A 57,671-nucleotide genomic window follows, 5' to 3' on the forward strand; every position below is an offset into this window, starting at 1 on the left:
AGTGTCAGGCCGTCAACGCGTGCAACGCGTTGCTAGTATCCTAGGGCTATGCCCGTATATGAAGAACCGCCGGCTATGCCGGCGGGTCACTTTTTACTTGCTACCGATTTTTTTCTTTGTGAAAAGGCTTTTTGAAAGTATATTTAAGAGGCAAGTGTTGGGTGAGGATTGGATATGAAAAAACGTTTTGTAATCTCGAGTATTGTGGCTTTGTCGGCGTCGTTCGCGTTCGCCGACCCGCCGGCGAATTTTAGCGGTTGGGAAAAGGTATTCGAAGACAACTTCGACGGCACAAGCCTCGACAAGTCTAAATGGAACCCGACGTACAACTGGGGCCCCACTCACAACCACCGTGCCTATTGTGCCGAAGAGAACGTGATTGTCTCTGACGGTACGCTCAAACTTAAAGGCGAAAAGAAAAAGCACCCCGATGCTAGCGGCAGAACGGCCAAGTTCAACGGTAAAGAAATCCCGGTTGACTACACATCGGGTGCCATTGATACCAAGGGAAAATTTGAAGTCAAGTACGGTTATATCGAAGGCCGTTTCAAGGCTCCGTCGCAAAAGGGAACCTGGCCTGCCTTCTGGACACTGCAAGACGGCTGGCCTCCGGAAATTGATATTTTGGAAATTCCCGCTTCGCGCAAACAGCACCATTACTACTTGCATTACACCGACCCGAGCTGGTACAACAGTCACGGTTCGGCTTGGGACCACGAAGCTTCCTTCGGCGGTCATAAGGATGATGACGTGGATCGTTCCGCAGGATTCCACAACTACGGCGTGGAATGGGACGAAGGGACTCTCAGCTTTTACTTTGACGATAAAAAGTTCGCAAGCTACAATCGCCCGACCGAAATCAAGCAGCTCGCGGCGCAGTACATTATCGTGAACCTTGCTATTGGTGGCTGGGCTGGTGATGATATTGATATCACGACGGATAAGCCTGCGTATTTTGAAGCGGACTGGGTGCGCGTGTGGCAAGCTAAGCCTGCGAAACCCGATACGGTACGCATTTTCTCGATGAATTTTGGAACCTGCATGGTGCGGACGGCTGAAGATAAACTTGCGCTTGGCGATTGCAATGGCGACAATGCCGTCGCAACAATTACGCCGCTTTCTTCAACGACTTACCGCATCAACTTCGGTGACTTGTCGATTGATACTCCGAACGAGTCGACTGATGCCGGCATTACAATGGGCTTGTACAAGTGGAATGCGGGCGGACACCAGAAGGTCGTGATGGAAAAACAGTCCGGCTACGAAGGCTCCGTGGTGCGCATGAAGATGCAACACAGCAACATGTACTTGCGTGCAACGACGGATGGCGAACGCGTGGTGCAGAGCTGGTCCGATGACTGGGAATGGAACCAGATGTGGCGCCTGTTGCCGGATACGGCTACGGTCGATTCTGGCCGAACCGCACTCGGTAATTTTGCAAGCGTGTACGGAACCTCGGTGCATTATGCCGATGGACAGTTGTTTGTAGAACTGGCGAGTGCTTTCAAAAATGGGGCGACAGTTCGCGTTCTGGATTTGCAGGGCCGCGAAGTCATGCGCAAGCAGACTATGCACGGTGTTGCGTTGAATGTAGGTTCGTTGCCCGCCGGCTTATACCATGTCGCGGTAAGCGACGGCAAATGCGTTGATGTCAAACGGTTCAAGAAGTAGAACTTAGAACCAGTATCCGAGCGATGTGTTGGCGGTCGGGTAGACGCCGCCGTTAAAGTAGAGACTGCTGAGGAGCGTTGCTCCGAGAGAAACTTTCCAGTGGTTGTTAATCCACTTGGAGGCTCCGATGTATTGGCTCAATACGAAGGGTAAGTCAACGCGTGTCCTGAAACCGAAATCCTGCTCGATGGCGGGCAAGTAGATCATCGGCGAGTAGGAAAGAGCGAAACTGTTCCAGTAAAAAGAAGTGTAGGCGCCGCCACCAAGGCGTGCTTGCCATACGTACTTTTCTTTGAAATGCTTGACTTCGGAAGTTTCGGTGCAGCCGGTGCTTTTTGTATAGGTGGTACATTCGTAGTAGTCGAACGAAGCCTCGCCTAGGTCATAGAGTCCCAAATCAAAGTAAGCCCCCACTTCGAAATGTTTCTTGTTGATTCCGCCGGTGACGCGCGCGTATAGGCCGGGATCCAATCCGAGGGAGTAACCCCATGACAAGTCGCTACTCGATTTGAACAGGTGAGTGAATGCGAGCGAAACGGGGAACCGGTTTCGCTTGTAGCGGAAGTCCTTGATCTTGGTTCTTGACATGATGGTAAAATCGCCATCGTCAGAAACTAGGGGGTCAATGTCGCTTTCTTTCAGTCCGGTGTTGTGGACGTCCTTCATTTTCATTTCATCTTTCGTGGTATAGTTGAGCGAAAGAGAAAGTCCCTTGATCGAAGAGTTGTTCGGGAGTTCTTTGCCGATGCCGGTAAAATTGTCGGGAACACCGATTTCGAAGGTTCCTTGCGTCAGGTTGCCCTGCCTGTAGATAGGGTTGGTACAGCCCGTAAAGAGTACGGTGCAAGAGAGTCCTGCCAGCAGAGCTTTTAAGTGAAAATGCCTCATTGTTTCCTCTTCCCCCCGGAAGTGTTACACAACTTGAACGAGCAATCCCTTGAGGTACTGGCCTTCGGGGAAGGCTGTATTCACGGGGTGGTCGGCGGGTTGGCCGAAGCGTTCAATGATTTGAACGCGCCGATGTGCATCGGCGGCGGCATCCGCGATAATCTTCTGGAATAAGTCCATTTCCATAAGGCCCGAGCAGCTGAAGGTCGCGAGCATGCCGCCTTCGGCCAAGAGCTTCATGGCGAGCAGGTTGATGTCCTTGTAGCCGCGGGCACCCTTCTGGAGGTTGTCCTTGCTTTCTACGAACTTGGGCGGGTCCAGCACGATGAGGTCGAATGTTTCGGCCTTGTCGCGGCACTTGCGCAGATACTGGAACACGTCGGCTTCCACATGTGTGGCGTGAGCGGTGCTGAGCTTGTTGCGCATGATGCCTTCCTTGGCGAGCTTGAGAGCGTCCTTGGATACATCCACCTGATAAACTTTTTCGCAACCGCCGCGGAGAGCGTAGAGCCCGAAGCCGCCGGTATAGCAGAAACAGTTCAGAACCTTCTTGCCCTTGGAAATTTCGCCAATGCGGCGACGAGCATCGCGCTGGTCCAGGTAGTAACCGGTCTTGTGACCGTTCTTCACGTCGATGGGGAAGAGGATTCCGTTTTCGTTAATGATGACTGGTTCGTCCGGCACTTCGCCGTAGACGCAACCGGTGCGCAGCTGCAGGCCTTCTTTCTTGCGCACGTCGGAATCGCAGCGTTCGTAAATGCCGCGGCAGTGCGTCTTTTCGGCGAGCAGCTCGTAAATGTCTTTGCGGTGGACTTCGGCGCCGGCGGCGAGGATTTCCACGGAGTAAATGTCGGCGTACTTGTCGATGATGCAGCCTGGAATGCCGTCGTTCTCGGCGTTAATCAGGCGGAAGGCGGATTCCTTGTCATCGATGTCAAAGCCGCGGCTCTTGCGTGCAGCGATCGCGCGGTCGAGCAAGTCGCTAAAAAATTCGCGGTCAATGTTTGCCTTTTCGCCGAACGTCCAGAAGCGCCCGCGGATCTGGGACTTGGGCGAGTACGCCGCAAGACCCAGAAAGTCGCTCTTGTAGCTGTAAACTTCAACGGTGTCGCCAAGTTCCGGGTCGCCGATGACTTCGTCAACGGCTCCGCTAAAAATCCAGGGGTGATAACGCAGTGCGGACTTTTCGCGTCCGGCTTTCAAGGTAATTGCTTTCATGGATTCAAATTTAGAAATAATGTAGACTTTTGAAGATGCTCTCTTTTTCTATCTTTGGGCCCATACCTCAAAGCGCCAAAGGCGCGACCTCATACCTAAGATGTTTGAATCGCTATTTGACAAATACCCCTTCTTTAGAGCGGTGCCCTGCGTGCTCTGCATGGCGATCATTTTTAAGATTTCTTCGCTGACGAATGAACAGCTGCAGGATTTTCCGCATATTTGGGATAAACTGGCCCACTTTTGCGAATACGCAACGCTTGCCGGTTGCTATGCTATGCTCTGGACTCGGGGCGAATGGTCCAAGCGCCAGTGGCTGCGTGTGCTTGTGGTAGGTGTACTCGCTTTGATTTACGGCTGTACCGACGAATACCACCAGAGTTTTGTGGAAGGCCGCGACAGCAGCGTGCTTGACTTGGTGGCTGACTTGACCGGTGGACTCACGGGCGGCATTGTTTACGCCGTTGTCACGCGAATCTTGAATCGCTTTGACCCGGTGCCGGAAGAAAAAGTAGACAGTAGGCCGTAGGAAGTAGACAGTGTCATCCTGAGTCCTGAAACGAGTTCAGGATAAACAAGTCGAAGGATCCTTACTCAAATTCTCCGAGTAATATTATTTCGCGGTGCAGTTGGATGCCGAATTTCTCGGCAACTCTTGCCTGCACGAATTTGCTTAAATTCATGATGTCTGCGGCGGTTGCTCCACCCACGTTTACGATGAAGTTCGCATGTACGGTGCTGACTTCGGCACCACCCATGCGGTAGCCCTTGAGGCCTGTCTGCTCAATGTAATAGCCCGGCGCAATTTGTGTGGGTGTGTCGGCGGCTCCGGCGGAAAGGCGCTTGAAGGTGGAGCCTGCATTCGGCATGTTCAGCGGCTGGCTTGCCTTGCGCTTCGCCATACATTCGGCGAGTTCCGCTTCGAGGTCAGCGACGGTCTTGCCTTCTGCACTTGCTGCGGGCAACTGGAATGTGGCGGAGACAATCGTTTCACCTAATTTTTGGAAGGCGCTTTGTCTGTAGCCGAAACCGCATTCGCTTGCGGCGTGCTCATGTAAGTTGCCGTCGGTGTCAATCGTCGTGACGGTGGTGCAGCAGGTTCCGATTTCTTGGCCGTAGGCACCTGCGTTCATGTAAATCGCGCCACCCAAGGTTCCCGGAATTCCGGCGAGCTTGTGGATGCCTGCAAAACCTTGCTTCATCGCGTTGCGTGCAAACCTGCCCAGCGGAGTGGCGGCACCGACATGGAATGCTCCGTTTCCTAAATCATTTATTTCTGAAAATTTACCCGCAAGCGTAATCACGATGCCATCAAAGCCTTTGTCTGCAACCAGCAGGTTCGTGCCGTTCCCTAAAATAAAGTAGGGAAGCGCTTTTTCGTGCGCTAAGGCGAAAGCTTCCTTTAAATCGTCGGCATTTTCCGCTTTTACGAAATAGCGTGCCGGCCCTCCGACCTTAAAGGAAGTGTGCTTGCACATAGGTTCGTTTTCAGAAAGAATCATAGCAGAAATATAGAATTCTTGCTATTATTTCTCCACCATGACCAACGAAGAACTGAAACAATTCAAGTCGGCTATTTCGATTACGGCCGTTGCGCAGAGCCTGGGAGTAGAAGTCTCTCATGGCAAATGCCGTTGTTTCTTTCCGCAGCGTCATTCGCATGGTGACCGTACGCCGTCGGTTTCGATTTCCGAAGAACGCGGAACTTTCCGTTGCTGGGTTTGCGACGATGTTCGCGGCGACGTGATTTCGTTGGTTCAACTGGTAAAGGATTGCGGCTTTACCGAAGCGCTGAACTGGCTCATGGAACAGTACCCGTTCCTGGTGCCAGCCTCCGCCCGTAAGGAAATGGCGAAAATCGCCGAACGTGCTGCCAATGCGGCGGCACGTCCGCGTACGACAAGTGCGCCTGCGGCTCGCGTGCCCGAAGTGGCCCTGCCGCCTGAACCTGAGGAACCGCCGCTGGTTTCTGACGATGACCGCAAAAAGATTATCCTTTCGTTCCTCAAACGCTTAAGCCCTGTCGACAATACGCCTGCGGGCAAGTGGCTCGCTCGCCGTCGCATCTACAAGCCCGTGTGGGACAAGATGCTTTTGCGCACCATTACCAATTACGAAGAGGTGAACAACAGCCTCAAGGCGGACTTTGGCGAAGAGGTGCTGAAGTACGTGGGTCTCTTTAACGACAAGGGCCATTTGCGTTACTACAAGCACCCGTTGATTTTCCCGTATCTGGACCCGCAGCGCAGAGCGTTCTATTTCCAGTCTCGCGCCATCGATAACACGGTGGTGCCCAAGGAACTTAACTTGCGCGGCACGGTACCGTACCCGTACAATATGGTGGCGCTGGACCAAAAACCGGGTTGGGTCTATTTGTGCGAAGGCGTGGTCGATACGCTCACGTTTTTAGGACAAAGGATCAATGCGGTCGGAATTCCCGGTGTCCGCAGCTTCAAAGTGGAGTGGTTGAATCTTTTTAGAAACAAAAACGTGGTTCTTTGTCTGGATCATGATGAAGCAGGCCGTTCAGGCATGGAATATATCGGCAACTTGTTCACACAAGCGGGCATTCATAATGTAATTTTAGGCGAAGGGATGGAAAACTTGCCCACGGCCATGAAAGAAGGTGAAGACATCAATGATTGGTTCGGAGGAAAGAAGTAATGGATAAAGTGAAGTTGTATTTTGGTAAGGTCAAGGACTTTTTTAAGTGGTTCGTGAACACGACGTTTGCTCGTGTTGCGGGTGTTATACTCAAGTGGCTTTACCGGATTATCAATTTCATTATCCGTCAGGCTTTGTTGATCCTGATTATCTATTCGGCCATTTTCTCGGCGGCAGCGTCTTACGCCTTGTACCGAGCCTTTATTTACGGCTACGATATTTACGACGGCGTGGCACAGCTTAAAGATACTCAGCCCGAAATGAGCAAGTATATGGAGGCTCTGCGCGATTCGAACCCGAATATCGAAATCAAGCACACCTACGTGCCGCTTGATTCCATTAGCCCGTACCTGCGCAAGGCGGTCATTGCAAGCGAAGATGCCGGTTTCTACTTCCATCCGGGATTTGACATTCGTGCCATTGCCGAAGCCTTGGATGCAAACCAGATGGCGGGGAAGACCAAGTTCGGAGGCTCTACGATTACGCAGCAGCTCGCGAAGAACCTGTTCTTGAGCGGGGAACGCTCCTTCAACCGCAAGTTCAAGGAACTTGCCTACGCGCTCCTGATGGAACATGAGCTCGGCAAGGACCGCATTCTGGAACTGTACCTGAATTACGCCCAGTGGGGCAAGGATATCTTTGGCTGTCAGGAAGCCTGCCGTACCTATTACAAGAAGAGCTGCGCCAAGCTGAGTGTCGATCAGGCTATCAACCTGGCTGCCATGCTCGCAAGCCCGGGCAAGCATCACCCGAACATGCGCGAAAGCCAGTTCATGGCCAAGCGTCGCGCCGTGATTTACCAGAACATGTTCCCCAAGAAGGACAGCGTGCTGGTGGATTCCTTGCGCCAGCTGATGGCTCCGATTCCCAAAGACAGTGCTGCCAAGGCAAAGGCATCGGAAAAATCTATAGAAAAGAGCCCGGCTAAAAACCCGGACAAAAAGCCCGAGAAGGCTCCGGAGAAAAATTCGTCGAAGACCTCTGAAAAGTCGGCGAAAGCTCCCGCGAAAGCCTCTACCAAAAAGAAATAAAAGTTTCTATATTTGACTTGTCTAAAATTTTCTTAAAGGACGCTAAAAATGGCTAAGAAAGAATCCAAGAAGAAGGTTGTCCTCGCTTATAGCGGTGGACTCGATACTTCCATCATCATCCCCTGGCTCAAGGAAAACTACGACTGCGAAGTGATCGCTTTCGCTGCCGACCTCGGTCAGAACGACTTCCCGGACGCTAAGGCCCTCGAAGACAAGGCTCTCAAGACTGGCGCTTCCAAGTGCTACGTTCTTGACCTCAAGAAGGAATTCCTCGAAGACTACGTTTGGCCGACCGTTCGCGCCGGTGCTAAGTACGAAGGAACCTACCTCCTGGGTACCTCTTTCGCCCGTCCGCTCATCGCCAAGTACCAGGTGAAGATTGCTGAAAAGGAAGGCGCCTACGCTGTTGCTCACGGTGCTACCGGTAAGGGTAACGACCAGGTCCGTTTTGAACTGACCTACGCCGCTCTCAACCCGAAGCTTGAAATCATTGCTCCGTGGAAGGACCCGAAGTGGACGTTCCACAGCCGTGAAGACGCTATCGACTACGCTGCCGCTCACAAGATTCCGCTCAACGGCATCAGCAAGAAGAAGATCTACTCCGAAGACGGTAACCTGTGGCACCTCTCTCACGAAGGTGGCGTTCTGGAATTCCCGGAACAGGAACACAAGTACGAATTCCTCAAGCACACCAACACGTATGAAAAGGCCCCGAACAAGGCTGATCACGTGACGATTACCTTCGATAAGGGTAATCCGGTTGCTATCGACGGCAAGAAGATGGGCGCTGTCGAACTCCTCGAATACCTGAACAAGATTGGTGGCAAGAACGCTTGCGGTCTCTTGGACATCGTCGAAAACCGCCTCGTCGGCCTGAAGAGCCGCGGCGTGTACGAAACTCCGGGTGGCACGCTCCTGTACAAGGCTCACGAATGCCTGCAGCAGCTCGTGCTCGACAAGGAAACTTTGTTCGAAGCCCAGAAGATGTCTATGACCTATGCCAACCTCGTGTACAATGGCCAGTGGTTCACTCCGCTCCGCCAGGCTATGGATGCCTTCTTCGCTGAAGTGAATAAGGTTGTTACCGGTGACGTGACCCTCAAGCTCTATAAGGGTAACATTATTCCGGCCGGCATCAAGAGCCCCTACAGCCTCTACGACATGGGCCTCGGTGGATTCACCGACGTTGACATGTACGACCAGAAGGACGCAACGGGCTTCATCCGCTGCTATGGCCTCCCGCTCAAGACGCGTGCTCTGTTGCTCGGCAACAAGACCAACGTCGACTTCGGCAAGCCGGTTGTTCTTCCGAAAAAGTAAAGAGACAGCTCGCACAAGCGTGCGTCTAAAAAATCCTCGGTTCAGTTTATCTGACCGAGGATTTTTTTTAACTTCAAACTTCCTACTGCCTACTAGAATTCAAACATATACCCAGCTCCCCATAGGAGCATCGGGGCGTCGTGCTCGACGAACTTTTGAGTGGGAACGCTAATTTGTGTGTAGAACCCGTACAGGTGAGACCACAGTTCTATAGAAACGTCACCGATTTCTTTGAAGTTGTGGGGGTATAGGGTAGGGCCGTTGGCCTTGTTGATTTCCTTGTGCATCCCGTTGGGGGCTCTGGCGTATTCGTAACCGCCGCCGAGGCCTGCGTCAAGGTGAAAGGGGTTGCCGTAAAAGAAGGTCCAGAGCAGGCTTCCTCGAACGCCGCACCAAAAGTCGTTGGTATTGTGTAGAAAACCCATTCCCTGTGCACGGAACATGACTTCTTTGTAGCCGACACCGGCGACGGCGACAATCGGGGTTTGGTTCCTGATTCCCAGGCCGGCGTTAAAACGCCAGTTGTCTGCATGGCTAAAAACGGCTAAAAAAAGAACGAATAGGAACGTGCAAAAAAAACGGGGGCGAAACATAGTTCAAATATAGACAAAACTTATCAATATACTCGCAAAAACCTGTTTTTATTCCTATATTGTTTTGCATAAAACTCGGCCCGCCGTAGCACGGACCACAAAAAAGGAATCAATATGAAGATGAAATCACTTATCAAGGCTTGCGCATTCGCTTGCGCTTTTGCCGCTCCTGCAATGGCTGAAGGTGGCATGTTCGAAGGGACTCTCCCGGAAAACTGGACCGCTGACGTGGTCGCTGCAGTTCGCTATAACTGGTACAACTTCAGCAACTGGCAGAAGGACGGTACCTCGAACTATACTTGGCTCGTGACCTACGATGCCGACGTTCAGGGTAAGTGGAAAGTCGCCAACTGGCGTAACCTCATCGACATTGACCTCGGTCAGACTTGGACCAAGGGCGTGGGCAAGCGTAAGTCCAACGACCGCCTCTTCTGGGAATCCATGCTTGACTTCAACATGACCGAAGTCCTCAAGCCCTACGTTGGTAACCGCTTTGAAACTCAGTTCATGGCTGGCTACGAATATAGCGAAGACGAAGATGGCAACGAAGTCAGAACCGCAATTTCTAGCTTCATGGATCCTGCATACGAAACGCAGGTTGCCGGTCTTGCTTACGTTCCGAACGAAAACTTCTCTCAGCGCCTCGGCTTTGCAAACCGTATGACCATTTCTAGGGGCTACGGCTATGCTGACAAGCATTATAAGGAAAAGGTCGAAGCTGGTCAGAGAGGTTCCATTAAGGAGTTCCGCGACGAACCCGGTCTCGAATCTATCACCGAAGCCAAGTATGCCTTCTCTGACATCGTGAGCTTCAAGACCCGTCTGTGGGCCTTCACCAACTTCGAAGGTACTGAACAGATTGATGGCCTTTGGGAAAACCTGCTCTCTGTGATGATTGCACCGCTCGTTGAACTCCAGGTTGGCTTCGACATGGCCTACGACTGGGATCTCGACGAAGATACGCAGTACAAGAGCATGGTGCTCTTCGGTCTGACCTGGCGCTGGTTCTAATCGCAGCGAAGCAGCTCTTTAAATCAACAGATAAAAAAATCCTCGGCTTAGCCGAGGATTTTTTTACTTCCTACTGTCTACTTCTCCAAATCCGCTTTCATCGCCCTAATGGCATTTCCGCGGTGGCTGATGCCTTTCTTTTCTGCAAGTTCCATCTGCGCGAAGGTGCGGTCGAATCCGTCAGGAACAAACAGCGGATCGTATCCGAATCCCATGTCACCGACGGGGGCGAAGTTGATTTGCCCGCGGCATTCGCCTTCGTAAATCTTCGGTTCGCTCACGGTCCACTTGCCGTCGACTTCAGCGACTTTCTGGTAGGAGAGTGCGCAGAAGTAGCGGGCGGTGCGGTCCTTGACGCCTTCCAACTTTTGCATCAGCTTGTCGTTGTTGGCTTGGTCGTTGCCGTGGTAGCCGCAGTAGCGGGCGCTGTAAATGCCCGGTTCGCCGTTCAGCGCAAAAACCTCGAGGCCGGAATCGTCTGCAAGTACCGAGGCTTCGATCTTCTTTTCGCAGAGCCACTTGGCTACGGTGCTTGACTTGATGATGGCGTTCGCTTCAAAGGAATCGCCGTCTTCGACGATGTCCCCTTCGAAGCCGATGTCCTTGAGGGTCTTGAATTCCTTGTTCTCGGTTCCGAGAATGTGGGCGAAGTCCCTGATTTTCCCGGGGTTGCCCGTAGCGATAACAAATAAATGCTTCATTAGTACTTTTCCGGTTTCATGACGATAAGGATGGCGTCGACGACAATGCCTACGCCGCAGAGACCGCCGGTGCAAAGCCAGAGAATACCGGTCCAAATTTTGCCTTCGTAAAAACGGTGCAGACCCAGATAGCCCAGCAAAATGCAAAGGGCGAGGGCAATCCACTTGTTATGTTCACCTTGAGCGGGCATAAAAAACTCCTTGGTTTAAGGCAATCCAAATATAGAAAATAGCGGTGCGTCCAAAATTTTCTACATTGGAGTTGTGCTCCACGTATTTAAACACGAAATGCGCTTGATATTTAGGGATCCCCGATTCTGGATTCCTTTCATTATTCCGCCAGTGATTTTGGCGGCAAGCCAGGCGATTGCCGTGTCGCGTTATGGTGGGCAGATTATGCAGGGCATGGAAGGTTATATGATGCTTCTGCTGGGGTGCCTCATGGCTCCCATGGGTTCGCCCCTAGCGGCTGACAGTTTTGCGGGGGAGCGCGAACGTAATTCGCTCGAGCTTTTGCAACTGTCTCCGATTGCACCCGTTAAACTCTTTTGGGGCAAGCTTTTGGCGGTGTTGCCGTTCCCGGTAGCGTTCTCGCTTTTGGCGGAATTTGCTTACTGGTTTTCTCATCCTGAAATTTCTACGACAGTGGCGATGGCGTCTATTCTCGGGGCTTTTTCTGCGGTTCTCCTGACCACTTCGTTTTCGCTGATGCTTTCGCTTCGGGTAAAGACGGTGCGTGCTGCAGCGCATCTTTCGCTGTTCGTGGTGGTTCCGCTTTTGCTGCTGGTGCAGCTGGGGCACGAGGCCTTTTTGCAGGGGCTGTTTGTTCCGTCGGTGTTTTTTGTCCTGTCTGTGGTGGTATGTGCCGCCGCGATTTTCGGGGGCATGCGCAAGTTTGTGAGCCTGTAGCTCGCCATTTGCCGATTTTTGCCTAAAATCGCCGATTTTTCTAAAAAAAGAGTTCAAAGCGCCTTAAGGGGCGCTTTTTTTATTCTTAGAATTCCTTAAAATGCGATATGTAAAAAATATTTTTGAGAACATTTTAGAAATGGCGATTTTTATTTAAAATCGCCATTTTCTTGTTTTATGCGCTAGAATAACGAAAAAAGTGCATTTTATTTTTGAAATGCCTATTGACTTTTGGTTGTTTTGATTATAAATTTTGAGAAGAAATTTGAGAACATTTTCGAGCGTGGTGGCTTGAAATGACAAAATAAGGGATGGATGATATGGTTAAAACACAGAAAAACTGGTATAGAACTCTTGCCGTAGGCGCAGCATTGGGCGCAGCCCTCGCAACTTCCGCGATTGCGGCCACGTCACCTGATTTTCCGCTGACGGGCTGGGCGACCCAAAACGGCAGCACCACTGGCGGAGCCAATTACGGCACAGTCACCGTTGACAACGTCAGCGATCTTAAAAGCTACGCCAAAGCGGGCAACAAAACAATCTACATCAAGCCTGGTACTTATGCAGGTACCGTGGAAGTCGGTAGCAACGTTACCCTTTACGGCTATCCTGGAGTCACAATCACTCAGCCGTCCAAAGGAAGCGGTATCAAGATTTCCGGCTCCAAGAACGTGATTGTTCGAAACATTTCTGTGCAAGGTGTTGGTGCGGTCGATGAAGATGATGAAGACTGCTTACAAATAAACCATGAAGCAAAAAACATTTGGATTGACCATGTTCATGTCTACGACGGGCACGACGGTAACATGGACATTGTAAACCAGTCTGATTATATTACAGTCTCGTGGAGCAAATTCACCTATACGTCCAAATCTAAGAACCATCAATTTTCCAATCTTTTCGGCAATAGTGATTCAAAAACTGCAGATGCTAACGCCTTGAAGATTACCGCACACCACAACTGGTGGGGTGATGGTGTAAAGGAACGTATGCCCCGCGTGAGATTTGGCCAGGTTCATGTGGTCAACAACCTCTACACAAGCTCTGCTGCAAGCTATTGTGTTCGTGCCGGCATGAAGGCAAACATCCGTGTCGAAAGCAATGTGTTCATCGGCGTAAAAAATCCTTTGGATTACAACAATCAGTCCAAAGAAGATGCCAAAGTTTCGATGATTAACAACTATTACGAAAAGACCTCCGGCAACACAACAGGCCAAGGAACTGCGTTCACGCCGCCATACCAAATGAGCGTTACCGATGTGAGTAATCAGGCAAAAGCTTACGCGCTCCGCGATTCCATCCAGGCTTACGCTGGCCCAACGCTCCCGGCTCCGGGTAGCTCGCAGGTGACTCCGGTTTCTTCTTCTAGTGTGCAGCAGTCCAGCTCTTCGCAGGCAAAGTCCAGCAGCAGCGTTGTGCCTGCATCGAGTTCTTCTGCCAAGTCCAGCTCGTCGCAGACGCCTGTCGCGGGCGAGGCTAGCCTCACCAAGCACGGCTCGGGCAGTGCGACCCAGGAAGTTGCCCAGGGTGCCTCTATCGTGGAATTCTACTACACGATTGAAGGCGCAACAGGCGCCACCGTAACGGGCCTTCCGCAGGGTGTGACGGGTACGCTCAAGGGTCTTGACTATTACATTTCGGGCACTGTCGCTTCTACGGCTGCACCGGGTGCCTACAAGTTCACCGTGACGACGACGGGTGCTTCCAAGAATGCGTCCAAGAGCGGAACGATTACGGTTACCGGTACGGGAACTTCTGCTCCGACGTCTAGTTCGGGTGTTGCGGAGTCAAGCTCCTCGCAAACGGAAGAACCGAAGTCTAGTTCCTCTGAAACGGTCGTAAGTTCCAGCTCTGAAACGAGTACCGCCATCATGGCGAACGTGCAGACTCCGCGCTTCAATGTCTCTGTCGAAGGTAGAACCTTGTCGGTGCAGGGCGCCACTCGTTCGGCTTACCTCCTTGATGCTCAGGGCAAGCTCGTTGCGAAGGTGAATCCCTCGGGTAGCGCATGCTCTATCGCTGTTCCTCGCGCCGGTTCTTACCTCTTGCGAGTCGGCAACGAAATGCGTCAAGTTAACATACGATAGTTATTTCTCTATAGCAAAGTTCCGGACTTAGTCCGGATAAAAAAATGCCGGATTTGTCATCCGGCATTTTTGCTTTGTAAGAACGTTTTCGCTTATTCTAGATACGTGTAACCGTACAGGCCGCTACGATAGATATTCAGGTATTCCTTACCTTCTTGCAAGGTAATCTTACCTTCTTTCACTGAGCGCGACACCCAGTTTTCCATGGTGCGCACCAGGGCCTTGTCGCTGAAGTTCACGTAGTCGAGCACGTCTTCTACGGATTCACCGTCAATCACCTTGTCGATTTCGTAACCGCCCTTGTCGTTGCAAACGATATGGACGGCGTTGGTGTCGCCAAAGAGGTTGTGCAAGTCACCGAGGATTTCCTGGTAAGCGCCCACGAGGTAAACCGCGATGTAGTACGGTTCGTCCTTCTTGAGTTCATGCAACGGGAGCGTGCGGCTCACGTCGCCACCGCGAACGAACATGTCAATTTTACCGTCGGAGTCGCAAGTGACATCCTGCAACGTCGTTTCGACAGTCGGTTCTTCGTTCAGGCGCTGGATCGGCATCAGCGGGAAAACTTGGTCCACGCCCCAGCTGTCCGGCAGGCTCTGGAACAAACTGAAGTTGCAGAAGTACTTCTGGGCCAGCAGGCGCGGAAGTTCGCTGAGTTCATAAGGCGGATGGCGCAGGTCCTTGGCGAGCAAGTCGACCTTGCGCACGATGCTCCAGAACAGGCGTTCGCACATGGCGCGAGTGGGCAAGTCGTAGTCGCCGACCTTGAAACCATTGAGCACGTCGTCGTTCAGCTGAATGGCGTCGTGCCAGCTTTCGAGCAAGTTTTTCGGGGTCAGTCCCTTGTAAATGCCGTAAAGGTCCTTCAGTGCATCGGGAGCATTTTCGTCGATTTCGTGAATGTTCTCGTCGAAGAATGCCTGGCCGGCAGTTTCAAGAACATTGAACACCAGAATGGAATGGTGAGCCGCAAGTGCACGGCCCGATTCCGCGATAATATTCGGGTGAGAAACGCCGCCGTTTTCGCAAGCTTCGTACATGGCGTACACCACGTCGTTGGCGTATTCCTGAATGGAATAGTTCACCGAGCTAGCGTTAGAGCTGCGGGTGCCGTCGTAATCGACACCGAGACCGCCACCTACGTCCACGAATTCAAGGGCCATGCCCATCTTCTTAATTTGTACGTAGAACTGCGAAACTTCGCGAAGGCCGCTCTTGATGTGGCGAATGTTGGTAATCTGGCTACCCAGGTGGAAATGGATGAGCTTCATGCAGTCTTCCATTTTCTCTTCCTTGATGTAGTCCAGGGCTTCCAACAGTTCAGAACTGTTCAGGCCGAACTTGCTGTGGTATCCGCCGGATTCTTCCCACTTGCCGCTACCGGAGCTGGCGAGCTTGATGCGAATACCGATGTTCGGACGCACGCCGATGCGACGCGACAGTTCCACCACCAGGTGAAGCTCGTTCATCTTTTCGACGACGATGAAAATCTTCTTGCCCATCTTCTGTGCAAGGAGGGCGAGTTCGATAAAGTCTTCGTCCTTGTAGCCGTTGCAGATAATCAGCGAATCCGGATTATCCATGTTCGCAAGCACGGCGTGGAGTTCCGGCTTGGAGCCGGCTTCAAGACCGATGTTGAACTTCTTGCCGTGGCTCACGACTTCTTCGAGCACGGCACGCTGCTGGTTCACCTTGATCGGGAAGATGCTGTAATAGCTCCCGTTAAAGCCGTATTCCTTGCGGGACTTGTTAAAGCATTCGTTGATCTTCTCGATGCGGCTGTCCAGGATATCCGGGAAACGCAACAGCATCGGAGTAGAAACATCGCGGAGCGAAAGTTCTTGCACCAGTTCGTAAAGGTCAATGTCCGGACCGCCATCCTTGAGCGGATGTACCGTGGCATGGCCCTTTTCGTTGATGTCGAAGTAGTTTACGCCCCAACCCTTGACGTTGTACAAGTCGCGGGAATCGTCAATGCGCCATTTTTTCATGTTCAATCCTTCGGATTGTAGCTATGAGGTCGGGCTTCGCCCTTTGAGCTGTGAGCTCGGTCGCCCTTATGCTTCGCTTCAGGGCTCCCTTTGGGTTCAAGTTAGGCGCCAAAGGCGCGAGAAAAAAACTCATACCCCAAAGCGACCGTAGGTCGCGTGCTCATAGCTCACAACCTCTAGTCCACCAGCACCGGGTTAAAGTTTTCCTGCCAGGGGAGGCCGTACTTGGTGAGGGCTTCCATGAACGGATCCGGGTCGAATTCTTCGACGGTGTGCACGCCCGGCTTGTTCCACTTGCCGGTGAGCACCATCATGGCGCCGCACATAGCCGGAACGCCAGTCGTGTAGGCGATAGCCTGGCTGCCGAGTTCCTTGTAGCATTCCTGGTGGTCGCAGACGTTGTACAGGTAGTACGTCTTGTCCTTGCCGTCCTTCTTGCCCTTGAAAATGCAACCGATGTTGGTCTTACCGACGGTGCGGGGGCCGAGGCTTGCCGGATCCGGGAGCAGTGCCTTGAGGAACTGGATCGGAACGATGTCCTGACCCTGGAACTTGATCGGCTGGGTGCTGAGCATGCCCACGTCTTCGAGGCAACGCATGTGGTCGAGGTAGCTCTGACCGAACGTCATGAAGAAACGGATGCGCTTCACGCCCGGAATGTTCTGGGCGAGCGATTCGATTTCTTCGTGGTGCAACAGGTACATATCCTTCTGACCGACCTGGTCGAAGTTGTACACGCGCTTGATGCTCATGGCCGGGATTTCAACCCAGTGACCCTTGCCGTTAGCGTCGGTGTCCCAGTAGCTACCCGGAGCAGAGACTTCGCGAAGGTTGATTTCGGGGTTGAAGTTGGTGGCGAACTTGTAACCATGGTCGCCGCCGTTGCAGTCGAGAATGTCGATTTCTTCGATGGTGTCGAACTGGTGCTTCAGGGCATAGGCGCAGTATGCCTGGGAAACACCCGGGTCGAAACCAGAACCGAGCAGAGCCGTGAGACCGGCCTTTTCAAACTTTTCTTTGTATGCCCACTGCCAGCTATAGTCGAAGTAGGCGCTGAAACCCTGTTCCTTGCAGCGCTTGTCGTAGACCTTGCGCCATTCCGGATCGTCGATGTTTTCGGGTTCGTAGTTAGCCGTGTCCATATAGTTCACGCCGCATTCGAGGCAGGCGTCCATAATGGCCAAGTCCTGGTAGGGGAGAGCGATGTTCATCACCAGGTCGGGCTTGTATTCTTTAATAAGAGCAGAGACATTTTCGGCCTTGTCGGCGTCAACGGCTGCAGTCGTAATGACCGTCTTTGTATTCGGGCGGAGTTCCTGGGCCAGCTTTTCGCAGTTTTCGCGATGGCGGCTTGCGATACAGATTTCGCTAAAAACTTCGCTGCAGGTGCAGCACTTCTTGATAGCAACTGTGGCAACGGCGCCACAACCGATAATCAATGCTCTTGCCATTTTTTGTTTTTTCCTCATTTGTTGAGAGTTAATCCATCGGGATGGCGATCCCGGTAGAGTATGTTGATGCCGTAAATTTAGGAAATAAAAAAAAGATTCACTTTGAAAAAATCCCCAAATTGTATTTAAACGAAATTTTTTTTATTATATTTGGCTTGCACGGAGCTTTAGCTCAATTGGTTAGAGCAGCGGACTCATAACCCGCGGGTTCCGGGTTCAAGTCCCGGAGGCTCCACGAAAGTCCTTGGTTTTTCAAAACCAGGGACTTTTTTCTATCTTTTTTGACGTGAAAAAGAATTTGGAAAAGACTGAAACGATTTCTTTTGTGGTCGATGTGGGCAACTCCCACACGGTGATTGGAATTTTTAAGGATACCAAGGTTGTTGATTATTGGCGCTTGACTACCCGCAAGGAAACCACTTCCGACGAGGTGATGAACAAGGTGGGTGGTCTCTTGAGGTTTTCCAAGATTAAGTCGGAAGAGATTACCCATGTGGGCCTTTCTACGGTGGTGCCCGCCTTGGAACGCCCCTGGATCAAGGCTCTGGATTCCTTGCTTAAAAAGCGCGTGCAGGTGGTGAATTCCAAAAACTGCATGGGCTTGCAGATCAATTACCAGAACCCGTCTATGGCCGGTGCCGACCGCTTGTGCAATGTAGTTGCCATGCGCGAGGCTGGCTTCAAGAATGCGATTGTCGTGGATATGGGGACCGCAACCACTTTTGACGTCATGAAGGATGGCGCCTTTGCAGGTGGCGTGATTATTCCCGGCATTAACGCAAGCTTGGATGCCTTGACGGAAAAGGCCGCACGCCTTTTGCCCGTGACTATTGAATGGCCCGATGCTGTAGTGGCAGACAATACCGATGACGCTATCCGTGCAGGTCTTCTGTACGGGTTCCTGGCACAGCTGGAGTTCCTAATCGGAAAAATCAAGAAGGAAATGGGTTGTGATGACATGCCTGTTTATGCAACCGGTGGTTGGGGAAAAACCATCGCTCGCAGGACCTCCTTGATTGACAAGTACGATCCGTTCTTGACTCTGCGAGGAATACGCCTAGTAGCGTTGAACGGAACGGCGACTTCGGCTTACGGCGAGGAATCGCGGGACGCCGAGGAAGAATAATTTTTCTCAAGTAAGAAGGGGAAAGACATATGCCAAAAAAGATTCTCGAAAATCTTTCGGAGAATCGGACCTTAATCTTTTTGATTATGTGTCTGTGCGTTCACATTTTTAATGTGTTCCTGTTTTGGACGTTTGGGCTTTTCCCGTTGGTGGTTCTGAATGCCATTAGTTCTGTGTTATACGTTGCTTTCTTGACAATTTTTAAGGATGAAAATCTCAGAATTTCCTTTGCCTACTTCGAAATCATTTTTTTCTCTGCCATGACGGAATTGATTTCTGGCGGCCATTTTGGTACCTTGACTTTTGTTATTGGCATGGAGGCGGTGATTTTCTTTATGCTGCCTTATTCCAACAGGAAAAAACACATATATCAGCTTATTGGTGCTGTGCTTGCGGTTGCAATTAGCTTGATTTCCGTTTTTAATTATTCCCTTTATCCAGAACTGATGGATTTGGTTCTGCATCACAGCTCTTTTGTGAAAGTCTTGAACTTGATCATTACGCTGTTCTCGCTGTTCTATTTGACCAACCTTTATTTGGTGGAACTGAGAACCACTCGCGAAAAGTTGGACTACAACAGTAATCATGACGTGTTGACCGGCCTCTATAACCGTCGATTCTTTGAAGGCATCATGAAACGTAGCAAAGAGGAAAAAGAAACCTCTTACTCCGTGGCTATGTTGGATGTGGATGACTTCAAGAAAATTAACGATACATACGGCCATGAAACGGGTGACAGAGTCCTTGCGGCGGTAAGTAAATGTATTGAAGCTAGCCTGCCCGAAAATGCGGTTGCGGTTCGTTGGGGCGGTGAAGAATTTGTGTTGTACTTACCGCAAGTGGATAGTGCTCAGACTTTGGATGTTTTGAACGATTTCCGAGCCAAGCTTTCGAAGCAGGAGATTTATCACAAGGGAAATCGTGTTGTCATTACGGCGACGATCGGCCTTTGCACGGGTGAAAGTATTGCTGACTACGAGGAATACATCCGTCAAGCAGACGAAAAGCTGTATTGGGGCAAGCAGCACGGCAAGAACCAGATCGTTAAATAGCTATATTATGCTCATATAATTGGAGCTTAATATGCGTTGTCTAGTTACTGGTGGAGCTGGGTTTTTGGGAAGCCACTTGTGTGAACGTCTTTTGAACGACGGACACGAGGTGATTTGCCTTGACAACTACTTTACGGGTCGTTTGATGAATGTCGACCACCTGCGCGACAATCATCGCTTCGAACTGATCCGCCACGATGTGACAGAACCGATTCTGTTGGAAGTGGACCGCATCTTTAACTTGGCATGCCCCGCAAGCCCCATCCATTACCAGTTTAATCCGGTAAAGACCATCAAGACTAGCGTGATGGGTGCCATCAATATGCTTGGCATGGCCAAGCGCGTAAAAGCACGCATCTTGCAGGCAAGCACCAGCGAAGTCTATGGCGATCCGGCCGTGCATCCGCAGACCGAAGACTATTGGGGAAACGTGAACCCGATCGGCATCCGTAGCTGCTACGACGAAGGCAAACGCGTCGCCGAAACCCTGTTCATGGATTACCACCGCCAGAACAATGTGGATATCCGCATCGTGCGAATTTTTAACACCTACGGCCCGCGCATGCTCATGAACGATGGCCGCGTCGTCAGTAACTTTATTGTGCAGGCGCTCAAGGGCGAAGACATCACCATTTACGGTGACGGTAGCCAGACCCGTAGCTTCTGCTATGTAGACGACTTGATCGAAGGCTTTATCCGCATGATGAACCAGGACAAGATTATTGGACCGGTCAACATCGGAAATCCTGGCGAATTTACGATGCTGGAACTTGCCAAAGAAGTGCTCGAACTCACGAGTTCCAAAAGCAAGATCGTGTACAAGCCGCTTCCGGGTGATGACCCCAAAATGCGCCGTCCGAACATCGACCTTGCAAAATCCGCTCTCGGCTGGGAGCCGACGATTCCCTTGCGTCAGGGCCTCGAAAAGACGATTGTGTATTTCGACAAGCTTTTAAAAGACAATAAACAATAAACCCTAAAATCGTTCCATGAAAAAAATTTCACTCACGGGCATCAAGCCCACCGGCACTCCTCACTTGGGTAACTACTTGGGCGCAATCCGCCCGGCTCTTGAACTTTCGAAGACCTACGATACGGTTTACTTCATTGCCGACTACCATGCTCTTACTACGGTGCAGAACGGCGCCGAAATGCGTGCCAACATCTACAAGATTGCGGCAACCTGGCTTGCACTCGGCTTGAACCCCGAAGAGGGCCTGTTCTACAAGCAGAGCGACATTCCTGAAATTTTTGAACTTAGCTGGGCACTCAGCTGCTTTACGCCGAAGGGATTCATGAACCGCGCCCACGCCTACAAGGACAAGGTGGCGAAGAACGAAGCCGCCGGCGAAGATCCGGATGCCAACGTGAACATGGGTCTTTACTGCTACCCGTGCTTGATGGATGCCGACATTTTGATGTTCAGCGCAGACATCGTGCCGGTCGGCAAGGACCAGAAACAGCACGTGGAATTCGCCCGCGATATCGCCATTAAGTTCAACAAGCATTTTGGCGAAGACGTATTCACCATTCCGGAACCGGTATTCCAGGAAACCACCGGTATCATTCCGGGTCTCGACGGCCGCAAGATGAGTAAGTCTTACGACAACGTCATCGATATCTTCCTCGAAAGCAAGGCTCTCAAGAAGAAAATCGGCAAGATCGTGACGAACTCCCAGGGCATCGAAGAACCCAAGGATCCGGATACTTGCAACGTGTTCAAGCTGTACAAGCTGTTTGCAACTCCGGAGCAGACCGAAGCTTTGGCCGCCCGCTACCGCGCCGGAGGCATGGGCTGGGGCCACGCCAAGCAGGAACTGCAGAATGTTCTCGAAGAACACCTCGGTGCCGCCCGCGAAAAGTACTTCTACCTGCTCGACCATACCGAAGAAATCGACAAGATTCTTGCCTACGGTAAGGAAAAGGCTCGCGTGAAGTCTAAGGCGATGATGGAGAAGGTCCGCTCGCTGCTCGGTACTTATTAATTCCCGCGGCTACCTTCAATAATCCATCTACACAACTCCTCGATGCTATCGTAATCGGGGAGTGTTTTTATAAAGTTCGGCGATTTGCTGCGCTCGATGAACTTGCTCCAGGTCTGTTCGTTCTTGGCTTCGAGACCTAAATGTTCTTCGATGGCGCCGCGTGTCCACACCCAAATGCCTTGGTTGCGGAGCTTGGCGTGAATGCTGCGAATGGGCTGTTGCGCTTCTTCCATTTCGGCCATCATGGCGTAGGCGGTAGAGGCGCTAATGTTGCTGTGCTTGTTGACGGGGAGTCCGTTCACCAGGCGCAGGTGATTGTGGAAGGCAAGTTCGCGGAACAGGTCGCGGCAGTACTTGATGTCGGGATCGTTCGCCTCCAGGAATCCGTCGCGGGTCGCAGTCGTAAAGGCGTAATCCAAATCCACGATAGCGCGCACGGGCATATCCATAGCGTCGAGCACCTGCATACTCTTGCGGGTGTTGCTCACGCCGCCTTGGCGAACGAGCGCGCATTTAATGAGGGCGAAGGACTGCCCGGTAATACGTTCGAAAAGCGCCGGAAGCACGCGCCATTCGGTCTTTCCTTCGGTCAAAAGTACGTAGTCGGCAAACAATAGTTCGTTGCTGTTACTGAGGCTGAACAGCATCTGCAACTGGCTCGGAGCGTCTTGCACCACCTGGTGCACGGCGTCTTCCATTCGCTTGCGCATATAAGTGCCGCGCTCTTTGTTCTTGCGAATGAGTAGCGAGGTGCTGACGTCTTCGCTGGTAACCATCTGGGCGCTGTGGGTGGCGAATACCACCTGGTAGCCTTCATTCGAAAGGTTCTTGAGGGCGACACGCACGAGTTCCACTGCTTGCGGGTGCAAGTAAAGTTCCGGCGAATCAATCAGTAACAGCGTGCGGCTCAGGTAATGGTTGTGGTGGTGCTTCTTGACATCGGCCAGGTAACGCACCAAGGCCATTTGAATCGCACGTTTGCTTCCTTCGCCCATGCAGCTGATGTCTCGTTCGAAACCGTCATCTTCGTCGATGACTTTGAGGCTTGCGCTCTTGAGGAACGTTTCAAGAGTCGGCATGGGAATGTCGAATTCGACTTTAACGCTCGGGAACAGCGGCGAAAGTTTTTCGTTGACTTCACGGTCAAAGATGCTAATTTCTGCGGCGCGGTTTTCGCTGTCCGGCGAAAGCAAGTCTGCGAATTTGTTCAAAAGCGTATTGATTTCGTTGCCGAATCGGCGTTCGAGCGGCTTGAAAATTTCGTGCAGAAGCTTGGTGAACGCCTGGTTCCCTTCAAAATCCCAAATGGCAATCGATTCGGGGAACATGCGGTGATAGGCGAACTTGAACGCTTCATTGGGGCGAACCCATTCGCGCTTGTCGCCCTTGCGGTGATTGCTCGGCACGAACACGAAAAGTTCGAGACTTTCCGGGTTTTCGTTAGGGATGCGCTGCACCTTTTTGACGCGCAGGCGGCCAGGGCCTTGCGGCGTGTTCTGCAAAAAAGGTCTCACTTCGGCGGCGTATTCTTCGCCTAGGCGGTTCAGCACCTGCTCTGTAATGCCGTCGAAAACACCGATGACTTCAACGGAGCTGTTCGGGTCGTCAAAGTACGAAATGTCCAGCGAAAATTTGGACAAAAGCCAGCGAATGCCCATCAAAATGTTCGTTTTACCGGCGTTATTGTAGCCGATAAGTGCAGTAAAGCTACTGAGCGGAAACGTCTGCCTCTGAATTGAACGCAGATTCGAAATAGTAATCTCAGATAATCTCAGTGCTTGCTGTGTCATACCCTGAATGTATATAAAAAGTGTGGGGTGCGAACACTAAAAATGCCGTTTTTTTACTTTTTGACAAGTTTTGCGCGGGTCTACCGCTTGTAACTTTTGTATTTTTGTCCCGAATTTTGTTTATAGGTAGGTTTATTCTGCGCTTTCGCTGGCTGTTTTTATTTGCTGTGTTTGTAGGGCTTGCTCAGGCCCAGCTTTTGGACATGTCCGAAATGTCCGAGAGCTATATGGTCGAAAATAAGATCCATAAGGTCAAGGTCGAAGGAACCGTCCACATGGACGATCGCGCTGTCCTTAGCCGTATCGGTATTCGCGATGGTCAAAGCTATTCTCCGACGGCGCTGACCGAAAAGGTGCAGTCCTCGGTGACCTCCCTTTACAAGTCCGGTCTTTTTGACGATGTGACCGCCTGGATTGACTACGTGGGCGATGGCACCGATGTCGACCTCATTTTCAAGATTAAAGAACTTCCTGCTTTGGATACGGCCGTGTTCGAAGGCTGCGACGAAGAATCCGAAGAAGACTTGAAGCTGAAGGTTCGCTTGATTCCGGGCCAGGTCTACAGCAAGAGCCAGCTGGAACGCGACCGTCAGGCTATTTTGGATTACTACCACGCCGAAGGTTACCTGCTTGCCGAAGTGGGCTACCGCGAAACTCCGGTGGACGAAAACAAGAACTTGGTGACCTTCATTGTCCGCGAAGGCGAAAAGGTCAAGGTTCGCCAGTTTGATATTCAAGGAAACGACCACGTTCCTGCCGAAGACATCATGGAACACATGGTGACCAAGCTGGACCAGTGGTGGGGTGGCGGCGAATTCAAGGAAAACATCTTTGAAGCCGACCGCGACACGGTGTTGAATGCCATTCGCCATTTTGGCTATCTGGATGCCGAACTGACGGAATACAGCGCCGAATACTTGCCGGACTCCACCTGCCTGTTCTATATGGGCCGCATGGTTCCGATGGGTGAAAACCTGGAAGTCCTTTACAAGCAGTTGAACCTCGCTTTGGGCGACTCCGCAACGCCGCTTTACAAGATGGCGGGTAAGCCCACGATGCAGGTGACGCACTTCTTCCGCAACCACCGCGAAGTGGGTGCAATGCCTTGGGTGACTAGACCTAAGGTCACGGTCAAGACCGAAGAAGATGCCTGGAAGATGTTGAACGACATTATCCGCTACGAAACCTCCCGTAAGGAATTCCTGGATATCGTCGATGGCCGCAAGTGGAACAACCCGAAAATCAACGATCTCCGCAAGATTAAGAAGCGTTCTACTTATGAAGAAAAGCTCATGGTCCGTTACATGATCGAAGACATGTTCCCGGCCCTCAACAAGTACGACAACATCAAGACCTCCAGCGCCATCTTGATTCATATCCACATGAACGAAGGCCGCCGGTACTACATGGGCTCGCTGCACTTCTCGGGCAACGAAGTCCTGAACGACAAGATGCTTGCCTACGCTTACCGCCTGGATAGTGGCGAAGTCTTTGACCAGTATAAGTATGACGCTTCTCGCAAGGCCCTTCTGGATGCCTACCGCGAAGACGGTTACCTGTTTGCTCAGTACGAAGAAACCCGTACGTTCGAAAACGATTCGATTGTGAACCTGTCTTACCGCATGACCGAAGGCCTGCCCGCCCAGATTCATAAGGTTCATATCCACGGTAACACCAAGACGAACGAAAAGGTGATTCGCCGCGAAGTGCGTCTGTATCCGGGTGACACCTACCGCCAGTCTGCCCTGGAACGTAGCTTCCGTGAAATTATGCAGCTGAACTACTTCGACATGGTCGTGCCCGACATCAAGGTGGTGGGCGAACAGGAAGTCGACCTCGACTTTACCGTTCAAGAAAAGGAAGCCGGTACCGGTCAGTTCAGCTTGGGCGTTTCTTATAGCGAAAGTGACGGCATCGTGGGTACGGCAAGCGTGTCTATCCCGAACTGCTGTATGGGTGACGGCCAGGCCGCATCGTTCAGTGTGGAATACGGTGAAGACAAGAAGAGCGCTGCCATCAGCTTCCAGGAACCCTGGTTTATGGACAAGCCGATTACCTTGGGTGCAAGCCTCAGCTACTCTTGGTGGAACATGTCCAAGTATGACGACCCCGACATTACCCGTTACGGTGGATCCGTTTACCTGGGTAAGCGCCTCAAGTGGCCCGATGACTACTTCTACGGACAGATCGGTTACAGCTGGCTCATGAACAAGCAGGGCCCGAATATCGACGACAGCTACGTGGTTTACACCGGTGTGGAATCGGCTTTGAACTTCCGCCTGTTGCGTGACGACAAGAACCTGCCGCAGTTCCCGACCGAAGGCTCCCGCTACGTGCTCGATATTCAGTGGGCTGACGACGCCTTGTTCAGTGACTTTAACTTCGTGAAGACGGAACTTACGATTAAGTGGTGGTTCCCGCTGTTCCGCGACCGCTTGGCAATCGCACTTACCAACCAGTACGGCGTGATTGTGGGTGACCAGTTGCAGTACCGTACCCTTTACACCATGGGTGGCGTGATGGGTTACGAAGGCATGATGCGTGGTTACAGCTCGGGCTCTATCGGTTACCGCCGCTTGGGCCGCAGCTACCAGTACACCGGTGCTGAACTTCAGCTCGGCCTTGTGCCGCAGACATTCTACCTGTTGCCGTTCTTCTTTGATGCCGGTAACGTGTTCGGTGAACGCTACAACCCGCGTACCAAGGTGCCGAAGCCGAGCAGGAACCCGCTCAGCGAATGGGATCCGACCAGTCTCAAGAAGGATATCGGTTTCGGTTTCCGCGTGATTGTGCCGATGCTCGGTATTATCGGATTCGACTTTGCTTGGCCGCTTGATGTGGGTGAAACTTATAGTGGTTTGCAGCGTACCGAAGTGGGCGACATGCAGTTCAACTTTGTTATCGGTCAAGGATTCTAAGGAGGCTCTATGCTTAAGCGTCTGCTGATCGTTTTGGTTCTCGCATTTGCGACGGTCTCGTTTGCCGAAGACGGCCTGCGCATTGCGCATGTGGACTCCAAGCTGATTTTTGACGGCTACAAGGGTACCAAGAAAGCCCAGGAAGAATACGACCGTCAGGTGGCTAAGTGGGAACAGCAAGGCAACTTGCTGCAGAAGGAACTCGCTGCCATCAAGGAAAAGTTGGACAAGCAGGTGCTCATGCTCAGCGACGAAAAGAAGCGCGAGCTCGAAGCCGAGTACAACAAGAAAGATATGGAACTCAAGAGCTTTATCGACCGCGTGTACGGTCGTAAGGGCGAACTGATTTCTGAAAACGAAAAGGTGAGCGGACCGATCATTCAGCTGATCCGCAAGGCCATCAATGAAATCGCCCTGCAGGAAGGCTACGACATGGTGGTTGACCGTGCAACGGGCGCCGTGGTGTTCTGGAAGAAAGAAAATGACCTGACTCAGAAAGTTCTGGATTACCTGAACAATCGATAGTTTTCGAAAAGTCTGAAAAATTTAAAACCTCGCTCATCGCGAGGTTTTCTTTTTTCTCAAGCCTCACTCCTCAGAGCGCAGCGACCTCATCGCTATTAGTAAGCGCCTTCGCCCTTGAACACGACCTTGAAGGTCTTGAGGATGAGCGAGACGTCGTCGCTCAGCTTGCCGTTGCGTTTGATGTAGTCGTTGTCCAAACGCATCTGGCCTTCGAAGCTGATGTTGCTGCGGCCGCTGACCTGCCAAATGCAGGTGAGACCTGGCGTCACGGAAAGACGCATGCGGTGCCAGGGCTCGTATTCCGCCACTTCAGACGGAATCGGCGGACGCGGACCGACAATGGACATGTCGCCCTTGAGAATGTTGAAGAACTGCGGCAGTTCGTCGAGGCTGAACTTGCGGAGCACGTGACCGAACGGATAGATACGCGGGTCGTTCTTCATCTTGAAGGTCTTGCCGCCCGTTTCGTTCTGGGCCAGGAGTTCTTTTTTGCGCTCTTCGGCATCCACATACATGCTGCGGAACTTGTACATGGTGAATAGCTTGCCGTTCTTGCCTACGCGGGTCTGCTTGAAAATGATGGGACCCTTGGGGTCGCTGAGCTTGACGGCGGCGGCGCAGAACAGGAGCAGGGGAGAGCAGAGCACGATCGCAATGCTGGTACAGGTCACGTCTACAAAACGCTTGACCATGTGGCGGTAGCGAATGGTGTGCGGGTGTTCCCAGATATGGTCGAGGTTCAGGCGGCAAAGCGAGAAAAATCGGCCGTTTGCGCTGTTGAAATCCTTAATCTTTTCTTCGAGTTCCAGGTTTTCTTTTTCCTGGAGGCCGGTATAGATGTAGGCTTCGAAGATAGGCTTCTTGGGGTTGATGCGGAGCGTCTGGATCAGGCCTGCATCGTTCAGCTTGTGCAGAATCTCTTTGCGAATCGATTCCAGCACCGAGAGGTCGGAATTCAGCAAGATAATGCCGAGACCGCTGCCGTCGGAAAGGTAGCCTAAAACATCAATGAAGCGTAAATGCGAAAACATCGTCAAGATGCTGATTCGCCAGGTGTTTTCGACGGTCTTGTTCGGGCTGCCCCAACCAAAGAAGTCGTACTGGTGCGAATACATCTTGATGTACAGGAATGGCTTGCGGGTGCGGTTCGCCCTCATGAATTCTTCGTTCAAACGCGTTCTAAAGAGCTTTGTCGGGTAGACAATGTTCTTTAGCTTTTGCTCGTCGAGAATTGAGCCGATTGCCGGATTGACCGATTCCTGTTCCATGGCGCTAAATATAGTTACTTGTAACTGCTTAGGCAAAGTTGAACTTTCAATTATTGTATCTTTCTAATCGGAATTAAAGAGGAGATTTTATGAAATTCACGATTTCAATTTTTACGGGAGTTATTTTTACAGCCTTGTCTGCAAATGCGGCGACTATTACTTCAAAAATACCAGCTTTGTCGGACAGTTGTTATCAGATTTCAGATGCCGCCGAACTTTACGGATTTGCAGACATTGTGAATGGTACAGGAGAGGGTGACCCTCAAGGGAACGTGTGTGGAAAACTGACTCAGGATATCGTGGTGAATGAATCTGTGCTAAATTCCGAAGGCGAATTGAATTCGCAAAAGGATTTTGTCCCGTGGGTTCCGATGAAAGATTTTTCGGGAAAGTTTGATGGGAACAACCATGTTATATATGGATTGTATTTTAATGGCAACGGTGACAAAAGTGTGGGCTTATTTGAAAATGCGTCAGGCTTTCAAATATTAAACCTCGGTCTTGAAGACTTTTATTTCGCGGGAAAAGAAAATGTGGGCGCCTTTGTTGGCTTTGTAAACGATTATTCGAAAAACCAAATGGAAATAACGAATTCCTATGCCGCAGGCTTGGTTGAGGGTGAATCTGGCGTAGGAGGCTTTATTGGAAGCGCAACATGGCATAAGGGATCGCTGTATATATCGAACAGTTACAACCTGTCTATGGTGAAAGGTTTGTACGAAGTGGGGGGATTCATTGGGAGTAAATATGAAGACGATGTCTATATAATAAAATCCTATAATTCAGGGGTGGTTTCCGGTAAGGAGGCTGTTGGTGGATTTGTTGGTTGGGCAAGTAAGGGCGTTCTCGGGGTTTACCAAAGCTATAATGCCGGAAAAGTTGTCGGACAGATGTATGTTGGCGGCTTATTAGGCAAAGCGACTTCTTTCGAATACGCTCTTTTCAAAAATGTCTACAACAAGGGTGCCGTAGAAGGTGGCTCGAGTGTTGGTGGGCTTGTTGGTTATGGAGAAGGCGCAGACCTTATTGGTGGTGGCGTTACTATTGCTAATGCGTATAATGCTGTGCATGTTTCCTACGATGCAGATTCTTCACTAAAAGCAGGAACTATTCTCGGGTATGGATATGGTGACGGCGATATCAGATTTGAAAATTGTTTTTTTGTGGAGCAAGAGGATATTCTTGTTGCTAATGTGTCGGATACAACTAACAAGGTAATAGAAGATGTTCTAGGTGTTACCGAAGAACGTTTAATGGGTGGAGTTATTGCTGGTTATTTACGAGGCTGGATTGAAACTTACCGTAACGGTTCTTATGTGGAAAATGGCGCCGATGGTCTCGTATGGGCCGAAGACCCTGCTGGCCAGGTGCTCCCGCATTTTGATTGGAGTAACACGAAACACTATGTATTTTTCGTTTTAGATGAAGGCGGCAAAATCGAAAAAGGTCATGAGCTGAAGTATTATGAAGAAGGTGTGGCGACAGCGCTTCCCGATGCACAATTCGTGACTCGCGAAGGGTTCTATTTTGCGGGTTGGTATGATAACAGGCAATTTTTGGGGAATGCTGTCACTTCGGTGAGCCCCAAAGCGACTGGTACACAGATCTTTTATGCCAAGTGGACTACACCCCCAGTTTCGAGCTCTAGCGAAGAATCCTCTTCGAGCGTATCTAGCAGTTCTTCTGATGCGTCAAGCTCCTCTGAGACGCCGAGCTCGAGTAGCGAACAGACTACTTCCTTTGAGCGAATGCCGTTGCCGCAGTTTAGCGTGAGCGTTGTAAATCGCACCTTGCAGGTGGCAGGAGCCCGTGCGGGCGACAGGTATGTATTGTTCGATATGCAGGGCAATGTGGTGCTCCGTGGAACCGCAAATAGCGCGAATTTCAGCATCGCGGTGCCTGTTTCGGGGAATTATGTGCTTCGAATCGGGAATGGAAGCCGCAAGGTGTCTGTGAGATTCTAGCCAAAATTCTATATTTGCCCCGTAAAAATTTAAAATGGAGACGCCTTATGTTGCGTATTGGTCTTATTGGTACTGGAACCGTCGGTGGCGGTGTTATCCAGATTCTGGAACAGAAGATTGCCGAATACAAGGAAAAACTCGGTGTTGAATTGGAATTGGCTTGCATTTGCGCCAAGTCCGAAGAAGAAGTTGCCCCGTACAAGGCAAAGGGCTACAAGGTTTCGACCAACGCCGACGAAATGATTGCCGGTAACGATATCGATGTGCTCGTGGAGCTCGCCGGTGGCTACAACATGCCGCGCAAGTGGATCCTCGCTGCCCTCGAAAGCGGCAAGCACGTGGTGACTGCCAACAAGGCTCTCCTCGCCAAGTACGGCCACGAAATTTTCCCGCTTGCAGCCAAGAACGGTCTGCATGTGCTGTTCGAAGCAGCCGTGGGCGGTGGCATTCCTATCATCCGTAGCCTGCAGGAAGGCTTGCTCGGCTCTACGGTGGAACACCTGAGCTGCATCATTAACGGTACTTGTAACTACATCCTCAGCCGCATGGCCGACGAAGGCCTGGACTTCGACGTGGTTCTGAAGGATGCCCAGAAGCTCGGCTTTGCCGAAGCTGACCCGACCTTCGATATCGAAGGTATCGACTCCGCTCATAAGACTGCCTTGCTCGCTAGCCTCTGCAGCGGCCACCGCGTGGACTTCGAAAAGATTCACGTGACGGGTATTTCCAAGATTACCGCCCAGGATATCGCATTCGCCAAGGAACTTGGCTGCTGCGTGAAGCTCCTCGGCATCTATCACCGCGACGGTGACCGCGTGGACGCCCGTGTCCATCCGTGCTTCGTTTCTAACGAAAACCTGCTCTCTAACGTGAACGGCGTAATCAACGCTGTGTACCTCAAGTGCGACAACCTGGGCGAAACCGTTCAGACTGGCGCCGGTGCAGGCCGTTTGCCGACTGCTTCTGCTGTCGTAGCCGACCTCGTTTCCTTGGCCCGCTCTGTGGATCAGGGTAAGCGTAAGGCACTCCCGATGGGCTGGTTCAACGTCGACAACTCTGCAACGCTCGTTCCTATTTCGGAAACTTCGGCCCGCTACTACCTGCGCTTCACCTCTCGTGACGCTTGCGGTGTGCTCGCCAAGATTACCAGCATCCTCGCCGAAAACAACATCTCTATCGAAACCATTATCCAGAAGAACGTGAACGACCCGGGTAAGGTTTCTATCGTGGTGATTACCGAAAAGACTCAGGATTGCAAGACCTCTAAGGCTGTGGACGCTATCGACGCCCTGCCCGAAATTGTCGAAAAGAGCCAGGTGATCCGTTTCCTCGCCTAAAAACAGCGAAAAACGGAAAATCTGAAACTTTGCAATTTGGTAATTTAGGGTTGTTATGATTCGCGCCGCTACATTGGAACGCATTCTCGTTATCCTTTCGGATTTCGTGGCGTTATCGATTTGTTTTGTTCTCGCCTTCTGGGTGCAGTTCCACAGTGGCTGGATTGCCGACAAATATGACCCGAGTAAAGTGTTTACGGATTATGCCCACATGGGACTTGTCCTGAATGTGGGCTGGATTCTGCTCTTTATTTGTGCAGGCCTTTACCGCTCCTGGTTGCTCATGTCGAGAACGCACCAGACCTTGCGCGTGTTGCGTGCTGTGCTTATCGGCATCGTGATTATTATCGCTATGCTGTTTGGTGCGGAATTTATCGGCAAGATCATGGTGAACGAACCGCTCAACCAGGGTTACCTGTACGGTTCCCGTTTCCCGTGGATTTTTATTTATGGCGGCTTTGCGCTGTTCCTGGTGATTCTCTTTAGAATGCTTATTTACCGCTGCCTGCGCAGGCTCTTGAGCCTTGGCTTTGGCGCGAATAACATTCTGGTGCTGGGTGCAACTGAAGCGGGCAAGAAAATTGCCGAAGCGCTTGCGAAGACTCCTGAACGCGGTCAGCGCGTGGTGGGCTTTGTCGATGAACGTTACCAGGTCATGGAACATGAATTTGCGAATGTGCCGGTGCTTGGTAAGTATGCAGACTTGGCTTCGCTCATTAAAAAGTACAAGGTGACGGGTATCATTATTGCGCACGAAAGTTCTTCGCCGCAAGAAATCATGCGCGTGCTTGTGTGGGTGTGTGACCAACCGGTTCACATTTATCTGGTTCCCGAACTTTACAGCGTGATTCATGGTCAGTTCAAGGCTAACCTGGTTTATGGCTTTGAACTTCAGGAACTGTTTGCCTTTACCATGCCGCTTTGGCAGCTGCGTGTGAAGCGCGCGATTGACATTCTGTTTGGCGCCTTCCTCGGCATGATTTCTTTCCCGGTTTGCGTGCTCGCCGCTATTGCGATTAAGCTTGAAGACCATGGCCCGGTGTTCTATTCCCAGGAACGCATTGGCTTGTACGGCAAGCCGTTTACGGTTTACAAGTTCCGTACCATGCGTACCGATGCCGAAAAGTTCGGTGCCCAGTGGGCTACTAAAGACGACCCCCGCATTACCAAGGTGGGCAAGTTCTTGCGCAAGACCCGTATCGATGAACTTCCGCAAATTTTGTGTGTGCTTAAAGGTGACATGAGCATGGTGGGACCGCGTCCGGAACGTGCCGTGTTCATCAGCAAGCTTCGCGAAGAAATTCCGTTCTATATTAGCCGCCTGAAAATGAAGCCGGGTCTGACCGGTTGGGCTCAGGTGTGCCACCATTACGATACCAGCACCGAAGACGTGAAAATCAAGCTGCAGTACGATATGTATTACTTTGAAAACATGAGTTTGCTTCTTGACTTCCAGATCTTGGTGCGCACTGTTTATGTTGTTCTAACCGGTAAGGGAGCGCAGTAATGTACGGCGACAATTCGACTCCGATTTTTCCGACTGAAGATGCTTTGACCATGATCCGTCTGGCTTTGGCCGAAGACGTTCGCACGGGTGACGTGACGAGCGAATGGACGATCCCTGCCGACCAGAAGCAACATGCTCGTTTGATTGCCAAGGAAGATGGTGTGCTTGCAGGCCTTCCGGTGATTGAACTTGTGTTTCAGGAACTCAAGGCAAATGTGAAGGTGACTCTCCATAAGAAAGACGGCGATGTCGTGAAGAAGGGTGACCTGATTGCCGAAATGGACGGTACGACGCACGAACTCTTGACGGGCGAACGCACGCTTTTGAATTTTATCCAGCAGCTTTCCGGTGTGGCAACGGTTGCCCATACTTTCCAGGAAGCTTTGAAGGCTGGTAAAACTAAAGTTCTCGATACCCGCAAGACGGTTCCCGGTTTCCGCACTTTGCAGAAGTACGCCGTTCGCGTGGGTGGCGGTTCTAACCATCGCATGGGCCTCTTTGACATGGTGCTCGTGAAGGACAACCACATTGCTGCCGCAGGTGGCGTTCTCCAGGCTCTCGAAGTCGTGAAGAAGAACAACAAGCAGAACTTGATGGTCGAAATGGAAGTCGAAAATTTTGACCAGCTGCGCGCTCTCCTGAACAAGGGTGTCGACGTCATCATGCTTGACAACATGAGCAACGAAATGATGGCCGAAGCCTTGAAGATTATCAAGGAAAGTGGCGACAAGTGCCTGGTCGAAGGTTCCGGCAACATGACGCTCGAACGTGCCAAGGAAATCGCGACGCTCGGCCTCGACTATATTTCGGTCGGTGCCCTTACACATAGTGTAAAGGCTCTCGACATTTCGATGAGAATATAGACCGTTCGCGCCAATGGCCTAAAAAGGGCGTTTAGGCTCCCTTTGGACGGCAAAAAAATACTTCTTTCTTAAATGGGTACAAAAATCTTTACAGTACCCTTTCTTTTTTCTATTTTTGCGCCCGAAAATTGAACTTTCGCGGCTTTAGATGCTGGCGAAAATAAGGAGAAAAGAATGAGCAAGGATTTAAAAGAAAAAGCTCTTGAATACCACGCCATGGGCAAGCCCGGCAAAATTGAAATCGTGCCGACCAAGCCGCATAGCACGCAGACCGACTTGGGTCTTGCTTACACTCCGGGTGTAGCTGTTCCTTGCTTGGAAATCGAAAAGGATAACAACCTCGCTTACGAATACACCGGCAAGGGTAACCTCGTTGCTGTGATCAGTAACGGTACCGCAGTGCTCGGCCTTGGCGACATTGGCGCCCTCGCTGGTAAGCCGGTGATGGAAGGTAAGGCACTCCTCTTCAAGATTTACGCTGGTATTGATGTGTTCGACATCGAAATCAACGAAAAGGATCCGAAGAAGTTTATCGAAATCGTGAAGGGTATCGCCCCGACGTTCGGCGGCATCAACCTCGAAGACATCAAGGCTCCGGAATGTTTCGAAATCGAAGATACCTTGAAGGCTGAACTTGATATCCCCGTGATGCACGATGACCAGCACGGTACGGCTATCATTTCTTCTGCAGGCCTCTTGAACGCAATCGAAGTGGCTGGCAAGAGCATTCGCAATGTGAAGATGGTTGTGAACGGTGCCGGCGCCGCCGCCTGTGCTTGTACTCGCTTGTATTTGTCGCTCGGTCTCAAGAAAGAAAATCTTGTGATGTGCGACAGTAAGGGTGTCATTCGCAAGGACCGCAAGGGCCTTACCGAAGCGAAGGCTTTCTTTGCGACCGACCGCACCGATATCGAGACGCTTGCCGATGCTATGAAGGGCGCCGATGTGTTCGTCGGCCTCTCCAAGGCTAACGTTCTGACTCGCGAAATGGTCCGCAGCATGGCCGACCAGCCGATTGTTTTCGCGCTCGCCAACCCGAACCCCGAAATCAGCTACGAAGAAGCCATGGCAAGCCGTGGCGACCTGATTTTTGCAACGGGCCGCAGCGACTATCCGAACCAGGTGAACAACGTTATCGGTTTCCCGTACATTTTCCGCGGGGCCCTCGACGTTCGCGCTACTTGCATCAATGAACACATGAAGCACGCTGCCGTGCGCGCCATTGCAGCCCTTGCCCACAAGCCGGTTCCGGATGTGGTGAACATTGCTTACAACTCCCAGCGCTTTACCTTCGGTAAGGAATACTTGATTCCGAAGCCGCTGGATCCGCGCCTGTTGACCGACGTGTCTATCGCTGTGGCCAAGGCCGCTATCGAAAGTGGCGTGGCCCGCAAGCCGATTACCGATTGGGACGCCTACTACGACCGTCTGCGCGACATGATGGGTTACGACAACAAGCTTATCCGTCAGTTCAGCGATACGGCTCGCAGCAACCCGAAGCGCGTGGTGTTTGCCGAAAGCAACCTCAACATGCTCAAGGCTGCAGTGCAGGCCAAGACCGAAGGCGTTGCACACCCGATTCTGCTCGGCAACCCCGAACGTATTCAGATTATCGCTCAGCGCGAACAGCTCGACCTTACGGGCATCAAGATTGTGAACCCGCGTTCTCCGGAAGAATTCGAACGCCGTCGCAAGTATGCTGAAATCTACGCCGAAGAAAACGGCCGTAACGGTGTGACGCTCGATGAAGCCCGCGATGACATGTTTGAACCGAACCACTTCGGTATGATGATGGTGAAGGTCGGCGATGCAGACGCCCTTATTTCTGGTGGTTACTCCAAGTATTCCGAAACGATTGAACTCGCCAAGGAAATCATCGGTATCCGCGAAGAATACAAGCACTTCGGCGCTATGCACATTTTGAGCACTCGCAAGGGTACGTTCTTCCTGGCCGATACGCTGGTGAACCGCGACCCCGATGCAGAAACCCTCGTGGATATCGTCAAGCTCACTCACGACGCCGTGCGCTTCTTCGCTCACGAACCGGTGATGGCGATGCTCAGCTACGCCAACTTCGGTTCTGACAAGGGTGCTCCGCGCGGAACGTCCAACACCGCCCGCGAAGCCGTGCGCTTGATTCACGAACAGTATCCGGATTACGTGATCGACGGCGAAATGCAGGTGAACGTGGCCCTGGATAAGGATCTGCGCGACACCAAGTACCCGTTCAACAAGATCAAGGGCCAGACAGTCAATACGCTCATCTTCCCGTGCCTCTCTTCTGCAAATACCACTTGCAAGATGCTCCTCGAAATGGGCGTGGGCGAATCTATCGGTCCTGTGCAGATGGGCTTGAACAAGCCGGTGCACTTCACCGACTCCGACGCCTCTGTTCACGACATCTTCAACCTAACGGTGGCTGCTGTGATCGACGCTATCGTTCAGGAAAAGAAGGACGAAGAAAAGAGCCGCAAAAAGTTCGACAAGATGTGGTAGCACGCTGCCCGTTGACTTTGAAAGCCTTGTCCGGAGAACCGGATGAGGCTTTTTGTTTTGCCGATAGTAATGCTCTAGTTTGTTTTAAACTTGTCGGAGCCGCAGGGAACTTGAGGTCCGGGCAAGTATTCAGCGTATCGAGAAGGATGGTAAATTCTCCTGCAACGGCCGCATATGCGAGCGGAACATCGACTATGTCGATATCCTCTCCTCCGTTCCTTCTTCTCTTCTCGGGCGGGTTGAATTCGCAGCCGGTGTAACCGAATTCCTTGCTATAATATTTCTGGCACAATTCAAACACGTGCGTCACGAGGGAATCCGCCTGTTCGGCAGTACCCTTGAAAACTCCGGCCTTCTGCAAGCGTGGAAATTCGTCCTTGTACACATCTTTGTGCTTCACAGTGAAAAGCGAGTCTGTGCGTGTGCTCTCGTCATCGGAGTAGGTGACTCGAGCTACCTTGACCACCTTCTCGGTGACAATCACGATCATGGTGGAGTCCAGTTCGGACCTGTAGACCCATGCTGTATCGGTGCCGGAGGCGTTCTTGACTGTGGGCTCGCGCAGGCTCATCTTGGAAAGGTCCAAGTAGTCGCCTTCGAACAGGTAGAGGGCTGTCGCTGGGTAGCCCAGGTAGATGTCGGTGCTGCCTCCCGTGCCCTGATGGTGGGTGACGTTGCATTCCGCCGCCTGTAGGGTTGCTGTGCCGATGCCTGCGGCGAATACGCCCGCACATAGAAATTTTGTGAAATTCATACTCTTTTCTCCTTTTAGTCCATCTTAAGAAGATAGTAAAAAAGGGGAGTGATTTAAGGAATGCGCAAAAACGAGTGATTTGAGTCAACGAAAAATGAAAAGAGGTGCCCGCATGGGGCACCTCTTTAAATTGGATTGTCGCTGCGACTACTTCAGTTCTTTAAGAGCCGCTTCGTTCTTCGCGATAATGTCTTGCTGCGTTGCGAGCTTGGTTCTTTCAGCATTGACGACGGCTTCGGGGGCGCCGCTGACGAACTTCTGGTTCGAAAGCTTCTTCTCGATGCTGGCGGCGAATGCCTTGGCCTTTTCGATTTCCTTTTCGAGGCGGGCGATTTCTGCAGCCGGGTCGAGGATACCTTCCAGCGGGATGTAGAGTTCGCCGCCGGGCACCACGGCGCTGGCGCTGAACTTCGGCTTGGCTGCCTTCACGGCGACACTCAGGTCAGAAAGGCCCGAGAGTTCGGTGATGATTGCCATGCAGTCCTTCACGCTGGCTTCCGTTGCAGCATCGTCGACGCTCACCACGGCGCTGAGCTTGGTAGCGGGGCTCACGTTGTAGCGGCCACGCACGCCACGCACGCTTTCCACCACGGCAAATGCCTGGTCGAATGCGGCTTCGATCTTCGCGTCGATGAGCGATTCGTCGGCCTTGGGCCATGCGCGGCTGATGACCATTTCGCTGCCCTGGAACAGGATGCTGTTGAGTTCTTCGGTAATGAACGGCATCACCGGGTGCAACAGGTCGAGCACGTTCTTCAGCACGTAGCTGAGGATAGCCATGGCGTTCTTCTTTTCGGCGGTGAGCGTTTCGCTGTTGATCACGGCCTTCTTGATTTCAAGGTAGCTGGAGCATACGTCGTCCCACACGAAGCGGTACAGGAACCCGGCGAGTTCGGCGAAGTGGTATTCTTCGAGCATGCGGGTGGCGTCCTTGATGGTCGTCTGCAGGCGGCTAAGAATCCACTTGTCTTCGAGGGCGAACAAGCTCTTGTCCATCGGGAGCTCGGCGGCCAAAGCGCCGGCCTGTTCGAGTTGCGGGTAAAGGAAGCGGCAGGCGTTCCACAGCTTGTTGCTGAAGTTACGGCCGATTTCGAACTTTTCGCTGGTGTTGATTTCGCGGCCATCCGGCTGCTTTTCCTTCTTCACCGGCAGACGCACGTCCTGGTTGTCAGTGCAGAGGCTTGCCATCACAAAGCGCAGGGCGTCGGTACCGTACTTCTCTTCGATATCCATCGGGTCCACGCCGTTGCCCTTGGACTTGCTCATGGTCTGGCCATTGCCGTCCAAAATCTTCGGGTGGATGTACACCGTGTGGAACGGAGCCGTACCCATGTTTTCCTGGCTGAAGAGCACCATGCGGGCGACCCACAGCGTAATGATGTCGCGGCTCGTCACGAGCACGCTGGTGGGGTAGTAGCGCTTGAGCGTGTCGGTGTTTTCCGGCCAGCCCATCGTGGAGTGCGGCCACAAGCCACTGGAGAACCACGTGTCGAGCACGTCTTCTTCCTGCTTGAGTACGCGACCCGGAACTGCGTCTTCCTTCAGGTCTTCTTCCTGGCTACACACGAGGTAGCCGCCGTTTTCGGCCTTGTAGAAGTAGATGTCGTCGCGGCCAGCAAATGCGGCCTTCAATTCGTCTTCGCTAGCGTCGGTGTGCCAGATAGGAATGCGGTGGCCCCACCAGAGCTGACGGCTGATGCACCAGTCGCGCTTTTCGGCGAGCCAGTCGAGATACTTGTTGGCGTAACGTTCGGGGATAATCTTGATTTCGCCCGACTTCACTGCGTTCATCGCGTTTTCGGCGAGCACGTCCATCTTCACGAACCACTGGTCGCTGAGGTACGGCTCGATCACAGTCTTGGAACGGTCAGAGTGACCCACGTCCATTTCGTGGTCTTCCACCTTGATCAAAAGTCCGAGTTCTTCGAGACCAGCCACCACGGCGTCGCGTGCGGCCTGGCCCTTAAGGCCCTGGAACTTGCCGGCGTTCTCGTTCAAGCTACCGTCATCGTTCATGATGTTAATCATCGGGAGCTTGTGGCGAAGACCCGTCGCATAGTCGTTCGGGTCATGAGCCGGAGTCACCTTCACGGAACCCGTACCGAAGTCCTTGTCCACCAAGATAGCATCGGCAATCACCGGAATTTCGCGGTCAACGAACGGCACCTTCAGCATCTTGCCGATGAACTGCGCATAGCGTTCGTCGTTCGGGTGCACGGCGAGGGCGGTATCGCCCATGATCGTTTCCGGACGGGTCGTAGAAACGGGGATGAATCCCGAACCGTCGGCCAGAGGATACTTGAATGTCCAGAAGTGGCCCTTCACGTGTTCGTAGTAGATTTCGTCGTCGGCAACGGCGGTCTGAAGCTTGGTATCCCAGTTCACCAGGCGCTTGCCACGGTAAATCAGGCCCTTCTTGAACAGGTTGAAGAAGGCGTGACGCACGGCCTTTGCGCAAACCGGGTCCAACGTAAAGCGCTGGCGGCTCCAGTCGCAGCTAACGCCGAGGCTCTTGAGCTGCTTCGTAATGCGGGCTTCGTATTCGTCCTTCCACTTCCAAATGCGTTCCACCAGGGCGTCGCGGCCAATGTCGTGGCGGGTCTTGTGTTCGTCCTGGAAAAGACGCTTTTCGACGACTGCCTGCGTGGCGATACCGGCATGGTCCGTACCCGGAATCCACAGCGTGTCGCGGCCCGTCTTGCGGCGATAGCGTACCAAAATGTCCTGGAGCGTATCGTTCAGCGCATGTCCCAAATGGAGTGCGCCGGTAACGTTCGGGGGCGGAATCACGACCGAGAACGGTTCGCCCTTTCCGCTGGGTGCAAAACTGTTATTCTCTGCCCAGGTCTTATGCCACCGGGCTTCCACATCTTTAGAATTGTAACGAGTTTCCATAGTGGGCACAAATTTAGAAAAAAGGAGGCCTCAGGGAGGTCTCCATGGTTGTAAAGAGTGCTTTTTCGCTAGCTTTTAATTCTCTTTGTCCAGGCAATCTTTGATTTGCTTGAGGATGAATTCCTTGTGCACCTCGATTCGTTCCTGGAAGGTCGGGTTCACGGTGGTGTCGCCGTTGCAGATTTGTTTTTTGGGGAGAACCTCTACCGATGCATAGGAACTGCTAATCCGGATATGGGACAGGCAACTGGAATCGCTTTCCGAAAGGTTGCCGCCAGCAGCATTCTTGGTGCTGTCCAAAAGAGCTTGCATGTCTTCATTGAAGATTTTTTCCATCTCCGGAGTAGTGGCGAAATCGTCCTTTTGGCAAAGCGGAGACGGAGGCGGAACGCTATTGCTAGAATTCGGCTCGGCGCTAGAACTGGATAGGAATTTTTCGGGGTATTTTTCCCTGTAATCCTTGGGAGTGTAGAGAAGTCGACCATCTCCTTCAATCAAACCGCCCTTGTTGGGATCATCATCATTTTGTAAAGAATGGAGGGTGTTGTAAGAATAGATGTTTCCGTCAGAACACTTGTATATGGGTGATGGCGTACTGACGTGAGTACAGGAGGTTGAGAACGTGCCGTATAGGCAGACTTCCATGTCTATAGTGGGTTCATTATCTTCGTCTTCAAGGTCTCTTAGCTCCTTCAGAGTTCGGGTTTGGTTCTCGGCGAGTTGCTTCTTTTTCCAGTTGACGTTTGCCTGATGGTCTTCTGCATCAAGGCATCTGCCGCCGTCGTCGTCGAGTGTGTGAACGCAGGTGATTGAGGTGTCGCTTGCGAGTCTGAACTTTTTATCAGAGCTTTGGCTTGAACTGGGTTCAGCCGATTCGCTGGAACTAGAAACGGCTGCATCTTCAGAAGAAGCGGGATCAGTGCAGTCGCCATCGCAGGAGTCAGAACTGGAAATGGCGCCCGAGTCAAGATCAATGACGGCTTGAACGCCGTAAAGGGCGACCATGCCGCCGTCGTCAATCGTTGAGTTTGAGTCGGGGATTAGGGTGGCGGGGGCCTCATTGGTGGTTCCGCCTGCAGCAGAAACGCTTTCGCTATCGCCTCCGCAGCTTGCCCAGAAGAATGCGGTTGATGATAATAAGACTTTTTTCCAGTGTTTACGAATATTCATAAGTTCTCCTCGATTTTCTATAACATAAAAATACCCTTTTGCGAGGGTATTTTCTACTAAAAAATGATTTTGTTATGGATTATTTGTATAAAATCGTGTAAACTAGTGTCTTAAAATGGGGTAGTAGGCGCCTTTGGCGGCTTTTCCCGGAATGTTTCGGCCTTTAAGGTCGATTTTGCTGGTGCGAGCCTTGCCGATATTGCCGCTGTTTAGAATGCGAGCCCCTGCAATGGCTGTGGTTCCGTTTTCGTCAAGGAGTCCTTCGATGACTGCGGCGCTGCCGTCGAGGCTTGCCTTGTAGGGAATGGTCGCGTCTTTCAGAATCTTGTCGCTGGTAATAGTGACTTCGGGCGTTTCGCTATCGCCGATTTGGATTCCCGCTACAGTAAAGGTTGCTTCTTTGCCTGGCAAGAGGCCCTTGAGAGACTTTTCGCTGCGTATGCCCTTTACGGTCACGTAGGCGTTGTGGTAAAGCGGGGCAATGCCGATATTTTTCACGCGGATGGCTGCTGAAACTTTGTTGACTGCATAGCCTGTGATTTCGAACTTGTAACCTGCATAGGAACTTGCCTCGTACACGCGATCCTTGGTGGCATATTTGCCTTCGGGTGCGTCGTTACCAATGACGTATGTCATGTGGTATTTGGCGGCGGCATCTTCCCAGGTAACGCCGTAAAGGCCTGCAGGGTTCAGGAATTCATGCTGGTCCTTGTCGTCGTAGTAGCTGATTTCACCACCCGCAGGGGCGCTTTGCCAGCGGTCGGTACCCATGGTCTGCCAGTTCTTTTCGTTGTTTCCGTCACCCTGCGAAATGTCGTGTTCCTTGTGCATAAAGGAATCGTCGAATAGGCCGAATTTGAGCCCGAGCAAGGTTTTATTGCCTGCGATGGGGGTGTATTCGTCATCGGCGGCGTCAATCGAAATGCTCCAAGGAGTCTCTACGAACAAAGTGTCAAGATGCCTTAGGAAATGACTTTGGTAGTCCTTGGAAGGAAAGTTTGTACCTAGTTGGAGCTTGGTGCCGTAAATATGGTATTCGGCCCAGTGCCCGAAACCGGCCTGCACAAATGCAATGCGTGGATCTTTGTCGTATTTTGCGGCAAAGTCGGCGTAGAATTGCTTGTAGAACCATTGGAGCGATGTGCTGCTCCAGTCGGCGTAGTAGGTGGGACCGTCGCCACCCGGGTTCTCGGAGAAGGTTTCCAGGTAATTGCTATTTGCTAAGAAGTAGTTGGGGACGGCGGTGGCGCCTTTCACGCCTTCGGTGCAGTTGGGAGCGTTTTCGATGGTTTCGTTCGGATACTCGATGCGGAATCGTACGATGGCCTGGTGTCCGCGGCTCTTGATGTCTTCGAGCAATTTTTCGAAACTGCTCCAGTCGTAGTTCAGTTTGTCGCCGGTCATGCCGGTCACTACGGCGCAGGGAAGGCAATATGAGAATTCCAGAGAAATGGAACTCTGCAAGTTTTTCTGGCTTTTCGCTTGGTCGGGCCAGAAAACGATTCCCTTCATGGGCTCGAGCGATTCAATGCTCTTGTTGAGTGCAACGGAACGGTCCGCTGCAAATGTTGCAGTCGCCAGAAACGCAACCGCGCCCCCTGCGATTATCCAATTTTTCACCATACACACTCCGTTTCGAAAAACTTCGTCTTTACAAATCTATCGCCTTGAGCGTTTGGAGTCAAGTAAAATTATGGATTTTTTGCCTTGAACTCGGTGCCCGCGAATGTCAATTTGCTTGCCGGCTGCGCTGTTGGTGCGAATATTGCCATTGCGAATCTTTTTGATTGCGGTGCCGTCGTCTTGCAGAGCGATGGCGATGCTGTCGAGAATCGGGTTGCCGGTGCCTTCGATATAGTCGTGCGAAACTTCCCAGACCATGATGCCAGCATAGCCGTTTTCTTTGACCCAGCGGCTTTTGACGGCAGAAGAGTGCGGGTCTTCGAAGGTGACGTAGCCGGTGGACGATACGCCGTAGGGTTCTACGGCGACGCTGTCATAAAAATATTCCCAGTCAGTATTCGTGACGATGTCCTTGTAGGCGACTTGCTTTGCGGAACCCTTGGTGAAATCGGTGCCGGGGCCCGTGGCGCCCTTGAATTCAAACCCGAATGAGGGAATTCCGAAGACCATTTTTTCAGTCGGAACGCCGCGCTTTTTCCAATAGTCGCGGGTTTCTTCCCATGACCAGGTGGTGTAACCTTCGTGCGGGTAGAGTGGCGAATCGAACATGGCTTTTTCATCCCAGTCGCCGGTCATGTCGTAGGTCATGAATCCGAACCAGTCCAGATTTTTCACGAGGACTTCGGGCGTAAACCATTTGCCGTAATAGGGCGAGCAGGGGAGCGCTGCTGAAAGGCTCTTGTCTTTGGGGAGAGCCTCACGGAGTTCGGTGAGCAACTTGCTGTAGGCAATCGTGTCGGCTTCGGGCACGGGGTTGTATTCCCATTCCCAGTCCATGTCGAGACCATCGAGGTTATGGTCGGCGACGAATTGTACAAGGTTTTCGACGAACTTGCCACGAAGAGCGTCATCCGATGCGATGGGAACAAAATTTTCGCTTTGCCCGCCACCGCCGAGCGAAACAATTACCTTGGTGCCTGCGGCATGCGCAAGCGTTACCATGGAATCAAGCGCGCTCGGATCGTCAGCGGCATCGCCTTTGAGCGAACCATCCGTATTCGGTGTAATGAAACTCCACAGCACATGAGTCAATTTGTCATACGGGACCTTGTCTACTGTGTATGGGGGCTTGTGCCATTTTCCCCAGTCGGGGTAATAGCCGATGAACAGCGGTGCTGCCCATACCGAAGAGGCTCCGGCGATGGCTAAAAATGTACCGGCAATATTTATCCAATGCTTAAGAACTTTCATCAATCCTCCCGAAGGATTTGCGTATTTTCAAAATAATATTTTTTTATGAATAGAGTATGCCTGTTTGCTAGTTTTTTGCTTCGCCCATAATCCCCTAGTCCCTAAATCTTATCCCCAACTATAAACCACTGTCTACTGCCTACCGCCTACTTCCTACTGTTTACTATATTTACACTTGATGAAATTACCTGTCGTATGTATTGTTGGACGCCCGAACGTGGGCAAGTCCTCTCTTTTTAACCGAATCTTGGGGCGTCGTGCCGCAGTCGTTTCTGACCGCGACGGCGTGACCCGCGATAGGCATTACCAGACGGCCAATTACAAGGGCCATGAATTTACGGTGGTCGATACCGGCGGATTCTTGCCGGACGATTCCATCGACGTGCTCGCCGATAGCGTGCGCACGCAGATTTTTAATGCCGTCGAAGAGTCCGACCTGGTGCTCTTTATGGTCGATGTCCGCGTGGGCATTACCAAGCTCGACGAACAGTTTGCCCGTATGGTCCGCAAGCTCGACAAGAAGGTGATTCTTGTTGCGAACAAGAGCGAAAACGGTGCCGATCGTCAAGAAAGCTACGAGTTCCTGAAACTCGGTTTTGGCTTGCCTCGTACTATCAGCGCACTCACGGGCTATGCCTGCCTTTCGTTGATGGACGAAGTTATTGCGGTGCTTCCGACTCCCGTTCGCGGTGAACGTCGCGAAGAGCGCCCGATTCGCTTTGCCATTCTTGGCCGCCCGAATGCCGGCAAGAGCACGCTTCTGAACCGCTTGCTGAACGAAGACCGTGCCGTGGTGTCCGATATTCCGGGTACGACCCGCGACTCCATTGACTGCGACTTTGCGGTTGATGGCCAAAAGTTCGTGGTGACTGATACGGCTGGCCTACGCAAGAAGGCGAAGGTCGAAGACGAAGTTGAAATTTTCAGCAACATGCGTACCCTCGAAAGTATCCGCCGTTCCGACGTGTCGGTACTTATGGTAGACTGCACCCGCGGTCTCGAAGTCCAGGACTTCCGCATTATTACCGAAATCCGCAAGGCGGGCAAGGGCCTGGTGCTCGTGCTCAACAAGTGGGACATTTTCCCGGACAAGACCGAAAAATCCTTTGACCACATGGTCAAGGAAATGCTCGAACGCGAACCGATGCTTGAATACGTGCCGATTATTTCGGCGAGTGCCAAGGAAGGCCAACGCGTTAACCGCATTGTCCAGGCCATTCAGACGGTGTATGCCAACTGCCGTCGCGTCCTTGGCCGCGACCGCGTCGCTACCGCCTTTGCAAGCTTCTTGGAAAAGAATCCGGTGCCGAGCCAGAACGCCCGTACCGTTCAGCTTACCCGTGCCTGCCAGATTATGGTGGAACCGCCGGTAATCGCTATCGAAACCCGTACGCCGGAACTGGTGGCCGATTCTTACAAGCGTTACTTGCTCAAACAGTTTTACGAAGAATTCCAGCTGCAGGGTGCGCCCCTCCGCTTGAACTTCGACCAGAAATTAACCCTTAGAAAGGATGAAGATCTTGAACAGTTTACTGAGTCTTCCAATAGCGTACTTGCTGGGGTCAATCCCCAGCGCGATCTGGATCGCAAAAATCGCAAAGGGAAAGTCGTTCGACATTAGAGACTACGGCTCCAAGAATGCGGGCCTCACCAACACGTTCCGCGTGCTCGGTTGGAAACCCGCCCTTCCGGTCGTTTTTCTTGATTTGCTCAAGGGTTTCTTTGGCCCGTGGATTGCCATGAAAATGTGCGAAGCGCAGGTGGCTGCCGGTGGTGCCGACTATTCTCACTGGGTTCCGCTTGTTGCAGGTCTCTTGGTGATTCTTGGTCACAGCTTCACTTGCTTTGCCGGTTTCCGCGGCGGTAAGGGCGTGCTTGCCGCTTTGGGTGTGTTCTTGGCCCTTTGCCCGATTACGGCTCTTAGCGCTTTCGGCGTGTGGATTATCCTTACGTTTTCGACCAAGTATGTGTCGGTGGGTAGCATTGGCGCCTGCGTCGCTCTCGGCGCATTTGCCGTGATGGGTTTCCTTAAGTTGCCGTTCCCGCCCGACGATATTAACTTGGGCCTGATGATTACCTGCCTTATCGTGGCCGTTTTCGTGATTGTGAAGCACAAATCCAACATTAAGCGCCTTATGAACGGCACTGAAAACGGTTTTGGCAGCAAGCGCAAGACTCCTAAGGCGTAATTATTGTAGATTATAGGAAAAAGTGATAGGCGAGGTTTTATTATGAAGGTTACTGTACTTGGAACAGGTGGCTGGGGACTTTCCCTTGGCCAGGTGGTGTACGAAAATAAGAATGAAGTGATGTTCTGGACCAATTCCCAGGCCGAAGTGGACCTGCTCTCTACGGAACACCAGTACAAGGACAAACTCCCGGGCGTGATTTTCCCGGCAGACTTTAAGTATACGACCGATATGAACGCCGCCCTCGAAGGCTGCGATATGGTTTTGATTGTGGTGCCGAGCCAGTTTATGGGCGGTGTCGCCAAGAATCTTGGCAAGTGGACTCCGGCCAAGGGCAAGGAACCGGTGGTGGTCTGTGCTACGAAGGGTATTCTCGAAGGCACGAACCAGCTCATGAGCGAAGTGCTCCTCGAAAACGTTCCTTGGCTCACCGAAGACAAAATGGTTGCCTTTAGTGGCCCGTCTCACGCCGAAGAAGTCAGCCGACACATTCTGACGGCGATTGTCTCTGCTTGCGTGAACGAAGAATCTGCAAAGCTCGTGCAGAAGGCCATGAGCTGCTCTTACCTGCGCGTTTACACCTCTACCGATATCGTGGGTGTGGAACTCTGCGGTTCCGTGAAGAACGTAATCGCCATTGCTTCTGGTGTGCTTTATGGTCTCGAAGCCGGTGGCAAGTACAAGATTGGCGACAACACTCGTGCCGCTATCCTCACTCGCGGTCAGGCTGAAATGTGCCGTCTCGGTAAGGCTCTCGGCGCAAAGCCCGAAACCTTTGCTGGCCTTGCCGGTATGGGCGACTTGATTGTGACTTGCCTTTCTCAGCACAGCCGCAACCGCTATGTGGGTGAACACATCGGCAGGGGCGAAACTATCGAACAGGTCCTCGGCGGCATGAAGATGGTGGCCGAAGGCGTTCCGACTTGCAAGAGCACCAAGGCTCTCGCTGACAAGCTCGGCGTCGAAATGCCGATCGTAAATGCCGTTCACGCCCTCCTTTTCGAAGGCAAGAACGTGGACGATGTTATCAAGGAAATGTGGGACCGCGAACTCAAGACGGAAGTCTGGGAATAATCGCTTTAGAACCTTACAGAAATTCCCAAGTGGGTCGCAAATCCGTTACGGAATGCGACCCCTTTTTCTGTTTCTAGATCGCCGGATTTCTTCTCTTGTTCAGGAGTGACAGGTGTGTCGATTCCGGAGGGCGTGTCGCCGCCGGGACTGGTGGCTGGGTCGCCTTCGCTGCCGTTGCTTTCGCCGGGCAAGAATTCCTTGTAGCTTGAATAAACAGGAGCCAGCTGCGTAACGCTGTAATCCAAGGCGATGGTGACTGAACCTTCGCGGCGGAGTTCTGCCCCAAGGGAAAGAATGCCGCCGGCACTCTTCAGTTCTCGCCGATAGATTTCATGCTGCTTGTTATAGGTCAGCAGAATGAGTGTCTCGATTTGCTTGTCCATGTCAATGGCACCGCTGGCGTAGTAACTGTCAAGAGCCACACGTGGATTAAAGGAATATTTGCGACCTAAGTGCCACTGGTATTCTGCACCGCCGATGACACCCATTGCGTCGAGGTCTGCGTCAATACGGAACATCTTCTGCAAGAAACTGAAGGAAAGGGATTTTAGAACAGAGGTGGGGAGAGCCCTGTTGGGAGCGAGTGTCTCAAAAAAGCGGTCCTGGTTCGCTTCGATCTTTCCGGCGACGTGGACGTAATTCAAGTTCGTTTTCAGGTTCTTGTAATTCCATTGGGCTAAAAGCCAGTGCAATTGTGCGTCAAGAGGCACGTACATAAAGCGCTTGTAGCTTGATTCCTGATGGAAAATCCCGTATAGGTAAATGTCGGCATTGATGTAGTTGTATTCCAGGCTTAAACGGCTTTGCCCGAGCTTGGCTCCGTATTCGCCGCGGGCCATCATCACGCTGATAGAATCCCTGATGTAATATTCCTTGTCCGGATTTTCAGGTGAAGACTGCAGGTATGTGCCCGAGATGCCAAAGTGATGAATGCCTGGGTTGATTTCGGCGGAAATGTTACGGGCAAGCAAGTGGGTTTCCCAATCTACTGAAATTTCGGGAACGACATCGTTCTTGTTTTCAGAGATCCAGCGTATGTTACCCAGTTCTACAGAACCGCGGGCTATGCTTGTGCCGATGCGGAAAAAGTCATCTGCCGAGTGTATGGCCAAGGTTGACTTTACAAAGGGCAGACTGCTGACATCGACACCGAGAGTAATGTATTTGAATTCGCTTTCAAAACCGATGCTGGCGATATCGAGGCTGTTGAAGCCTTTTACATCCCATTGGTCGGTGTAGCGACCTTGGTAGGTGATGTGCCTAAGGTCGCCGTAGATTTTAAGGTTTTGAACTTCAAGCTGATCGTTGATGCCGCATTGCCTTGCCGAGAACTGCTTGTCGCTGGTATGCAGCAAAAAGAGCCCACCGCAGTCGGTGAACCCGAGGTTGCTTAAAGAATGGGCCGCAATATTTGCGACCCCTAGAATAAATAATATTTTATTTGCGACTTTCACGAAAGGCGTTAGTAATCCCATTCGTCATTGTAGGTGTAATCATCCCAGTCGTCATCGTCGTCTTCTTCCGATTCGGTGGCGATGATTTTCCAGAACTTATCAGCAGTCATGCCAGGGAGCACGCCGCCGAAGGTGATATCCGGGAAGATGATGTACTTACCGAAATCGCGAACTTCGTAGTCTTTGAGCTTGTCGCCTTCGACATAGCCGTTTACAAGAGCCTGGTAAGAAATGGTCTTCTTGCCGCTAGCATCCGTAAAGTAGAAGATGTTGTCGGTTGCATCCTGGTAGGCGGTTGCAAAGAGGTGCGTGCCGTTTTCAACCTTACAAACGTTAGAGCTGAGCTTAATCGGCGAGGGGACCGTTACGTTAGCGTCGTCGTCATCGCCATAATAGCTCTTAGATTCACCGAAGGTGATGGTGCAGTTGTCCAACTTCATGCTGTAGCACTTGTAGGTGTAGCCGCCATCCTTGTAGTCAACGTCCATGCACACTTGCCACTTGTAGTCCAACGGTTCTTCGTCGTCCCAAGAGTAGGCTTCGCGAGTCCATGCACTAAAGTAATCGACTGTGCCGGCCTTCGTAACCTGCTTTTCGAGTTCCCTTTCAAGTTCCATATCAACGTAGGACTGATAAGCATCCATGTCTTCGGACCAGTAGAATCCGTCAACCGGAACCTGCCATTCCGAGGCGTCGTTAATGTGGTGGTACGGCAGGTAGTCCTGGAATCCGTCGGTAATGTCAAAGAACTTGGAGATGTTGATCGTAACCTTGGAACCGCGGGGGAGAGTCACTTCGACACCAGTGCGGAGTCCTTGACGGTAATGTTCCAAAGAATCGATTGCCTTCTGGAAGTCTGCTGCGCTTACGTCAGACATTTCGCCGTCGCCCACGATGTAGGGGTCGTTCTTCTGAGTGGCGGTGCCATTCTTGGATTCTTCGATACCGTACTGCAGGCCGAGTTCCACGTAAGAGATGGCGCTGTCCAGCAAGTTCGGAATGTTCTTGTAGCTCGTCTTCCAGCTGCTGTAAACAGTCGTCAAGGAGCTCTTTGTGTCAAACATCTTTTGCATCTGCTTCACGGCCAATTCCGGAACTTCACGAGAGCGGTCTGCTTCGTTCATCCAGTCGTAGCTGCCGTTGTCGGAAATGTCGATATTGATGCTTGCACCAAAGGTAAGGATTGCCTTGGCGACAAAGAGTGCGCCCAATGCCGGAGCGAATTCGCCGCGGTCCAGTTCATAGGTGCGGTCTTCATAAGTGTACTTGCAGGTGAAGTCCTTGTTGTTCACCACGCTTCTCATGTAGATGACGGCGGAGTCCAAAGAAGGAATTGCCTGAGCCATGGCCGTCTGGGCTACGCTGGTCAGCAACTTGCCGTCAGAGGTCACGAGAATCTTGTTGAAGTCTTCGACGCCCATATCCGCAAGGTCTTGCTTGTTAGAAACGGTGTCGATAAAGCCCTTGATTTCCTTGTTGTTCACCAAGTCGGTGACGATGCTCAAAGCGTAACCCAGCTGGGCTTCGCAGTTGTTGGGGTGTGCATCAAGAACGCCCTTGAAAGTTGCCTTGGTTTGGGCACTGAATGCCTGTGCGGTGCGGAAATCGCCATCATCCAAGCTCTTCAGGATGTCGGCGATGTTTGCCTTTGCCGATTCGAGCTGCTGCGTGACGCTAGCATCCGTAGAAACTTCACAACCGGATACGTCGAAACTCGGGGTGTCCGGGATGTCTGCGGGTGTAGACGGGTTGTTGTCGTTGGAACTGCTGCTGCCACTATCGCCGCAGCCCGCCAAAAGTGACATGGCACTTACGGCACATACAAAGAATTTTTTTGAAAATCCCATAACGGTTTCCTCCATTTGTTATTGTTAAAGAAAAATAACAAAAAAGTCGCCTAATTGCAAACAAAAAAACAAGTTTTTTTTTCAAAGGTGATGAAATGCTATTTCTTGCTGATAATCAGCACGATTGCACCTTGAATTGCCTGGAAAAGCAGCGGAATATAGCCCAGAAGTCCTGCGGAAAGCACGATAGGGGCGGGAATTCCTAAAATACCGGTAAAAAGGGCCACTTGAACGCCTTCGCGGACTCCAATACCGTTCAAAGAGATGGGTAACATTGAAACAATGGTGGTAATGCTAGTGAAAACCACCAAAATACTGATGTCGATGCTTTGGCCGACGGCCTTAAAATAGGCGAATGCCATGAAAAGGGTCAAGAGTTGCAACCACAGGGAATCCAAAGACGATAGAACAACTTGTTTTTTATACTGCCTGTAAATGGACAGGCTTTTCTGCATTTTGGGGATGAAGGTGAGTTTGTTTAAAATGAACGCGGGAACTGGAATTTTATCCGAAAAAAGGCAAAGAATCACAATGACCATGCAGACTAAAAGGGCGATGGTCATAATTAGGGTGTAAATAAAAGGGATTTCCGCTTTGCTTAAGGCGAAGGGGAGCGCAATAAAGAAGCAGAGGAACATGGCCAAAAGGCCCTGAATGCGGGCGAGGAACACTGCCGAAATGGATTGGCTCGTCTGGTTGAATTTTTTCCCGAAAGCCAAGGATTTTACGGCGTCGCCACCAAAGCCCGTGGGGAGCAGGTTGTTGAAGAAGTACCCCATGGCGGTGTAGGCGTAGTAAGTCTTGAAGGGAATTTCGGGGCCTTGTACCGAAAGGCCTTTCCAGCGGTTTGCCTGGATAACCATGATCAGTGTTGCCGCAACGAGGGTGGCAAGAACCCATGGTGCCATCCCGAGGCTCCAGTTCTCGGCTACGCTTGCAAGCGGAATCTTGTAAAAGATGTAGGCAAAACCACCCACGCTAACGATTAGCTGGAGTATCCGCTTGACAAAGAGCTTAGAAACTGTCTTATCGGCTGCCATTGACTACAATAATAGCATTTTTGACAAATAAAAAATTATATTTGCGCAAAAGAGGTTTTTATGTACCGGAATAAAGCGCGTTATGATGTGGCCAAATTGGTGCCCAGTGATGTCAAGAGTGTCCTTGAAATTGGTGCTGGCGCCGGACTGAACTATGTAATTTATCCGAAAGACGCTTACAAGGTGGCGATTGAACCTGAAAATCGCACCGATACGCATACGATTGACAAGGTTCCGGGCGGTTTTAACGAATACCACCACGTGTTTTACGAACAGTACACCGAAGACAAAAAGTTTGATCTCGTGGTCATGTGCGATGTGCTGGAACATGTGAACGATCCGGTTGACCTCATCAATTTCTGCAAAAAGCATCTCAATCCGGAAGGTCATATTCTCGTGTCGCTTCCGAATTTCTGCTGTGCCGAAAACCTTTTGAAAATCATCATTACCCGCGATTTCCGCTACTTTAAGCCGGACGAGGGTGAACATGCGCTGGGCGTTCTGGATATCAACCACAAGACCTTCTGGACCAAGAAGAGCTTTGTCCGCTTCGCTAAGGAAAACGGTCTCGAAATCGAAAAGATCGTGGGTATTCGCAAGCAGCTGAAGTTCATGCCTGGCCTTTTGAGCCATTCCAGCTTTATCCCGTTCCAGTACGGGTTCTTGACAAAACTAAAGAAATAAACTTTCGGCTGTTTCGCGGATTTTCTTGGCGCTATCTTCCCAAGAGAATCTGGAAACCCAGGCGTCAATTTCGGCGTCGTATTTGCCCTTGTCGTCAATCGATTTTTCAAGGGTGTCGGCGATGCTTGCCGGGTTGGTGGGGTTGAAGTAGTTGGCCACATTGCCGCCTACTTCGGGCATCGACGAGGTGTTGGAGCAGGCCACGGGAGTGCCGCAGGCGAATGCTTCGAGAATGGGCAGGCCGAATCCTTCGTACAGCGAGGGCAGAACGAAAAGGTCTGCCAGGTTGTAGAAGTTCACCAGGTCGTCTTGGCTCACCATGCCGGCGTGGATAGTCAAGTCCTCAATTCCCAATTCTTTTTCTTGGGTGGCCTTGGTGCGCCCGTCAAAGGCCTTGCCTACAAAAATCAGGCGGCAGTTTTCTTTGCCCTTCATTTGGGCAAAACCCTTAAGTAGACCATTCAAGTTCTTGTGTGGCAACAAGTTGCCGACGTACAAGAGAATCTTCTTGTCTCGGGGAATGTTGAATTTCTCGTACAGGTAGTCGTACTCTTGGGGAGTCTTGCGGACGAATTCTTTTCCGACTCCAGAGGGAATGACCCTTATCTTGGATTCGTCGGTCTTGTATAGGCGCAACAGGTCCCGTTTAGTGCTTTCGGAAACGACGATAATCTTGTCGGCGCGCTTGCTAATGAACCAGAAGATGAACTTGAAGTACCAATGCACGATTTTCATCGGCAAGAATTCGGGGTAAATCAAGTGCGTGAGATCATGGATCGTCGCAATCATCTTGCCGCGGTAGAACAAGGGCACGTTGCAGTGGGGAATGTGCAAAACGTCTGGCTTTTCGCGGTAGAGAGCCCGGTAGGGGAATTTAAGCTGTTCCTTGTAGCCGTAAATGCCGCAGATGAACGGAATGTGCTTGGGCACGTCCTTGTAGGCTACCAATTCTTCGGGATTCCCGAGGGCGATTTCGTAACCCACGTTCTTTAACCAATGCTGGATGCAGGTGCCAATACCGGAACGGGCGACCATTCGGGCGTCAATCGCGATTTTCAAATCCGGCTTTGGGGCGTTGCTTTTCATGTTCATTTTGCGAAAATAGGCTTTTTTTTACGAAAAATACATTTTTTGCAAAAATAAATGATGCGGGTTACATCTAAAATAAAAAAAATTGCAAATAAAGACAGTTTTTGTTATATTAATCTTACGAATGCGAATGGAGGACTTTATGAGTCGAAAAATGGTGAAATGGCTTTCGGCATCTTCTTTGATGTTCCTGGGAGCTTTTATTTGGGGATGTTCTGAATCGGATCCTGCTCCGGAAAATTTCGTTTCTGATGGAAATTCGGAGCTCCTGAAGAACGATGCCACGGGAATGTGGGCTCGTATTGATGAACTTGGAATTGCCGGCTATTTCGATTCTCTTTCGCAAAATGGCGGTGCTGTTGTTGACGTGTCGGCAAAGGTGAATGGCCGCTGCTCGTCGCCCGCCTTAGCAATGGACGAAAATACCCGTTACCTCGACGAATTGGAATCGCTGTTCGACGAAGGTGAACAGGTCGAAGGCGTCTGCGGCTATGGTCTTAAGTTGCAAGACGGTCAGGTGGCCCCCTTGGGCGTAAACCTGATTGATTCCATGAAGGTGGGAACCGTAGAATTCTGGTTCCGCCCGAACGCTGATTTTTATGATGCTCCGCGTACCCTTATCGGAAACGATGGTGCCCGTGTTCATTTCTTCTACAAGAATGGCGAGCTTTACTTCCAGAAGAATCACCACAACCAGCATTACTATGTCAATGGTTCTGCCAAGCTTAAAGATGATGACTGGAACCTGATTGCGGGCCAGTGGGGTGACGGTTACATGAGCGTGTGGCTCAACGGCAAGATGGTTGCCCGTATGGAACATGACAAGGGCTATGCTCCGGCCACGCGCGGTATTCCGTTCGAAAACTTGGTCGTGATCGGTTACAAGTCCGATTGCTGCATGGAAGGCCCCGGTCAGTATAGCGCAATGACTACTTCGGGTTCTTTCGACCAGTTCCGCATTTCGAACATTCCGCGTAACAAGATGACGGATGATTCTGTTACTGTTGCGACTAACGATGTTTCTGATACGGCTGATGTAGATACCGTTATTGCCGATACGGTAGTCGCTGATACCGCAAAGATCGATACGATGCCGCTGCCTTTGGATGTGTCGCTGTGGTCTTTGCTGGCAGCTCAGGGAACTCGCTACTTTGAGAAAGTAACGCCTCCGGTGGCTTCGGCTGCCGTTAAAAAGTGCGCCGCACCCGCTCTTGTAATGGATGATTCTACCCTTTATCTGGATGAGTTGGAAACTGTTTACCGTGAAGGCGAACTGGTTGATGGCGTTTGCGGCAAGGCACTTTCTTTGAAGACCGGTGAAGTCGCTCCGACGGGAATCAATCTGATTGATGCGATGCCTGCAGGTACCGTTGAATTCTGGTTCCGCCCGAATGACGATTTCTCGGGAATTCCTGCCCGTACGCTCCTCGGTAACGATGGAGCCCGTGTTCACTTCTTCTACAAGAATGGTGCGCTTTACTTCCAGAAGAACCATCACAATGAACATTACTTTGTGAAGGCTACCGTGGAACTGCAGAAAGACTGGAACCTGATTGCCGGCCAGTGGGGAAACGGTTCTATGAGCCTCTGGCTGAATGGTCAACAGGTCGCTGTCATGGAACACAACGAAGGTTACGAAGCCGCCAATCGTGACATTCCGTACGAGAATTTGTTTGTGATTGGTTACAAGTCGGCCTGCTGCATGGAAGGCCCCGGTCAGGATACGCCGATGACGACTTCGGGTGCATACGACCAGCTGAGAATCTCGAATGTGGTTCGCTACAATTCTGAAGATCAGTCCTCGGTACTTGAACCGGATACAACGATTGCCGCGGATACAACGATTGTCATGGATACGACGATTGCTATGGATACGATTTTGACCCCAGTGGACACCACTGCGACGATTGATCCTATTACCTCTTCAAATTCTCATGATTCGGCTTATGTTGATTCGATAGACTATACAGACACGGAACGTTATCCGCTTGTCGTGTATGATTCTTTGGGTAGAGCGGCTATTTTTGGCATTCCCTTTGAAGATTCAAAAAATTAAAAAATCAGAACCTGTTTAAACCAAGTCCCGCATCGCTGCGGGCTTTTTTCTTAGGCTCCATTTACTAAATTGCAGGTATGGCTTTTGTTCACCTGCAAGTTCATTCTGAATTTTCTGTTTTACAGTCTTCTGCTCGTCTAGACGGTATTTTGGCTGCCGCTGCCGACGAAAACGCACCTGCAGTCGCCCTTACCGACCATGGCGCGATGTTCGGTATTCTAGAAATTCAGACTCGCGGAAAAGACATGAACAAGGCCCGCAAAGAAAAGGGCCTCCCGCCGGTAAAGACAATTTACGGCTGCCACATTTATGTGGACACTTCGAGCGCGAACCAGAAAGATCCGATCACGTTTGAGCGATTGACGCTCCTGGTCGAAAACGAGGCGGGATATTATAACTTGCTCCGCATTGTGAGTTACCGTTACGAAGACGGTGACCGCTGGGCAGAAATTCCGTCGGTGCCGCTGTCGGTTATCGAAGAGCATAAAGAAGGCATTATCGCCATTGCAGGCGATTTCTTTAGCAAGTACGGTCAGAGTGTAGCGGCGGGGCGCAATAGTGTTGCCCGCGAATACATGGAGGCCCTCGACAAGATTTTTGACCATGACCATCTGTACATTTCGGTGTGCGACAACGGCGTGCCTCAGCAAAAGTTGCTGAACGATTTTAACGTACAGTTGGCTGGTGAACTCGGTCGTGAAATTGTGGCGGTCGCAGATGTCCATTACATTAAGGCCGAAGACGCCGAAGCACATAAGGTCTTGCGCTGCATTTCGCTTAAGGAAACGCTGAACGGTTTTGACGACAAGCGCTTTCCGACCGATAAGTTCTATTTCCGCAGCGAAGCCGAAATGGTGGAGTTGTTCGGGCATATTCCGGGCGCCATTGAGAATACGGTCAAGATTGCAGAACGCTGTAACTATACGGTGAAAACCGGTATCGGCGATGAATTCTGGCCGCGCTTCAAGATTCCCGATGAATTTTTGGCTTCTGAAGAATACCAAAGCATCAAGGCCATCATGAAGGCGGAATTCGATGCGGAATATCCGGTCGTACGCGAACGCGAACTTAAGGGCGTCATCAAGGACAAGAAGAAAAAGGTGCAGGAGTCTTACTGCGCCGAAAAGGGGATTGAACCCGATGCCTTGACCGACGATGACAAAGCCGAAATCGAACGATTGTCTCAACCGGAATTCTTTGACGAAGCCGATAATAAGGCTTGGGATAAGGCGGTACATCGCTGGTGTAAGCCTGGCTCCGATTCTGACATCTACATTACGCACCTTTGTAATCAACGACTCCAGTGGCGTTTCCCGAAAGAGGACTTTAAGTTCCCTGCCCACGAAACCGATGTGGGTAAGCGCATGTACAAGGAACTGAACTGTATCCGCAACATGAACGTGGCGGGTTACCTCTTGATTGTGTGGGACTTTATCAACTGGTCTCGTGAACACGGAATTCCCGTAGGTCCGGGCCGTGGATCTGCTGCAGGTTCTCTAGTCACTTACATTATCGGTATTACCGACATCGACCCGCTCACCTTCGATCTCCTTTTTGAACGATTCCTGAACCCTGAACGTGTGTCCATGCCGGATATCGATACCGACTTTGCGGATCGTGACCGCGGTCGCGTGATTCAGTACGTGACGGACAAGTATGGCAAGGAATGCGTGGGCCAGATTATTACCTACGGTATGCTCAAGTCCAAAGCGGTGATTACCGACGTGGCTCGCGTCTTGGGACTTCCGCCTGCCGAAGCAAAGCAGATTACCAAGCTGTTCCCGCAGCGTACCTTGAACTTTAGCCTAAAGCAGGCTTGGACGGGTAAAGACAAGAAGGGCAACAACCTGGAAGATGGTTACAGCCCGGAACCCTTGCAGGCGATGATCGGTAGCCGCGCCAGCTACCAGAACCTTTGGGATATCGCTAAAAAGCTCGAAGATTTGCCGCGCCAGACGGGTGTGCATGCTTGCGGCGTGGTGATTACGCCGACCCCGATTTATAACCTTGCGCCTTTGTACCGTGCCGCCCCCGAAGATACTCCGGTGGTGATGTACGACAAGCATTACGCCGAAGACATCGGACTTTTGAAGATGGACTTCCTTGGCCTTATCAACTTGTCGATCATTCAAGACACGGTGAACATGGTCAAGAAGAATCGTTCGATTGAACTTGACAT

Annotated in this window: 44 protein-coding genes and 1 tRNA gene (1 of these 45 running past the window's edge); 26 read left to right on the forward strand and 19 right to left on the reverse strand. The window is 51.5% G+C overall.

The genetic code is table 11. From position 1 onward, the window contains the following. Positions 1–174: 174 nt before the first annotated feature. On the forward strand, positions 175–1,671 hold the full coding sequence (locus BUA40_RS03425; RefSeq protein ID WP_255369190.1) for a family 16 glycosylhydrolase: 1,497 nt from the start codon (positions 175–177) through the stop codon (positions 1,669–1,671). Positions 1,672–1,674: 3 nt separating this feature from the next. Here BUA40_RS03425 and BUA40_RS03430 read toward each other — a convergent pair whose 3' ends face one another. Together BUA40_RS03430 and BUA40_RS03435 are read right to left on the reverse strand one after the other, a co-directional pair. Then, complete coding sequence (locus BUA40_RS03430) at positions 1,675–2,559, reverse strand: hypothetical protein (protein WP_072798395.1); 885 nt, start codon at positions 2,557–2,559, stop codon at positions 1,675–1,677. Between the two features lie 24 nt (positions 2,560–2,583). Then, positions 2,584–3,777: a class I SAM-dependent rRNA methyltransferase gene (locus BUA40_RS03435; protein ID WP_072798398.1), complete on the reverse strand. Its 1,194-nt coding sequence runs from the start codon at positions 3,775–3,777 to the stop codon at positions 2,584–2,586. Positions 3,778–3,937: 160 nt separating this feature from the next. Here BUA40_RS03435 and BUA40_RS03440 point away from each other — a divergent pair, with 160 nt between their 5' ends. Then, positions 3,938–4,306, forward strand: coding sequence for a VanZ family protein (locus BUA40_RS03440; protein WP_255369191.1), 369 nt, complete (start codon positions 3,938–3,940; stop codon positions 4,304–4,306). A 61-nt stretch (positions 4,307–4,367) separates the two neighbouring features. Here the strand turns inward: BUA40_RS03440 and murB are convergent, their stop codons facing one another. Then, positions 4,368–5,279: a UDP-N-acetylmuramate dehydrogenase gene (gene murB, locus BUA40_RS03445; RefSeq protein WP_072798403.1), complete on the reverse strand. Its 912-nt coding sequence runs from the start codon at positions 5,277–5,279 to the stop codon at positions 4,368–4,370. A gap of 37 nt (positions 5,280–5,316) precedes the next feature. Here murB and BUA40_RS03450 point away from each other — a divergent pair, with 37 nt between their 5' ends. From BUA40_RS03450 to BUA40_RS03460, 3 genes are read left to right on the forward strand one after another with little or no spacing between them, the layout of a single operon-like run. Continuing rightward, complete coding sequence (locus BUA40_RS03450; protein ID WP_072798405.1) at positions 5,317–6,441, forward strand: toprim domain-containing protein; 1,125 nt, start codon at positions 5,317–5,319, stop codon at positions 6,439–6,441. Continuing rightward, positions 6,441–7,472 carry a monofunctional biosynthetic peptidoglycan transglycosylase gene (gene mtgA, locus BUA40_RS03455; protein WP_072798407.1) on the forward strand — a complete coding sequence of 344 codons (1,032 nt, stop codon included), beginning with the start codon at positions 6,441–6,443 and terminating at the stop codon, positions 7,470–7,472. The genes BUA40_RS03450 and mtgA overlap by 1 nt, the downstream gene beginning before the upstream one ends. Positions 7,473–7,520: 48 nt before the next feature. After that, positions 7,521–8,792 (forward strand): argininosuccinate synthase, encoded by a 1,272-nt coding sequence (locus BUA40_RS03460; RefSeq protein WP_072798409.1) that lies wholly within the window; start codon positions 7,521–7,523, stop codon positions 8,790–8,792. Between the two features lie 92 nt (positions 8,793–8,884). Here the strand turns inward: BUA40_RS03460 and BUA40_RS03465 are convergent, their stop codons facing one another. Then, positions 8,885–9,385 carry a hypothetical protein gene (locus tag BUA40_RS03465; protein WP_072798411.1) on the reverse strand — a complete coding sequence of 167 codons (501 nt, stop codon included), beginning with the start codon at positions 9,383–9,385 and terminating at the stop codon, positions 8,885–8,887. 114 nt (positions 9,386–9,499) lie between these two features. On the opposite strand from BUA40_RS03465, the gene BUA40_RS03470 reads away from it, so the two are divergent. Then, entirely contained in the window at positions 9,500–10,396 is an 897-nt protein-coding gene (locus BUA40_RS03470; protein ID WP_072798414.1) for a DUF3078 domain-containing protein, read from the forward strand. Between the two features lie 77 nt (positions 10,397–10,473). Here the strand turns inward: BUA40_RS03470 and rdgB are convergent, their stop codons facing one another. Both rdgB and BUA40_RS03480 read right to left on the reverse strand, forming a co-directional pair. Beyond that, complete coding sequence (rdgB, locus tag BUA40_RS03475; RefSeq protein WP_072798416.1) at positions 10,474–11,097, reverse strand: RdgB/HAM1 family non-canonical purine NTP pyrophosphatase; 624 nt, start codon at positions 11,095–11,097, stop codon at positions 10,474–10,476. Continuing rightward, positions 11,097–11,288 (reverse strand): TM2 domain-containing protein, encoded by a 192-nt coding sequence (locus BUA40_RS03480; RefSeq protein WP_072798419.1) that lies wholly within the window; start codon positions 11,286–11,288, stop codon positions 11,097–11,099. Before BUA40_RS03480 ends, rdgB begins: the two co-directional genes overlap by 1 nt. A gap of 73 nt (positions 11,289–11,361) precedes the next feature. Here BUA40_RS03480 and BUA40_RS03485 point away from each other — a divergent pair, with 73 nt between their 5' ends. Both BUA40_RS03485 and BUA40_RS03490 read left to right on the forward strand, forming a co-directional pair. Continuing rightward, positions 11,362–12,006 carry an ABC transporter permease gene (locus tag BUA40_RS03485; RefSeq protein WP_072798421.1) on the forward strand — a complete coding sequence of 215 codons (645 nt, stop codon included), beginning with the start codon at positions 11,362–11,364 and terminating at the stop codon, positions 12,004–12,006. 320 nt (positions 12,007–12,326) lie between these two features. Next, entirely contained in the window at positions 12,327–14,093 is a 1,767-nt protein-coding gene (locus BUA40_RS03490) for a pectate lyase family protein (RefSeq protein ID WP_072798851.1), read from the forward strand. A gap of 92 nt (positions 14,094–14,185) precedes the next feature. Here BUA40_RS03490 and speA read toward each other — a convergent pair whose 3' ends face one another. Both speA and BUA40_RS03500 read right to left on the reverse strand, forming a co-directional pair. Then, positions 14,186–16,084, reverse strand: a complete 1,899-nt coding sequence (gene speA / locus BUA40_RS03495; protein WP_072798424.1) for a biosynthetic arginine decarboxylase — start codon at positions 16,082–16,084, stop codon at positions 14,186–14,188. Between the two features lie 176 nt (positions 16,085–16,260). Then, a complete protein-coding gene (locus tag BUA40_RS03500; protein WP_072798426.1) occupies positions 16,261–17,535 on the reverse strand; it encodes a saccharopine dehydrogenase family protein in 1,275 nt (424 codons plus the stop codon). Between the two features lie 161 nt (positions 17,536–17,696). On the opposite strand from BUA40_RS03500, the gene BUA40_RS03505 reads away from it, so the two are divergent. From BUA40_RS03505 to trpS, 5 genes are all read left to right on the forward strand, one after another. Next, positions 17,697–17,770 (forward strand) — tRNA-Ile (locus BUA40_RS03505). Between the two features lie 51 nt (positions 17,771–17,821). Beyond that, positions 17,822–18,661, forward strand: coding sequence for a type III pantothenate kinase (locus BUA40_RS03510; protein ID WP_072798853.1), 840 nt, complete (start codon positions 17,822–17,824; stop codon positions 18,659–18,661). A gap of 113 nt (positions 18,662–18,774) precedes the next feature. Then, complete coding sequence (locus BUA40_RS03515; protein ID WP_178299524.1) at positions 18,775–19,713, forward strand: GGDEF domain-containing protein; 939 nt, start codon at positions 18,775–18,777, stop codon at positions 19,711–19,713. Between the two features lie 31 nt (positions 19,714–19,744). Next, complete coding sequence (locus tag BUA40_RS03520) at positions 19,745–20,686, forward strand: UDP-glucuronic acid decarboxylase family protein (RefSeq protein ID WP_072798431.1); 942 nt, start codon at positions 19,745–19,747, stop codon at positions 20,684–20,686. 16 nt (positions 20,687–20,702) lie between these two features. Continuing rightward, positions 20,703–21,698, forward strand: a complete 996-nt coding sequence (gene trpS / locus BUA40_RS03525; RefSeq protein WP_072798433.1) for a tryptophan--tRNA ligase — start codon at positions 20,703–20,705, stop codon at positions 21,696–21,698. On the opposite strand, the gene BUA40_RS03530 is transcribed toward trpS, so the two are convergent. Further along, positions 21,695–23,488: an ATP-dependent nuclease gene (locus tag BUA40_RS03530; RefSeq protein ID WP_072798435.1), complete on the reverse strand. Its 1,794-nt coding sequence runs from the start codon at positions 23,486–23,488 to the stop codon at positions 21,695–21,697. The genes trpS and BUA40_RS03530 overlap by 4 nt on opposite strands. A 203-nt stretch (positions 23,489–23,691) precedes the next feature. On the opposite strand from BUA40_RS03530, the gene BUA40_RS03535 reads away from it, so the two are divergent. After that, entirely contained in the window at positions 23,692–26,406 is a 2,715-nt protein-coding gene (locus BUA40_RS03535) for a BamA/OMP85 family outer membrane protein (protein WP_083585251.1), read from the forward strand. Between the two features lie 9 nt (positions 26,407–26,415). Then, positions 26,416–26,931, forward strand: a complete 516-nt coding sequence (locus BUA40_RS03540) for an OmpH/Skp family outer membrane protein (protein WP_072798437.1) — start codon at positions 26,416–26,418, stop codon at positions 26,929–26,931. A gap of 95 nt (positions 26,932–27,026) precedes the next feature. Here the strand turns inward: BUA40_RS03540 and BUA40_RS03545 are convergent, their stop codons facing one another. Further along, positions 27,027–28,199 carry a sugar transferase gene (locus tag BUA40_RS03545; RefSeq protein WP_072798440.1) on the reverse strand — a complete coding sequence of 391 codons (1,173 nt, stop codon included), beginning with the start codon at positions 28,197–28,199 and terminating at the stop codon, positions 27,027–27,029. A gap of 89 nt (positions 28,200–28,288) precedes the next feature. Here BUA40_RS03545 and BUA40_RS03550 point away from each other — a divergent pair, with 89 nt between their 5' ends. From BUA40_RS03550 to BUA40_RS03570, 5 genes are all read left to right on the forward strand, one after another. Continuing rightward, the gene (locus BUA40_RS03550; RefSeq protein ID WP_072798442.1) at positions 28,289–30,163 is read left to right on the forward strand and encodes an InlB B-repeat-containing protein; all 1,875 of its coding nucleotides are present in this window, start codon (positions 28,289–28,291) and stop codon (positions 30,161–30,163) included. Between the two features lie 47 nt (positions 30,164–30,210). Then, positions 30,211–31,500, forward strand: coding sequence for a homoserine dehydrogenase (locus BUA40_RS03555; RefSeq protein WP_072798444.1), 1,290 nt, complete (start codon positions 30,211–30,213; stop codon positions 31,498–31,500). Between the two features lie 55 nt (positions 31,501–31,555). After that, the gene (locus BUA40_RS03560; RefSeq protein WP_072798447.1) at positions 31,556–33,007 is read left to right on the forward strand and encodes a sugar transferase; all 1,452 of its coding nucleotides are present in this window, start codon (positions 31,556–31,558) and stop codon (positions 33,005–33,007) included. Next, positions 33,007–33,870, forward strand: a complete 864-nt coding sequence (nadC, locus tag BUA40_RS03565; RefSeq protein ID WP_072798449.1) for a carboxylating nicotinate-nucleotide diphosphorylase — start codon at positions 33,007–33,009, stop codon at positions 33,868–33,870. The genes BUA40_RS03560 and nadC overlap by 1 nt, the downstream gene beginning before the upstream one ends. 174 nt (positions 33,871–34,044) lie before the next feature. After that, complete coding sequence (locus BUA40_RS03570; RefSeq protein ID WP_072798451.1) at positions 34,045–36,366, forward strand: NADP-dependent malic enzyme; 2,322 nt, start codon at positions 34,045–34,047, stop codon at positions 36,364–36,366. Here BUA40_RS03570 and BUA40_RS03575 read toward each other — a convergent pair. From BUA40_RS03575 to BUA40_RS03595, 5 genes are all read right to left on the reverse strand, one after another. Continuing rightward, positions 36,305–37,120 carry a hypothetical protein gene (locus tag BUA40_RS03575; protein ID WP_072798453.1) on the reverse strand — a complete coding sequence of 272 codons (816 nt, stop codon included), beginning with the start codon at positions 37,118–37,120 and terminating at the stop codon, positions 36,305–36,307. The genes BUA40_RS03570 and BUA40_RS03575 overlap by 62 nt on opposite strands. 147 nt (positions 37,121–37,267) lie before the next feature. Then, entirely contained in the window at positions 37,268–40,015 is a 2,748-nt protein-coding gene (locus tag BUA40_RS03580) for a valine--tRNA ligase (protein WP_072798455.1), read from the reverse strand. Positions 40,016–40,090: 75 nt separating this feature from the next. Further along, positions 40,091–41,185, reverse strand: a complete 1,095-nt coding sequence (locus tag BUA40_RS03585; protein ID WP_072798458.1) for a hypothetical protein — start codon at positions 41,183–41,185, stop codon at positions 40,091–40,093. Positions 41,186–41,287: 102 nt separating this feature from the next. Then, positions 41,288–42,808 (reverse strand): DUF4832 domain-containing protein, encoded by a 1,521-nt coding sequence (locus BUA40_RS03590; RefSeq protein ID WP_072798460.1) that lies wholly within the window; start codon positions 42,806–42,808, stop codon positions 41,288–41,290. A gap of 36 nt (positions 42,809–42,844) precedes the next feature. Next, on the reverse strand, positions 42,845–44,059 hold the full coding sequence (locus tag BUA40_RS03595; RefSeq protein WP_072798462.1) for a glycoside hydrolase family 18 protein: 1,215 nt from the start codon (positions 44,057–44,059) through the stop codon (positions 42,845–42,847). Between the two features lie 178 nt (positions 44,060–44,237). On the opposite strand from BUA40_RS03595, the gene der reads away from it, so the two are divergent. Genes der through BUA40_RS03610 form a run of 3 tightly spaced genes read left to right on the forward strand, consistent with a single transcriptional unit; the run spans position 44,238 to position 47,322 of the window. Then, entirely contained in the window at positions 44,238–45,680 is a 1,443-nt protein-coding gene (gene der, locus BUA40_RS03600) for a ribosome biogenesis GTPase Der (protein ID WP_072798464.1), read from the forward strand. Beyond that, on the forward strand, positions 45,613–46,248 hold the full coding sequence (plsY, locus tag BUA40_RS03605; RefSeq protein ID WP_178299526.1) for a glycerol-3-phosphate 1-O-acyltransferase PlsY: 636 nt from the start codon (positions 45,613–45,615) through the stop codon (positions 46,246–46,248). The genes der and plsY overlap by 68 nt, the downstream gene beginning before the upstream one ends. Before the next feature lie 42 nt (positions 46,249–46,290). Continuing rightward, positions 46,291–47,322, forward strand: coding sequence for an NAD(P)H-dependent glycerol-3-phosphate dehydrogenase (locus BUA40_RS03610; protein ID WP_072798468.1), 1,032 nt, complete (start codon positions 46,291–46,293; stop codon positions 47,320–47,322). 5 nt (positions 47,323–47,327) lie between these two features. On the opposite strand, the gene BUA40_RS03615 is transcribed toward BUA40_RS03610, so the two are convergent. The 3 genes from BUA40_RS03615 to BUA40_RS03625 form a co-directional block, all read right to left on the reverse strand. Beyond that, positions 47,328–48,677, reverse strand: a complete 1,350-nt coding sequence (locus BUA40_RS03615) for a hypothetical protein (protein ID WP_083585252.1) — start codon at positions 48,675–48,677, stop codon at positions 47,328–47,330. 107 nt (positions 48,678–48,784) lie between these two features. Then, a complete protein-coding gene (locus tag BUA40_RS03620) occupies positions 48,785–50,623 on the reverse strand; it encodes a hypothetical protein (RefSeq protein ID WP_072798473.1) in 1,839 nt (612 codons plus the stop codon). A gap of 98 nt (positions 50,624–50,721) precedes the next feature. Continuing rightward, entirely contained in the window at positions 50,722–51,663 is a 942-nt protein-coding gene (locus tag BUA40_RS03625; protein ID WP_072798475.1) for a lysylphosphatidylglycerol synthase transmembrane domain-containing protein, read from the reverse strand. Positions 51,664–51,723: 60 nt separating this feature from the next. Here BUA40_RS03625 and BUA40_RS03630 point away from each other — a divergent pair, with 60 nt between their 5' ends. Beyond that, a complete protein-coding gene (locus tag BUA40_RS03630) occupies positions 51,724–52,347 on the forward strand; it encodes a class I SAM-dependent methyltransferase (RefSeq protein ID WP_072798478.1) in 624 nt (207 codons plus the stop codon). Here the strand turns inward: BUA40_RS03630 and BUA40_RS03635 are convergent. Then, positions 52,336–53,439: a glycosyltransferase family 4 protein gene (locus BUA40_RS03635; RefSeq protein WP_072798481.1), complete on the reverse strand. Its 1,104-nt coding sequence runs from the start codon at positions 53,437–53,439 to the stop codon at positions 52,336–52,338. The genes BUA40_RS03630 and BUA40_RS03635 overlap by 12 nt on opposite strands. A 139-nt stretch (positions 53,440–53,578) precedes the next feature. On the opposite strand from BUA40_RS03635, the gene BUA40_RS03640 reads away from it, so the two are divergent. After that, on the forward strand, positions 53,579–55,492 hold the full coding sequence (locus tag BUA40_RS03640; protein ID WP_178299528.1) for a LamG-like jellyroll fold domain-containing protein: 1,914 nt from the start codon (positions 53,579–53,581) through the stop codon (positions 55,490–55,492). 77 nt (positions 55,493–55,569) lie between these two features. Then, positions 55,570–57,671 carry the 5' portion of a DNA polymerase III subunit alpha gene (gene dnaE, locus BUA40_RS03645; protein WP_072798486.1) on the forward strand. 1,759 nt of this gene lie beyond the right edge of the window, so 2,102 of the gene's 3,861 nt are visible here — the first part of the coding sequence; its start codon is at positions 55,570–55,572; its stop codon lies off the right edge, out of view.

Source organism: Fibrobacter sp. UWT2, assembly GCF_900142545.1.
Lineage (GTDB): Bacteria > Fibrobacterota > Fibrobacteria > Fibrobacterales > Fibrobacteraceae > Fibrobacter.

What these genes read in the sequence shown, in the direction of transcription:
- rdgB (WP_072798416.1), bottom strand. Translation starts at nt 11,097, where the DNA reads ATGAAGCATTTATTTGTTATCGCTACGGGCAACCCCGGGAAAATCAGG.
- BUA40_RS03575 (WP_072798453.1), bottom strand. Translation starts at nt 37,120, where the DNA reads ATGAATTTCACAAAATTTCTATGTGCGGGCGTATTCGCCGCAGGCATC.
- BUA40_RS03635 (WP_072798481.1), bottom strand. Translation starts at nt 53,439, where the DNA reads ATGAACATGAAAAGCAACGCCCCAAAGCCGGATTTGAAAATCGCGATT.
- BUA40_RS03555 (WP_072798444.1), top strand. Translation starts at nt 30,211, where the DNA reads ATGTTGCGTATTGGTCTTATTGGTACTGGAACCGTCGGTGGCGGTGTT.
- BUA40_RS03580 (WP_072798455.1), bottom strand. Translation starts at nt 40,015, where the DNA reads ATGGAAACTCGTTACAATTCTAAAGATGTGGAAGCCCGGTGGCATAAG.
- der (WP_072798464.1), top strand. Translation starts at nt 44,238, where the DNA reads ATGAAATTACCTGTCGTATGTATTGTTGGACGCCCGAACGTGGGCAAG.
- BUA40_RS03460 (WP_072798409.1), top strand. Translation starts at nt 7,521, where the DNA reads ATGGCTAAGAAAGAATCCAAGAAGAAGGTTGTCCTCGCTTATAGCGGT.
- BUA40_RS03585 (WP_072798458.1), bottom strand. Translation starts at nt 41,185, where the DNA reads ATGAATATTCGTAAACACTGGAAAAAAGTCTTATTATCATCAACCGCA.
- BUA40_RS03630 (WP_072798478.1), top strand. Translation starts at nt 51,724, where the DNA reads ATGTACCGGAATAAAGCGCGTTATGATGTGGCCAAATTGGTGCCCAGT.
- BUA40_RS03545 (WP_072798440.1), bottom strand. Translation starts at nt 28,199, where the DNA reads ATGGAACAGGAATCGGTCAATCCGGCAATCGGCTCAATTCTCGACGAG.
- BUA40_RS03450 (WP_072798405.1), top strand. Translation starts at nt 5,317, where the DNA reads ATGACCAACGAAGAACTGAAACAATTCAAGTCGGCTATTTCGATTACG.
- mtgA (WP_072798407.1), top strand. Translation starts at nt 6,441, where the DNA reads ATGGATAAAGTGAAGTTGTATTTTGGTAAGGTCAAGGACTTTTTTAAG.
- BUA40_RS03620 (WP_072798473.1), bottom strand. Translation starts at nt 50,623, where the DNA reads ATGGGATTTTCAAAAAAATTCTTTGTATGTGCCGTAAGTGCCATGTCA.
- BUA40_RS03500 (WP_072798426.1), bottom strand. Translation starts at nt 17,535, where the DNA reads ATGGCAAGAGCATTGATTATCGGTTGTGGCGCCGTTGCCACAGTTGCT.
- BUA40_RS03560 (WP_072798447.1), top strand. Translation starts at nt 31,556, where the DNA reads ATGATTCGCGCCGCTACATTGGAACGCATTCTCGTTATCCTTTCGGAT.
- BUA40_RS03535 (WP_083585251.1), top strand. Translation starts at nt 23,692, where the DNA reads ATGTCCGAAATGTCCGAGAGCTATATGGTCGAAAATAAGATCCATAAG.
- BUA40_RS03425 (WP_255369190.1), top strand. Translation starts at nt 175, where the DNA reads ATGAAAAAACGTTTTGTAATCTCGAGTATTGTGGCTTTGTCGGCGTCG.
- BUA40_RS03640 (WP_178299528.1), top strand. Translation starts at nt 53,579, where the DNA reads ATGAGTCGAAAAATGGTGAAATGGCTTTCGGCATCTTCTTTGATGTTC.
- BUA40_RS03490 (WP_072798851.1), top strand. Translation starts at nt 12,327, where the DNA reads ATGGTTAAAACACAGAAAAACTGGTATAGAACTCTTGCCGTAGGCGCA.
- trpS (WP_072798433.1), top strand. Translation starts at nt 20,703, where the DNA reads ATGAAAAAAATTTCACTCACGGGCATCAAGCCCACCGGCACTCCTCAC.
- BUA40_RS03530 (WP_072798435.1), bottom strand. Translation starts at nt 23,488, where the DNA reads ATGACACAGCAAGCACTGAGATTATCTGAGATTACTATTTCGAATCTG.
- speA (WP_072798424.1), bottom strand. Translation starts at nt 16,084, where the DNA reads ATGAAAAAATGGCGCATTGACGATTCCCGCGACTTGTACAACGTCAAG.
- BUA40_RS03465 (WP_072798411.1), bottom strand. Translation starts at nt 9,385, where the DNA reads ATGTTTCGCCCCCGTTTTTTTTGCACGTTCCTATTCGTTCTTTTTTTA.
- murB (WP_072798403.1), bottom strand. Translation starts at nt 5,279, where the DNA reads ATGATTCTTTCTGAAAACGAACCTATGTGCAAGCACACTTCCTTTAAG.
- BUA40_RS03430 (WP_072798395.1), bottom strand. Translation starts at nt 2,559, where the DNA reads ATGAGGCATTTTCACTTAAAAGCTCTGCTGGCAGGACTCTCTTGCACC.
- BUA40_RS03610 (WP_072798468.1), top strand. Translation starts at nt 46,291, where the DNA reads ATGAAGGTTACTGTACTTGGAACAGGTGGCTGGGGACTTTCCCTTGGC.
- BUA40_RS03570 (WP_072798451.1), top strand. Translation starts at nt 34,045, where the DNA reads ATGAGCAAGGATTTAAAAGAAAAAGCTCTTGAATACCACGCCATGGGC.
- BUA40_RS03440 (WP_255369191.1), top strand. Translation starts at nt 3,938, where the DNA reads ATGGCGATCATTTTTAAGATTTCTTCGCTGACGAATGAACAGCTGCAG.
- BUA40_RS03595 (WP_072798462.1), bottom strand. Translation starts at nt 44,059, where the DNA reads ATGAAAGTTCTTAAGCATTGGATAAATATTGCCGGTACATTTTTAGCC.
- BUA40_RS03520 (WP_072798431.1), top strand. Translation starts at nt 19,745, where the DNA reads ATGCGTTGTCTAGTTACTGGTGGAGCTGGGTTTTTGGGAAGCCACTTG.
- nadC (WP_072798449.1), top strand. Translation starts at nt 33,007, where the DNA reads ATGTACGGCGACAATTCGACTCCGATTTTTCCGACTGAAGATGCTTTG.
- BUA40_RS03590 (WP_072798460.1), bottom strand. Translation starts at nt 42,808, where the DNA reads ATGGTGAAAAATTGGATAATCGCAGGGGGCGCGGTTGCGTTTCTGGCG.
- BUA40_RS03435 (WP_072798398.1), bottom strand. Translation starts at nt 3,777, where the DNA reads ATGAAAGCAATTACCTTGAAAGCCGGACGCGAAAAGTCCGCACTGCGT.
- BUA40_RS03540 (WP_072798437.1), top strand. Translation starts at nt 26,416, where the DNA reads ATGCTTAAGCGTCTGCTGATCGTTTTGGTTCTCGCATTTGCGACGGTC.
- BUA40_RS03550 (WP_072798442.1), top strand. Translation starts at nt 28,289, where the DNA reads ATGAAATTCACGATTTCAATTTTTACGGGAGTTATTTTTACAGCCTTG.
- BUA40_RS03480 (WP_072798419.1), bottom strand. Translation starts at nt 11,288, where the DNA reads ATGCCCGCTCAAGGTGAACATAACAAGTGGATTGCCCTCGCCCTTTGC.
- BUA40_RS03625 (WP_072798475.1), bottom strand. Translation starts at nt 51,663, where the DNA reads ATGGCAGCCGATAAGACAGTTTCTAAGCTCTTTGTCAAGCGGATACTC.
- BUA40_RS03470 (WP_072798414.1), top strand. Translation starts at nt 9,500, where the DNA reads ATGAAGATGAAATCACTTATCAAGGCTTGCGCATTCGCTTGCGCTTTT.